Genomic DNA, 55,920 nt, shown 5'->3' with positions numbered 1-55,920 from the left:
TCATCCTGCACGTGCCCCTGTGGTGGACCTATGCCGCGGGTATGGTTGGCGCAGTCTGCATGGTCATCGTCAGCGCCTACTGCGTGGTGCGCTCCTTCATGAACGCCATCTCGCGCAACCCGGTGAAGCCGGAAGTGGGGCTGTTCTGATGAGCAATGTCGAGCTCGGCCTCTGGTCCTTTCCGGTCCTTCTCCTGCTCATCTTCCTGCGCATGCCCATCGGGCTTGCGATGCTGATCGTGGGCGTGGTCGGCAACTATCTCATCACCAAGAGCTGGAACCCCAGCCTCGCGCTGTTCAAGTCGCTCACCTTCTCGACCTTCTCGAGCTATTCGTTCGCGGTCGTGCCGCTGTTCCTCCTGATGGGGCAGTTCGCGGCGATGAGCGGAGTGTCGCGCGCGCTGTTCGATGCGGCTGCATCCTGGCTCGGGCACCGCAAGGGCGGTATCGCCATGGCCTCGATCGGTGCCTGCGCCGCGTTTGGCTCGATCTGCGGCTCCTCGCTCGCGACGGCCGCGACCATGGGACAGATCGCGCTGCCCGAACTCAAGCGCCACAACTACTCGGGGGCGCTCGCCACCGGTACGCTCGCCGCGGGCGGCACCATCGGCATCCTCGTGCCGCCCTCCTGGATCCTCGTGATCTATGCCATCCTCACCGAGCAGAACATCGCCAAGCTGTTCCTTGCCGCAATCGTTCCCGGCATCCTCGCCGCGGTCGGGTACTGCATCACCATCGCGATCGTCGCCCGGCTGAAGCCGGAAAGCGCCGGGACCCCCTATCCGCGCGTCCCGTATCGCGAGCGCTTCAAGCAGTTGGGTCGCATCTGGCCGGCGCCCTTCACTTTTGTCCTCGTGATCGGCGGCATCTATACTGGCATCTTCACGCCTACCGAGGCGGCGGCCGTTGGAGCCTTGGGAACGGCGCTCATCGCCATCTTCAACCGCACCTTCACCTGGCCCGCCTTCCGCACCGCGATGGTGCAGATGGCGACCGGCACGGGCATGATCTTCATGATCATCCTGGGGGCGGCTGCGCTGAACAATTTCCTTGCCCTGAGTCAGCTGCCGCAGGTCGCGGCTGCTTTCGTCACCGAGCAAGGGTTCAACCCGTGGGTCGTGATGACCCTCATTCTCATCATGTACCTGATCCTGGGAGGGCCGATGGACTCGCTGTCGATGATCCTGCTGACCATCCCCGTCGTCTATCCGGTGACGCTCGCGCTCGATTTCGGTCTCAGCCACGAGGAATTCTCGATCTGGTTCGGCGTGCTCACGCTCGTCGTCGTCGAGGTCGGGCTGATAAGTCCGCCAGTGGGGATGAACCTGTTCGTCATCAATTCGATGAGCAAGGGAACCAGCATGGGCCAGACCTTCGCGGGGGTAACGCCGTTCCTGATCTCGGACTTGGTCCGCACGGTGATCCTTGTGGCGTTTCCATCGATCTCGCTGTTCCTCGTGCAGTGGCTGTTCTGAACAAGCCGCGCAGCGACGGCGCGCGTCCGATGCCATTTGGAAGTGGAGGCATAACCGTTGGGTTATGCGAGACATGACAGTTCTCATTTTCGCCCTCCACCGAGCGGGCGGATAGTCAGACTACTCTGGGAGGAGGAACCCATGAAACGACGTGCATTTCTGGCCGGCAGTGCTGCCGGTACCTTTGCCTTGGCGGCGCCGGCGATCGTCCGCGGGCAGGACGTAACGACCCTGCGCGTGCACCAGATGCTGCCCGCGCAGGCGACAATCCCGAGCAAGGCCATCGCCCCGTGGGCGCAGCGGGTCGAGGAGGCGTCGGGCGGCCGGCTCAAATTCGAGCTCTATCCGGCCATGCAGCTGGGCGGCGCTCCGCCGGACCTCTTCGACCAGGCCAAGGACGGTGTGGTCGACCTGATCTGGACCGTGCTGGGCTACACGCCGGGCCGCTTCCCCAAATCGGAAGTGTTCGAGCTGCCGTTCATGGTGACGAAGGCCGAAGCCACTTCGGTCGCGTTCCAGCAATTTGTCGAAGCCAACTCGATCGACGAGTTCGCGGGGGTCAAGCTGCTCTGCGTCCACACGCACGGCCCGGGCCTGTTCCACACCAAGGACCCGGTCACCAAGCTCGAGGACCTGAAGGGCATGAAGATCCGCGGTGGTTCGCGCATCATCAACGGCCTGCTCGCGGGTCTGGGCGCAGAGCCCGTCGGCATGCCGGTGCCGCAGGTGCCCGAGGCGCTCTCCACAGGCGTTATCAACGGTACGACGATCCCGTGGGAGGTGACGCCGGCGCTCAAGGTGGCCGAACTGGTGCACAACCACACCGGCTTCTCGGGCACGCACGGGCTCTATACGCAGACCTTTGCCTTCACCATGAACCTCGACCGCTACAACGGCCTGCCCGATGATCTGAAGGCGCTGATCGATCAGAATGCGGGCGTCGAAACGGCGCGTGCCTTCGGCGCGGCGATGGATGCTGGCGATGCCGTCGGCCTCAAGATCGCGCAGGACGCGGGCAACAGCATCGTCACGCTCGACGAGGCCGAGACCCAGCGCTGGAAGGATGCAGCCCAGCCGACCATCGACAAGTGGTACGCCGATGCCACGGCCGCTGGTTTCGACGGCAAGGCGCTGCACGAGGCCGCCCAGGCGCTCGTCGCGGGCTGAGGCCACCGCCGAATGGAGCTTGAGTTTGGGGCGCGCTACGGCGCCCCGCTTCGTTGCAGCTAGGGCCGGTACCCGACGTCGATCACGGCGCGGCCACCGGTGAAGCGGGAGACGCAAGCGCACATGCGCGTGCCCTCGTGTTTCTGCCCGGCGCTGAGGAACACGTCGCGGTGGTCGATGGGCCTGTCCGCGTCGAGTACGACGATCGCGCACAGTCCGCACTCGCCGCGCCGGCAATCCGAGATCATCTCGACGCCGGCCTCGGTGAGAGCGTCCAGCAGCGTCTGGTCGGGTCGGACGTCGACGAGCACATTGCGGCGCACCACCTCGACCTGGAACGGTGCTTCGGCAAACAGGCCGCTATCGCCAAAGACCTCGTAGCGCAGCCGGCCGACGGGGCGGTGTGCCGCGCTCCAGGCGGCCTTGGCAGCCTCGAGCATGCCGATTGGGCCGCAGACATAGAGTTCTGCCTCGGCGGGCAGGGCGGCGATCTCGGCTGCGAGGTCGATCCGCCGTCCTTGGTCAGCGGCGAAGAGCTCGAGTTGCGCCCCGAGCCGGGTCTCGAGCTCGTCGGCGAAGGCCATGTCCTGCCGGCGCCTGCCGCCATAGACCATGCGAAACGGTGTACCGCGGGCGTGGAGCGCCAGCGCCATGCCGTAGATCGGCGTCACGCCGATGCCACCGGCGACGAGCAGGCACGGGCTGTTGCGCCAGGAGAGCTCGAAGCGACTCTCGGGTCCGGTGATCTCGATCGGCTCACCAACGGCCAGGCCCCACATGAAGCGTGAGCCGCCACGGCTATGCGTGTGGCGCTTCACCGCGATCCGGATCCGATCCGGCGAGGCGGGGAGGCAGGTATAAGTGCGGGTCGCCGTTCCGTCTCCGAGCCTCACCCGGACATTTGTGTGCGACCCGGGCTCGAACCTTGGCACGTCGCCCGTCACGGTGAATTCGATCAGCCGCGTGTCCTCTGCGATGAGCCGAGCGTCCGCCACCTCGGCCGACATCCATTCCTGTTTGCTGCGCATCTCGTCCCCCTCAACCGGTGACCAGTGCCAAGGCCGGCACGCGCCGCATCAGGCTGCGATCCTGCTCGATGACATATTCGAGATTCTGCCGCGCCAGACGTCCATGCTCGCGCGCCAGCGCTTCGGCCCGCCCGCCTTCCCTGAGCTCGATGGCATTGACGATGGCCCGGTGCTGCGACTGGCCGATCACTAGCGAGCGGCGGAACTCAGGCACGTCGGCCTGCTTGTCGAGAAACGCGCTGGGCGAGGCGAAGGGCAGTTGCGTCACGCGTTCGATCTCGCGCCGGATCGTCTCACTGCCGGAAAGGCCAGCCAGTGCCTCGTGAAACTGGGCGTTGAGTTCGACATAACGGTCGAAGTCCATGTCCTCGGGACGTCCGGGCATGGTCTCGTCGAGTCCGCGCAGCAGGTCGTTGATGGCGCGCAGCTTCGCCGGCTGCACGCCGCGCTCCGCTGCGAGCCGCGCCGCCGTTCCTTCGAGCACACCGCGCAGTTCGATAGAGTCGATCACCTCGTCACGGGTGAAGCTGCGCACCGCGTAGCCTCCCGACGGGATGATCTCGAGTAGCCCCTCCTGCTCGAGCCGGGCCAGTGCTGCCCGGATGGGCGTGCGCGAGATACCGAGCTTTTCGCTGATGGCGATCTCGGACAGCCGCTCGCCCGGCCGCGCCTGCCCACCGAATACGAGGTCGCGCACTCCGAGGAGTGCCTTCAGTGACTGCGGCTGCTGCCGCCGTTGCGCCTCAGCCATCACCCTACTCCGCCGCGATCCGTTGCGCCTGCTCTTCGCCAATCATCCGGTCGATGAGCTTGCGCGCCCACATCGAACCAGCGTCGATATTGAGGTTGTAGATGACGTGGTCGGGATTGTTGTCGAGCGCGACCTGCTGGGCTTCGAGGATGCGCTCGTCCTCGCGGAAAATGCCGGCCACGCCCTCGCGCAGCTCATGTGTCCGGCGCTGTTCGCTGAGCTTGTAGTTGCGTGCGAAGGCCCAGAAATAGTGGCAGGTCTTCTCGGTCTCGGGCGTGATCGTATTGAGCACGAAGCCGTTGACGCCCTGGCTGCGGTCGCCTTCCGGCGCGCCCGTTGCGGTCGGCGCGACTCCCACGTCGATCGCAATCGTCGCCGGCGCTTCGAAATTGATGATCTGCCAGCGATCGACGTTCCCGGGCTTGCCCAACTGCCCGCGCCAGAACGGCGGAGCATCGATATCCTTCATCCAGCGCGTGATGGTCGCCGTGCGGTCGGAATGCGTCGCCGTGAACGGCGCTTCGGCGACGGCGCGGTTGCCGATCGAGGAGCCGTGCACATAGGTTTCGTGCGTCAGGTCCATCAGGTTGTCGATGACCAGCCGATAGTCGCACTTGGCGTGGATCAGCTTGCCATCGGCGGCCCATGCCGGATCGTCGTTCCAGTGCAGGTCCGGCACCTTCGCGGGGTCGGCCAGCGCCGGGTCGCCCATCCACAGCCAGATGAAGCGGTGTCGCTCGACCAGCGGGTAAGACTTCACGCAGGCCGACGGGTTAATTGTCTCCTGTGACGGCATGTATACACATCGGCCGGAATCGTCGAACTCTAGACCGTGATAGCCGCAGATGACGTTGTCGCCGTAGAGCTCGCCCATCGAGAGCGGCAGCAGCCGATGCCAGCACGCGTCGGCCAGCGCAACCGGCGTTCCGTCCTGCCTTCGGTACATAACCACTGGTTTTCCGCAGATCGTACGAGGCAGCAGCTCGCGCTTGACCTCGGTATCCCACGCCGCGGCGTACCATGCATTCATCGGAAAGGTCTGTTGGGGCATGACCGCGCTCCTCCCAGAAATCGATCGGTGTCCGCATCATAAAAGACCACCTGTATACAATTGGCAAGGGCAAGCTTGCCTCGGGGGTGGAAGGCGGGTCACATGCGCCGACTCTGGGAGGAGGATCAGATGACCGTCGCCACAACGTCCACGCCGCCTTTCCGCGCCGATATCGTCGGCAGCTTCCTGAGGCCTGCTTCGGTAAAGGCGGCCCGCAAGGCGCGGCTCGAGGACAAGACGCTGTCCGCCGAGGAGCTGAAGGCAGTCGAGGACGAGGCGATCATCGACGTCATCCGCATGCAGGAGGCCGCTGGCCTGAAAGCAGTCACAGATGGCGAGTTCCGGCGGGCCTGGTGGCACTTCGATTTCATGGGCATGCTGGATGGGCTTGACATCGTCCGGCGCGACGGTGGCGCCATCCAGTTCCATGGCGTCAAGACCAAGTCCGATGTGCCCATCATCTCCGGGGCGCTTGATTTCCCGGACGATCACCCGATGCTCGAGCACTTCAAGTTCGTGAAGGCGCATACCAGCGTTACGCCGAAGATCTCGATCCCCGGGCCGAGCGCCATCCATTTCCGCGTCGCCGAGGACGACATCGACGTCAACGAATACAAGCACGACGCCGAGGCCTATTTCGAGGCCATCACCCGCACCTACAGGAAGGCCGTCAAAGCCTTCTACGCGGCCGGCTGCCGCTACCTGCAGATGGACGACATCTTCTTTGCCTACCTCTGCGACCCCAAGATTCGGGCTGAGCGCAAGGCGCGTGGCGAGGACCCTGACTGGCTGATCGGCCGTTATGCCAGGATGATGCATGATGCGATTGCCGACCGACCGGCCGACATGCTGATCGGCATGCACATGTGCCGCGGCAACTTCAAATCCACCTGGGTGGCCGAGGGCGCCTATGACCCCGCGGCCGATGCCGTCTTCAACCAGACAGGCGTCGATATCTATTTCATGGAGTATGACAGTGACCGCGCCGGCGGCTTCGAGCCGCTGCGGCTGCTGCCCAAGGGCAAGAAGCGCGTCCTCCCCGGCTTTATCACCACCAAGACAGCCGCGCTTGAGGACCTGGACGACCTGAAGCGCAAGTTCGAAGCGGCGAGCAAATATGCCGATATCGACCAGTTGGGCATCGCCCCGCAATGCGGTTTCGCCTCCACCGAGGAGGGCAACGCCATCACCGAGGACGACCAGAAGCGCAAGCTCGAGCTCGTGGTGCGGACGGCCGAAGCGATCTGGGGCGGCGTCTAGTCCTTCATGCCGAGCTTGCCGAGCCGGTAGTCGAGGCTGGCGCGGCTGATTTTCAGGTCACGGGCGGCGGCGGAGACGTTGCCGCCCGCCCGCTCCAATGCAACGCGGTAGGCGTTGCGCGCGATTTGCTCGAACGAGGCACCTTCGGCGAGCGATGTGGCCGCGTTCAGCGGCGACTGGTCCAGGCGGCCCTCACGCGACAGGCTGACCGTGAAGGGCGGCAGCAGCTCGGAGCCGGAGAACAGGTGCACGATGTCGACCTGCCCGCCGTCATCGGCATAGACCACGCCGCGCTCGATGAGGTTCTGCAGCTCGCGGATATTGCCGGGATAGTCGTATTTCAGCAGCGCGTCGGTCGCCCGCCGGGTGAAGCCGCGCAGCGAGCGGCCATGGCGAGCCGAATAGAGCGCAAGGAAATGCGCCATCAGCAGCGGGATGTCGTCGCGCCGTTCGCGTAGCGGCGGAATGGCGATGGGAAAGACGCAGAGGCGAAAATAGAGGTCCTGCCGGAAGCGGCCGGCCGCCACTTCGCTGGCGAGATCGACATTGGAGGCGGCGACGACGCGCACGTCCACCGGCACCGGTCGCGAGCCGCCGACGCGCTCGATCACCCGCTCCTGCAGGGCGCGCAGCAGCTTGCCCTGCGCCGAATAGGCGAGCGAGGAGACCTCATCGAGAAACAGCGTGCCCAAAGTGGCGCGCTCGAAATAGCCGGCACGCGAGGCGGTAGCGCCGGTATAGGCCCCCTTGTCGACGCCGAAGAGCTCGGATTCGACGAGGTTCTCGGGGATGGCAGCGCAGTTGATGGCGACGAACGGCCCCGCCGAGCGCCGGCTCATGGCGTGGAGCTGGTTGGAGAAGAGCTCCTTGCCCACCCCGCTTTCGCCGGTGAACAGTACAGTCGCATCAGTCGCGGCGACCTTTTCGAGATGCCGCCGCGTGCGCAGGAACGCACCCGACACGCCGACCGCGACGTCGCCGATCGGCGCCACGACATCGGCGAGCCGGGCGGTCGGCTCCGGCCGGGGTTTGCGGGCAGCGGGCCGGCGGGCCTTCCACTCGAGGCCGAAATACTCGCGTTCCGGCGCGTCCTTCTCCCAGGCTTCGGCGTGCTGGCCAACCACGACGCAGCGTTTGGCGCCCATCCCCATGCATTCGGTCTCGCGGAAGATCACCGGCTTGCCGAAGAGTTTGGTGGTGTAGCCGGAGGGATAGCCGGTCTGCAGCCAGCACACCGGTTCGCTGGCAATGCCGTAGCTCTGCAGGTGCTCGGCGGCCTCAGAGGAATCGTCCCACAGGAACTCGCCGAAATAGGTGCCCTTCTCACTGTCGAACTCAAAATGCTTGGTCGTCACCTTGACGAAACCTTCGAGCGTATGGACGCGCGGGCCGGCGGCCAACGCGTGGGTCAGGTCCTCGTGCGGGAAGCGTTTCTGGATCAGTTCGGCGTCGCGCACGCCCTGCATGTAGCCCACCCGCATGAACAGCGAGCGCGCCGTCTCGGTACCGAAGGCGTCGATGATCTCCTGCCGGATGCGGCCGAAGACGACCGACTGCATCAGCACCATGCGCTGGTCGTTGAGCCAAATGCGGCCGTCGCCGAGTGCGAAATGCAGCACTTCCGTCAAATCCTGGAAGGTCGGCGCAGCCCCGGTTTCAAGCTCGCTGCTAGCGCCGCGCGTGAGGATTGTGCTGGCGCGGCGCGATGCCTCGGCCAGCGAGATACGGGCTTTTGGCTCGTTCATGGTCAGCTCCTCCCCGCTCTTCGTTTCATGTTTTGGTGAAACTGGCCAGCGAGTTTCATGAAAATCGGAAACCGGCGTGCGGCTGCCGCTCACCAGCGGGGAGCGGTGGCGCACGTAAGCCAATGAGATCACGACGCTTTTGTAATGTGGCATAACAATTCGTTGAGTTTGGCACGGCCTTTGCAATTCATTTTTCAGCCCGCGAGGAGGAACTGCGGGTGAGGAGGATGGACCCAAGGGTCTCGTAACTGCTGAGGCGCAGGCGGCGGAAGGTCCGTTTGCGACCACCGCTGGAGGTTTGCCCGAAGGGCCCGCGGCAGCACCCCTCTTTCTCCTCGCGTGAACGGCAACGGCCAGCAACTGACCGCTGCAGTCAACGGATGAGGAGAAACCGGATGAACGAACACAACCCCAATTTCATCGATGTCGCGCGCTGGCAGGGCATGGCCCTCTCGGGCGGCTGGCAGCCAACCTTTGCCGGCGTCATGGACGTACGCGATCCGGCGACCGACGTGGTGCTGGCCTCGGTCGGCATTGCCGGCGCGGCCGATATCGCCCGGGCCGCGGCAGCAGCGCGAGCCGCGCAGCCAGCCTGGGCAGCCAAACTTCCCACCGAACGTGCCGCCATCCTCAACAAGGCGGCCGCCCTGCTCGAGGAGAACGGCTCCGAACTCATCGGCTGGATCATGCGTGAATCCGGTTCGATCCAGCCCAAGGCTGCCATCGAGATCGAGCACGGCGCGGCCTTTGTCCGCCATGCCGCCGCTGCGGCGGTGGAACCCAACGGCCTGCTGCTGCCCTCGATGGATGCCGGGCGCACCAATTACGCCAAGCGCGTGCCGCATGGCGTCGTCGGCGTGATCTCGCCGTTCAACTTCCCGCTCGTCCTCTCGATCCGCGCCATCGCCGCGGCGCTCGCGCTGGGCAACACGGTGGTGCACAAGCCCGATCCGCGCACTGCGATTTCGGGCGGCGTGATCATCGCCCGCATCTTCGAGGAGGCCGGGTTGCCGGAGGGCGTGCTGCACGTCGTGCCCGGCGGCATCGAGGCGGGCGAGGCGCTGTGCTCGGACCCGAACATCGCCATGGTCTCGTTCACCGGTTCGGCCGCCGCGGGCAGCAAGGTTGGCGAGATCGCCGGCCGCCACCTGAAGAAGGTGCAACTCGAACTGGGCGGCAAGAACTCGCTGATCGTGCTCGAGGATGCCGATCTCGACATCGCCGCCTCCAACGTCGCCTGGGGCTGCTACCTGCACCAGGGCCAGATCTGCATGTCGACGGGCCTTGTGCTGGTACACGAAAGCATTGCCGACGAAATCGCCACCCGGCTGGCCGCCAAGGCCAGCCACTTGCCGGCCGGTGATCCCTCGACCGGACGCGTCGCTCTCGGCCCCATCATCAACGACGGTTCGGTCGCCAAGATTCAGGCCATCGTCGACGACGCCGTGCAGAAGGGAGCAAAGCTCCTCGCCGGCGGCACCCACGAGGGGCGCTTCTACGCGGCCACGGTGCTGATGGGCGTCAAGCCAGGCATGCGCGCCTTCGAGGAAGAGATCTTCGGGCCGGTAGCCTGCATCGCGAGCTTTGCCAGCGACGACGAGGCCGTCGCCCTCGCCAACGCCTCCGACTACGGCCTCGCGGCGGGGGTGATTTCGGCTTCGGTCGGACGCGCCCAGGCGCTCGGCGACCGGCTGATAGTGGGCCACCTCCACATCAACGACCAGACGGTCAACGGCGGACCCTTCGCGCCGTTCGGCGGTCGCGGTCGTTCCGGCAATGGCAGCCGCATCTCCGGCCCGGCGCTCTGGGAGGAGTTCACCCAATGGGTCTGGGTTTCGGTCAAGGACCAGGCCACCCCGTACCCGTTCTGACTTCGATACCAAGGACCAAAGCCATGAATCTCAACGGCAAGACCATCGTCGTCACCGGCGCCTCCTCGGGCATCGGCGCTGAAGTCGCCCGGCTCGTACGCCTCTCGGGAGCCCACGTCATCGGCGTCGACCGCAACGATCCGCTCATCTCGCTCGATGCCTTCGTCAAAGCCGACTTGGGCGATCCTGCCAGCATCGAAGAGGCCATAGGCGCGCTGCCGGACAAGTTCGACGGTCTCGTCAACGCCGCCGGCGTGCCGGGCACGGCGCCGTGCGACCTCGTCGCGCGCGTCAACTATCTCGGCCTGAGGCAGCTGACCGAGGGCATCATCGAACAGCTCAACCCCGGCGCCTCGATCGTCAATTTCGCGTCTGTCCTCGGCGGCGAGTGGCTGCAGCGGCTCGAGCTGCACAAGGCACTGGCCGCCGTCAACGGCTTCGCGGAGGGCGAGGCCTGGCTCGCGGGCAACCCGGTGCCGCAGGCCACCTGCTACCAGTATTTCAAGGAAGCGCTGATCGTCTGGACATTCGGCCAGGCGCAGGAGTGGTTCCTCGAGTTCGACATCCGCATGAACTGCGTCGCCCCTGGCCCGGTGTTCACGCCGATCCTGGGCGATTTCGTCACCATGTTGGGCGAGGAGCGCGTGGCCAACGATGCGCCGCGCATGAAGCGACCAGGCTTCGGCGACGAGATCGCTCCGCCGGTGGCCTTCCTGCTTTCGGACGCGGCGCGCTGGATCAACGGTGTCAACCTGCCGATCGACGGCGGGCTGGCCTCCACGTACGTTTGAGGGGCGAGCCATGTCCAAGGAACAGCTCGCCTTCATCCTCGAAGTAAGCGCGCAGAACCCACCGCCCCCGGGCGGACCGATCGAGCTCAGGGAGTGGTTCGAGAGCATCAATGCCGACACGCCGGTTGCCGCCGGCCTGGAGATCGAGCCCGTACTGATCGGGCCGTTCGGCGCCGAACTTCTCAGCACCCCGGGAGCCGACCACAACAAGCTGGTGATCTACTACCACGGCGGCGGCTTCATGATGGGCTCGCCCCGCTCGCACCGGGTGATTGCCTCCAATCTTGCGCGCGCCACCGGTGTTGCGGTGCTCTCGGTTGCCTATCGGTTGGCGCCCGAACATCCGGCGCCGACAGCGCATGACGATGCATTCGCGGCGTATCAGTGGGCGCTGGATGAGGGGTTCGATCCGGCTTCCGTGGCCATCACCGGCGACTCCGCCGGCGGCAACATGGCGCTGGCGACGGCGGTGCGCGCTCGCGACGCCGGCCTGCCGGTGCCGGCCGCACTGGCAGTGTTCTCGCCGGCCCTCGACCTCGCCGCAGAAGGTGCCTCGCACGCGACCGAGGCACCATTGCTGGTGCGGCCGCTGATGGACCTGTTCAACGCCATCTACCTGGGCGATGGCGACCGCAAGTCATCGGCGGTCACGCCGTTCTACAGCGATCTCGGTGGCCTGCCGCCGACGCTGGTTCATGTCGGCACCTGGGAAATCCTGCGCGACGACTCGGTGACCATCGCCGAGCGGCTCAGGGCCGCGGGCGTTGAGACCGAGCTCAAGCTCTGGGACGGCATGGTCCATTCCTGGCAGCTCTTCGCGCCCATGCTGGAGGAAGGCATGGCCTCGATCGAGGAGGCTGGCCGGTTCCTGCGACGCCACCTCGCCTGACTCAAAAACTCTGCCGGTTGGGAGGCCGGCGAAGCATCACACGCTCAACACTCGGGAGGAGAATATGAGCCAATCCAACGGGCCCGGCGGCATCAGCCGCCGCGGCTTCCTCAAGACCGCCGGCGCCGCCGCGGCCTTCTTGTCGGTGCCGGCCACTGCCCGGTCCGCCTTCGCCTCAGGCGAGGACGTCATCCGCATCGGCTTCGTCAGTCCGCAATCGGGGCCGATCGGCATCTTCGGTGATGGCGATCCCTACGTGCTCGACCTCGTACGCAAGACCGTAGCCGAAGGCATCGACGTCGGCGGCAAGCGCTACGGTGTGGAGTTCATCAACAAGGATACCCAGTCCGACCCGGTTCGCGCCGCGCAGGTGGCCAAGGACCTGATCAACGGCGACGGCGTCGACTTCGTGCTGTCGACCTCGACGCCCGAGACGGTGAACCCGGTCGCCGACGCCTGCGAGGCGGCCGGCGTGCCGGCACTTTCATCCACGGCGCCGTGGGAGGCGTTCTATTTCGGCCGCGGCGCCAAGCCCGACCAGCCCTCGCCGTTCAAGTGGACCTACCACTTTTCCTTCGGCGTGGGGAACTTCGCCAAGCTCTATGCCGACCAGTGGAGCAAGGTCGAAACCAACCGCAAGGTCGGGATGCTCTTGCCCAGCGATGCTGACGGCAACGCCATCCGGGGCATGCTGATCCCGGGTCTCGAGGCAGCCGGCTTCACCGTTGTCGATGCCGGCCCCTACGAGAACGGCAACGCCGATTTCTCCACCCAGATCAACCTGTTCAAACAGGAAGGGTGCGAGATCTTCAACACCTTCCCGTTCCCGCCTGATTTCGCCGTGTTCTGGCGGCAGGCGGCGCAGAAGGGGTTCGCGCAACAGACCAAGATTTGCCAGATGGCCAAAGCCGGTCTGTTCGCCCCCGAGCTCGAGGCGTTGGGGCCGCTCGGCTACGGCCTTCAGGCCGGCGCCTACTGGCACCGGGCTTATCCGTTCACTTCGCCGGCCACGGGCCTAGGCTGCCGCGAACTTGCCGATGGCTACGAGGCGGTGAGCGGCAAGCAGTGGAACCAGCAGGTCGGTGCGACGGCATCGTTGTTCGATGCGGCATTGGCGGCGCTGAAATCGGCGTCGAACCCGAAGGACAAAGCCTCGCTCGCCGCGGCCCTGTCGACGCTCAAAGCCGATACCGCCGTGGGGACGATCGACTTCACCGCCGGACCGGTCCCGAACTGTACGCCCACCGGCCTTGTCGGTGTGCAGTGGGTCAAGGCACCCGCGGGCTCGAACCGCCAGTTCGAACTCGAGATCGTTGCCAATGCCGATCATCCCACCGTGCCGCTGACCGCCGAGATGTCGGCCTATTCGCTGCAAGGATGATGAGATGACGGCCTTGCTCGAAGGCAGAGCCATCGACAAGCACTTCGGCGCCTTCCAGGTGCTTAAGGCAGTCGATTTCAGCGTCGCCCCAGGCGAGGCCGTCGGCATCGTCGGTCCGAACGGCGCCGGCAAGACCACGCTGTTCGGCGTCCTGTCCGGCGCACTGGTGCCGAGTGAGGGGCAAGTCGGTTTCGGCGGCGCCGATATCACCACCGCCGACGCAGCCGGCCGCTGCCGGCTCGGCATCGCGCGCACCCATCAGGTGCCAAGGCCGTTCCTCAGCATGAGCGTATTCGAGAATGCGCTGGTGGCGGCCTGCAACGGGGCAGGGCTCGGCGGTCATGCTGCCGAGACATGCGCAACCGAGGCCCTGCGGCGTACCGGGCTTTTCGCACAGGCCGATCGTCCCGCGGCGATGCTGGGCCTGCTCGACCGCAAGCGGCTCGAGCTGGCCCGGGCGCTCGCCACCCGGCCAAAGGTGTTGCTGCTCGACGAGATCGGCGGCGGTCTCACCGAGGCCGAGCTCAAGCTTCTCGTCGCGCTCGTTTCCGAGCTCAAGGCGGACGGGCTTACCATCGTCTGGATCGAGCACATCCTCCACGCCTTGCTCGCCGTCATCGATCGGCTGGTCTGCCTGAGCGCCGGCGCGGTAATCGCCATGGGCGCCCCCGCCGAGGTCATGGCCGACAAAGCCGTGATGCGGGCCTATCTCGGAGGCAGCATCGAATGAGCCTGCTCGAAGTCGACGGCCACGTCGCCCGCCACGGGCTGCTCACCGCGGTGCATGGCATCTCTTTCTCCATCGCCGCTGGCGAGGTGCTCGCGATTGTCGGCGCCAACGGGGCGGGGAAGACGACCCTGTTCCGCACCATCAGCGGCGTGCATCCGCTGGCGGGCGGTACCATCCGCCTTGGCGGCAGTGACATCTCCGGCTTCGCCCCGCATAGGCGCGTCGCGGCCGGCATCGCCATGGTGCCCGAGGGCCGGCGGCTCTTTGCCGATATGAATGTGACCGAGAACCTCGCCATCGCCGGCGAGAATGGCCGCAAAGGCGAGTGGACGCTGGCGACGGTGTTCGATGCCCTCCCGCAGCTCAAGCCGATTGCGCGCGTCGCGGCAGGCGGGCTTTCCGGCGGGCAGCGGCAGGCGGTCGCGATCGGGCGGGCGCTGATGAGCAATCCGAGCTTGTTGCTGCTTGATGAGGTGTCGCTGGGGCTGTCACCGATCGCCGTCGAAGGTCTCTACGCGTCTCTCGGGGCGCTCAAGTCGAGCGGCACGACCATGATCGTCGTCGAGCAGGATCTCGACCGCGCCACCGGCTTTGCCGATCGCATCGTCTGCATGCTGGAGGGACGGGCCGTGCTCGAGGACAAGTCGGGCGCCCTGACGCGCTCGGAAATCGCGGCCGCGTATTTCGGCCTCGAGGCCGGGGAAAGGATGCACTGATGCTCGATGCGGCTCTGCAAGGCCTTCTGCTCGGCGGCTACTACGCCATTCTCGCCGCCGGCCTGTCTCTGATGTTCGGTGTGATCCGGCTGACCAACCTCGCCCATTTCGACCTCGCGGTGCTTGGCGCCTACCTGGTGCTGTTCTGCGTCGAGCGCTTCGGGCTCTCGCCCTGGCTGGCGATGCTGGCCGTGTTGCCGGCGATGGCTGGGCTCGGCTGGGTGCTGCAGGCGACACTGTTCGCCCGCACGCTGCGGGGTGGTTTCCTGCTCCCGCTGCTCACCACGTTCGGCCTCGGCGCCGTACTGCAGAACGGCATGTTCGGACTGTTCGGCTCGGACACCAAATCGCTCGGCAACGCCATTGGCAGCCTCGCATGGGACAGCTGGCAACTGCCGTTCGGCATCTCGCTGGGCAAGCTCCCCGTCCTGACCTTCGTGATCGCGGTGCTGGTGCTTGTAGCGCTGCAACTGGTGCTGAGCCGCACAAAGCTCGGTCGCGCCATCCGCGCCACCGCCGCCGACCCCGAGGCGGCCGAGCTGGTGGGCGTCGATGCGAAAACCGTCCACCGCGCCGCTGCCGCCATTGCCGTGGGGTTGGCCGGGCTCGCCGGTGCCTTCCTCGCCATGCGAGCGCTGATCAATCCATATTCTGGCCCGCAGCAGCTGATCTTCGCCTTCGAGGCGGTGGTCATCGGCGGCATCGGTTCGCTCTGGGGCACGCTGATTGGCGGCATCGTACTCGGCATGGCGCAGAGCCTGGGTTCGCTGATCTCGCCGCAATGGTTCCAGCTCGCCGGCCATCTGGTCTTTCTCGGGGTGTTGGGTGCCCGGGTCTACCTCACCCATGCCGGCAGCCGCGGCGGCCTCAACCTGTTGTTCAAGGGAGTGCGCTGATGGCACTCGACACCATGGCAAAGTCGGGGAGCGCCGGGCGGTTGACCGGCATCGCCACGCTCGGCCTGCTACTCGCGCTCGCGGTCCTCCCCGCCGTCGCCGGCGGGCTGGCGATTGACAAGCTGACGACGCTGTTCGTCTTCGTGCTGCTCGCCGCGATGTGGAACCTACTGGCCGGCTATGCCGGCCTCGCCTCGGTCGGCCAGCAGGTGTTTTTCGGGCTCGGGGGCTACTTCGCGCTGCGTCTCGTCGATGCCGGCATCCCCCCATACATGGCGCTCCTCCTCGGCGCCTGCGGGGCGGCACTCCTCGCCGTCCCGCTTTCGTATTTCGTGCTCCGGCTCAAGGGCGGCGAGTTCGCCATCGCCATGTGGGTGGTGGCCGAGGTCGTGCGCGTCTTGGTCATGTTCGATCCGCTCATCCAGGGCGAGACCGGCACCTCGCTGATTGCCCTCAACGCCGTCGATCCGGAGCTACGGCGCAACCTCACCTACTGGCTGGCGCTCGGCGCCACGACGGCGATCCTGGGCCTCGCCTACTGGCTGTTGTGCGGCCGTACCGGTGCCGCTGCCCGCGCCATCCGTGACGACGAAGAGGCTGCGGCCTCGCTCGGCATCCGGGTGTTCCGGATCAAGCGGGTGATCTTCGTCGTCGCTGCGCTTGGTTGTGCGCTTGCCGGCACGATCTGGCTTTCCAGTGCCATCACCTTCCAGCCTCGTTCTGCTTTCGGTGTGCAATGGACGGTGTTCATGCTGTTCATGGTGCTGGTGGGCGGGCTCGGTACGTTCGAGGGGCCGATCCTTGGCGCGGTGCTGTTCTTCGTCCTGCAGGAGCTGTTCGGCGATTTCGGCGTCTGGTACCTCGCCGGCCTCGGCGTCATCGCCATCGCCTTCGCGCAGCTTCTGCCAGAGGGGCTGTGGGGCGCCATCCGCGCCCGGACTGGGATCGACCTGTTTCCGACGAGCAGCCGTCGCAGGCCATGATCGCTGGACCCGTGAGCGCACGTCCGGCCGTGAGGGACTACAGCCTTGGAATTGCGGCAGGACGCATGGTGCGGCGTTGGGCGGCGATGCGGAAGGGCGCGTTGGGGGCGCCGTAGCCGCCATAGGCACCGCGGCGCTCGACGATCTCGAAGAACAGCCCCTCGCCAAAGGTGCGGCTATAGAGCTGGAAGAACTCGCCCCCATCGTCGCGATCGTAGAGCAGGTGGTTGGCGCGCAGGCGCTCGATCACGTCGTCCTCGAGCCCGAACCGGGCGGCGAGATCGTCGTAATAGTTCAGCGAGATCTGCAGTGCCTCGAAGCCGTTGGACCTCAGCGCCGCAGCGGTCTTGATAATGTCGTTCGTCGCAAAGGCCATGTGCTGGACGCTGGCGCCGAATGCCTCGTTGATGAAGTGGCCGGCGAAAGTGCGGCTGTTCTCGGCGCCGTTGAGCGTCAGGCGCAGGGTGCCGGTCTCGTTTTCGATGACCTGGCTGCGCACGATCCCCGAGGGATCGAGGACGTCGACCATCGGGCTTTTCCGCGTCGCAAAGATCGAGCCGTAGAACAGCACCCAGGTCAGCATTTCATCGTGGGCCATCGTCTGGGCGATATGGTCCATGCCGATGAGACCGATGTCGGCGTGATCGGCTCGAGCCTCCGGTACGAACTCTATATCCCACACCCGGCCCAGATCACTGTGCGCATCGATAAAGTAGATGACGCCGCCGCCGACGCCGCGAATGGCGGGGATGTTCAGGTCGCCCCGGGCGACGGGCTGTTCGTGGATCGCTGCGCCCATCGCGGCGGCGCGCTGGATCGCAGCCTGGGCGTCCTCGACCTTGAGGCCGATGGCGTAGGCGGTCGTGCCATGCGTCACGTAGGCGGAATGTGCCAGCCCCTCCCGCTCGGTATTGAGTACGATGTTGATGTCGCCCTGCCGGTACAGTGCCACGCGCTTGTGGTGATGCCGGGCGACGCGGGCAAAGCCGATGCTCGTAAGTTGCGAGGCCAGCTTTGCGCCCTCCTGCTCGCTCGTCGCGAACTCGACGAACGCGACACCCTCGACCGCGACCCGCGGCGGCATCGCGGATGCGTCGAGCCCAAGCGCCGGCTCGGCGCGGGCTGCCTGGTCGAAGAGATAAGTGAGCGCGCGCCGGCCATCGACGGCAATCGCCTTCGGCGATCCACCGCCACGGAACTGGTCGTTGAACACTTCGAGCGAGAGCGGACCCGAGTAGCCGGCCGCCAGCACCGCCCGGAGAAAGTCGGCGACAGGGAGGTCACCTTGGCCGGGCATGTTGCGATAGTGCCGGCTCCACTGCAGCACATCCATGTCGATGCGAGGGGCATCGGCCAATTGGACAAAGAAGATGCGGTCGCCGGGAATCGAGCGGATGCCGTCGGGGTCGATGCCGCGCGACAGCGTATGGAAGCTGTCGAGGATCAGCCCGACGTTCGGATGGTCGGCCCGGCGGACGATTTCCCAGGCATCCCGGTGGTCGCTGATGTGGCGGCCCCAGGCGAGGGCCTCGTAGCCCACGCGAAGTCCGCGCCGTTGCGCCCGCTCCCCAAGCTCGCGAAAATCGGCGGCACAGCGGTCGATGCCGCCGAGCGCAAGCGGTGAGACGCTGGAGCAGACCAGCATCAGCTCCGCACCCATCTCCTGCATCAGGTCGAACTTGCGTTCGGCCCGCTCGAACGCGCGGGCGCGATGCGGTTCCGGCAGGCCCTCGAAATCGCGGAACGGCTGGAACAGGGTGATCTCGAGACCGAGATCCGCGACCATGCGGCGAACCTCGCGCGGTGACCCGTTGAAGGTCAGCAGGTCATTCTCGAAAATCTCGACGCCGTCGAACCCGGCAGCCGCGATCGCCTCCAGTTTCTCGGCAAGGTCACCGCTGATCGAAACCGTGGCAATCGAGGTCTTCATCCGATCCTCCCAGAGCGCTTTCAGCTGTTTCGAAAGCGCGACAAAATCATGCCGCGACACCAGCAACAGCGGTGTCGATTTCGGCCACGAGCTTGGCCGTATCCGCCGGAGCCAGCGCCTGCAGCGGCGGCAGCACCTCGCGCCAGGCAGGATCGAGCGTTGCGCCCATATAGGCCTTGATGGCCGGGACGACCGGCCGTGCGAGGACGGCCCGCAGCAGGCCCTCGATACGAGGGTCGTCGACGCCCGAAACGAGCCGGCCCACCAGTTCGGGCGCGAAATTGGCTAGCCCACTGATCGCTCCGCTGGCCCCCAGGCGCACGGCCGCGGCAAGGTGGCCCTCGTTACCGACGAGGACGGCTATGTCGGCATTCGCTCGGGCCAGCTTCTCGGTGTAGGTCCAGTTGCCGCCGCTGTCCTTGACCCCGCCGATCACCGCCCCGAAGGTGCGGCGCAGCCTCGCCAGCGAGTCGAGCCCGACCGTCACCCCGGTCAGTTGCGGGATGTTGTAGAGGATGATGTCGCGGGCCGAAGGGCCGATGGCTTCGAGCGTCCGGCTGAACCACGCATGGACGCCCTCCTCGCTCGGGTCCTTGAAATAGAAGGGCGGGGTCAGCAGCACCGCCGCGCAACCGGCCTCGATCGCTCGCCCGGCCTGCGCCGCCGCGTCCGAAACCGAAAGGCCGTAGACGCACTCGACCAGCTGGCCGGGCTGGACGCCGCGAGCCGCCATCTGTTCGTAGAGCGAAGCCCGCATGGCAACCGGGATCGAGATACCCTCGCCGGTGGTCCCGAACGCTGTCACCGCCTGCATTCCGCGGGTGAGCAAATTCCTTGCATGGGCCGCGTACCGTCCCCAGTCAATCTCGCCGGAGGCGATGAAAGGGGTGGTCATGGCGGCGCTGAGGCCGATCTTGGTGCGCAGGGGATGGCCGGTCGTTTGGTTGGTCACGTCATTGTCCTTGGTCGCTGGCGGCAACGCCGATAAGGCGCTGCCGCAAATTCTTTTCGGGGACATCGAGACCGGTAAAGATCCGGAAGGCCTGGATGCCCTGGTGGAAGAACAGCTCGAAGCCGCTGATACAGATGAGCCCAGCCGCTGCCGCGTCGCGGAGGAAGGTCGTATCGACCGGCGTATACACGGCGTCGAAGGCCCAGCTTGCGCCATGCAGTGCGTCGGCGGGCACGGGTGTTCCATCATAGCCCACCATGCCGACGGGCGTGCAGTTGATGATGCCGTCAGTGCCGATAACGGCTTCCGCGGCGCTCGGGTGAACCGAGACCCTCAGGCGCGAGGAAGCGGCGGCCAGCGCCTGCACGAGTCCTGCGGCGCGCGCCGCGTCCTTGTCGGTGATGCGCAGTTCGGCTGCTCCGAGCCCGAGCAGGCCGAAGGCGATCGCCTTCCCGACCCCGCCCGCCCCGATCAGCGCGACACGGCCCGGCGGCGCGGCGCCGAAGGCCCCGCGATACGCCGCCATGAAGCCGGTGAGGTCGGTATTGTAGCCATGCGGCCCCGAAGGCTCGAAGATCACGGTATTTACCGCACCAACGTCTCGCACCAGCGGATCGGGGGTGTGGACCTTGCCGGCGGCGAGCTCTTTGTAGGGATAGGTGATGTTGATGCCGCGATAGCCGCTCGCCGCGCATTGCGCGAACACCGCATCGAAATCGGCACCCAGCTCGCGCGGGATCAATCTGTCATACGTCGTGCGCACCCCGGCCAGCTCACCCGCGATACGATGCAGGTCAGGCGAGCGCGAGCGGGCGATATTGTCCCCGATCAGCCCCAGGCGGACCGTTCGGCTCCCGGCCGACAGGTGGAACGGTGCGCTCATCCCTGGTAACCGAACATTCGCGGTAGCCACAGTACCGTCTCAGGGAACAGCGTCATCACGAGCAGCGCCGCGAGCAGCGCCGCCAGATACGGCATCACTTCGCGCACGATGTCCTTGATGGCGATGCCCGTGGTCGCATTGATGACGAAGAGCAGCATGCCATAGGGCGGCGTGATCAACCCGATCATGCAGTTGACCACCATCACGACGCCGAAATGGACGAGGTCGATGCCCAGCTCCCGGCAGGTCGGGATGAACAGCGGCAGGATGACCAGGATGATCGTCGTCGCGTCGAGCAGGCAGCCGAGCAGCAGAATGATGACGTTGGCCAGCAGCAGGAAGGCGAGCGGGGACAGGTCCATGCCGCCGAGCCACCCAGCCAGCACGTTCGGAATGTTCTCGGACGCCACGATGTAGTTGAAGATCAGCGCGCTGCCGATCACCAGCCCCACCGAGGCCGACGACCGCGCGCTGTCTACCAGCACCTCGTGCAGGTTGCGCCAGCTCACGGAGCGGTAGAACAAGGCCGCGAGCAGCAGCGCATAGAGCGCCGCGATCGCTGCGGCTTCGGTCGGCGTCGTTGCCCCGCCATAGATCCCGGCGAGCAGGATCACTGGCATAAAAAGCACCGGCAGCGCCCGGAACGTGACCTTGGGCAGTTCGCGCAGCGGAACTGGGTCTTCGGCGGGAATGCTGCGCCGGTGGGCAATCCAGCTGGTAATGCCCATCATCACGGCCGTCATCAGCAGCCCGGGGATGATACCGCCCAGGAACAGGTAGCCTATCGAAGTGTCGGAGATCAGCGCGTACATGACCATCGGGATCGACGGCGGAATGATCGGCCCGATCGTTGCCGAGGCGGCAACGACGGCGCCGGCGAGGCCGGGTGAATAGTGCCCACTCTTGAGCATCATGTTGATGCTGACCTTGCCCACGCCTGCCGCATCGGCCACCGCGGAGCCCGACATGCCGGAAAATACCAGGCTCACCAGGATATCGACCTGCGCCAGGCCGCCGCGGAAGCGGCCGACCAGCGCCTTGCAGAAATCGAGCAGCCGGTCGCTGATCGTGCCCTGGTTCATGATGTTGGCGGCAACGATGAACAGCGGCACGGCGAGCAGCACGAAGCTGTCATAGAGCCCCTGGATGCTCTGCTCGGCCGCGAGGCCGGGGTCATGTCCCTTGAGGAAGAGATAGAGGATCGCTGCGACGAACATCGACAGCGCGATCGGCGCGCCGATTCCGGCCAAGCCGAACAGGGCAACGAGGCAAGCTCCGAAGGGAAGGCTGATCATTCGATGGCCACCTGCTCATGCGGCTGCGACACGGCGTCAGGCGACCCTCCGCGCATGAGCTGCCAGGCCCGCAGCGCATAGCGCGTTATGATGGCGATGGCGAAGATGCCGTAGACGCTGAACACGATGTCGAGGCGGATGCGCAGCGTCGCGCTCTTTTTGATCTTGTAGAAGGTGATGTAGTCCCACGTCGCCGGCAGGGCGGCGAGGAAACCGGCGAGGATGGCAACCGCGGTGACTAGCGCCAGGATGCGGCGCACCCGCGACGAGGCCGCGAGGTAGAACATGTCGAACTTCACCTGGTCGCGGTCATCGAGGATGAAAGCCGCGCCCCAGAAGACGAGCCACAGCCAGACGGTGAGGCACACCTCCAGCGTCCAGGCCAGTGGGTAGTTGATCACATAGCGGGTGAAGATCTGCACCAGGAACGTGAGGAACATGACAGCGAGAAGCCCCGCTGCCACGTCCTCCGCGCGCCGGCGCAACCATGCGATTGCCGGCTTCATGGCAAGGCTCAGGTGAGCCCGTTGATCTTGTCGAGCAGGCCTTCCGGCCAGTCCTTGGCGAACTCGGACTCGAGGTAGGCCTTCTGCACCTGGGTGCGGAACGCTTCGACGTCGGGCGCGTAGACTTTGAGGCCCTTGTCCTTGAAGAACTGCTCAAGCTCGGTTTCGAGCGCGAGCTGACGCTGCCGGCCGGTCTCTGCGGCATCTTCGGCTGCCTTCTGAACCGTGGCCTGCTGCTCGGCGGTGAGGCTGTCCCAGACCTTCTTACTGAACGCGACATAGTTCTGGTCGACCAGGTGGCTGGTCAGCACGATCTGCTGCGTGACCTCGTAGAACTTTGAGTCCCGGTCGGTCGGCAGCGGGTTGTCCTGCCCGTCGATGGCCCCGGTCTGTAGCCCCGTATAGACCTCGGTGAAGGCCATCGGCACCGGGTTGGCGCCGAGCGCAGAGCCGAGGAACTGCCAGGCATCGGTGCCGGGCATGCGCAGCTTGACGCCGGCGAGATCGGCTGGGGTCTTGATCTCCTTGTCGCCGCGCAGGTTGAGCTGGCGGCGGCCCAGATACATCACCGCGAGGAGTTTCACGCCGAGGGTGTCCTCGACCTCCTTCTTCATCGGCTCCATGAAGTCGGCAGCGAACACCTTCTTCTGGTGCTCGGCGTCGCGCAGCAGGTAGCCGGCGGTGAAGATCGACCAGGACGGGATCAGTGTCGCCAGCTCCTGCGGCGAGGTGATCGACATCTCGAGATTGTCGCGGGCGATGGCCTCGAGCTCGGTGCCCTGCTTGAACAGGGTGGCGTTCCAGTGCGGCTCGAAGGTCGCAAAGGACGAAACCGCCGGCCCGAAGACTTCAGTCAGCGCCACAGCGCGCTGATCGGTCTCGGTGGCCGGCGACGACAGGCGCAGCAGCACGCCTTGGGCGAAGGCCCGGGTGGAGAACAGCCCGCCGGCAGTGGCCAGCGCGGCCGCAGAGACAGACGTGCGCAGGAAAGCGCGACGCGAGAAATTGGTCATTGATTTCCTCCCTCATGTGGCACGGCCTCCACCGCACCAGCTGAAGGAACAGTTGCACATGGCTCGTCGCCAATCAACATGCAATGTAGATATCATCCGATGACATGTGTTTCATCAGATGAAACCTCAGGCCGTCAGTCCGTGCTCCACGCCGCCCTGCACATGCTTGCGCAATATAGCCTGCGCTGTGTCTGCGTCGCGTCTGAGCGCCGCCTCCAGCAGCTCGCGATGCTCGTTGGCCGCGATCGCTCCCCGGAACGTTAGAGAAATCATCTGGTATCTCAGGTACTTGTCGAAGATCACCGCATGCGTATCCATCAGCACGCGTGACCCGCAGGCCGAGATCAGCGCCTGGTGGAACTCCCAGTCGTAGCGCTTCCACTGCTCGGTTACGGATCGGTCGCCGGCCAGCATCTTGGCCTCCATCTGGGCCAGCTTGTAGTGCGCGGCGACGATCTGCGCCTCCCAGTTGAGGTCGCCCGCCGCGAAGGATTGCTCGAGCGCATAGCATTCGAGCAGCTCGCGCAGCGCCGCGATCTCCTTGAGGTTCTCGGGCGAAACCGGGGCCACTTCGAAGCCGCGCTGCCCCTCGGCGACGACCAGGCCTTCGGAAGCGAGGCGGTTGAGGATCTCGCGCAGGGTCGAAATGCTCGCTTCGTAGTCCTTCTTGAGCTGCTCGAGCCGCAGCTTCTTGCCCGGCGCCAGGCGTCCGAAGATGATATCGGTGCGGATGCGGCGAAAGACGCTATCGCCCACCGCTTCGGGCTGCTTCAGTTCCAAGACGAAATCCTCTGATGAAACTCGAAATATCATATATGGGTCGCGATTTGTTCCACAACCCGTCCCTCCCTACCTCCTCGGATAGCTAGCTCGTATAAACCTCAGGTTATGCGTCGCCCCGCCATTGTCATTTCCTCCGCCGCCGCTTCGATGATTGACTGCCATCCAACGCATCGAGTTCACGCTGGCCCATGTCCGAATTCCTGACTCTCGCCGAGGCTGTCCGGCGAAACCTCCACGACGGCGACACCGTCGCCTTCGAGGGGTTCACCCACCTTATCCCGCACGCAGCCGGGCATGAGGCGATCCGCCAGGGCTTCAGGGACCTGACGCTCCTGCGCATGACGCCGGATGTCATCTACGACCAGATGATCGGCATGGGCATGGCGAGCAAAGTCATCTTCTCCTATGCCGGCAACCCGGGCGTCGGCCTGCTGCGTCGCATGCGCGACGCGATCGAGAACCAACATCCGCGCGCCATCGAGACGGTCGAGCACTCCCATTCCGCCATGGCCCAGGCCTACGAGGCTGGCGCGTCCGGGCTGCCTTGCGCCATCTTCCGCGGCTACAAGGGCGCCGACCTGCCCAAGGTGAACCCGGACATCCGGTCGGTCACCTGTCCCTTCACCGGCGAGGAACTGGCTGCCGTCCCCGCCCATCGGCCGGACGTCACCTTCATCCACGCCCAGAAGGCCAATCAGAAGGGCGACGTCCTCGTCGAGGGCATCATCGGCGTCCAGAAGGAAGCGGCGCTGGCGGCCAGGCGCGTTGTGGTCACGGTCGAGGAAGTCGTGTCCGACTTTGCCGGCCTGCACCCCAATCTCTGCATCCTGCCGCACTGGACCATCGACGCCATTGCCGTCGTGCCCGGCGGGGCGCATCCATCTTACGCACACGGCTACTACGCCCGCGACAACGCCGCCTATCTCGAATGGGACAAGATCTCGGCCGACCGCGAGCTGTTCGAAAGCTGGATCAAGGACAATGTGTTGAGCGTCGGTCCCGAAATCTTCGCCACCCGCGTGGAGCCGCTGCGATGAGGGATTTCACCCCCAACGAGATGATGACCATCGCAGCCGCCCGCGCGCTCTCCAACGATGACGTCTGCTTCGTCGGGATCGGCGCGCCGTCGGCCGCCTGCAACGTCGCGCGGCTCACTCACGCGCCGGACATCACGCTGATCTATGAGTCCGGCACCATCGGCACCGCGCCCGCGGTCCTGCCGCTCTCCATCGGCGATGGTGAACTGTGCGAAACGGCGCTGTCGACCGTCTCGGTGCCCGAGATGTTCCGCTACTGGCTGATGGGCGGACGCATCTCGATCGGCTTTCTCGGCGCCGCGCAGCTTGACCGCTTCGGCAACATCAACACCACCGTGATCGGCGATTATTCGAAGCCCAAGGTGCGCCTGCCCGGCGGCGGCGGCGCGCCCGAGATCGCCACGTCCTGCGGCGAGATCTTCATCACCTTGAAGCAGGCGCAGCGCTCGATGGTCGAAAGGATCGATTTCTTCACCTCTTTCGGCCACGGCGAGGGCGGCGACCACCGCCAGCGCCTCGGTATTACCACCAAGGGGCCGACGCTCCTGATCACCGACCTGGCCATTTGGCGGCCCGATGCGGAGACCAAGGAGTTCACCGTCACCTCGCTCCACCGCGGCGTAACGCGCGAAATGGTGCAGGAAACCTGCGGCTGGAACGCACGCTTCGCCGATGACCTCGGCGAGACGCCCGAGCCGACCGAACTCGAGCTGGGCACGCTGCGCGACCTGCAGGCGCGCACTGCCGCTGCGCATGCGGGGCAAAAGCATGGCTGAGGCCTTCATCTGCGCCTACCGGCGTACCGCCATCGGCCGCTTTGGCGGCGTCCTTGCTTCGGTGCGACCCGATGACCTGGGCGCGGTGCCGCTCAAGGCCCTCGTCGCCGAGAACGCCGGAGTCGACTGGGAAGCGGTCGACGACGTGATCTTCGGCTGCGCCAACCAGGCGGGCGAGGATAACCGCAACGTCGCGCGCATGAGCCTGCTGCTCGCCGGCCTGCCGCACACCATCTCCGGCACGACGATGAACCGCCTCTGCGGCTCCGGCCTCGATGCGGTCATCACCGCCGCCCGGGCGATCCGCGCCGGCGAGGCCGAGCTGATGATCGCTGGCGGCGTCGAGTCGATGAGCCGGGCGCCCTTCGTGCTGCCCAAGGCCGACAGCGCCTTCTCGCGCAACGCCGAGATCTACGACACCACCATCGGCTGGCGCTTCGTCAACCAGCTGATGAAGGCGCAGTACGGCGTCGATTCCATGCCCGAGACCGGCGAGAACGTCGCCGAAGACTACGAGGTCAGCCGCTCCGACCAGGATGCATTCGCCTTGCGCAGCCAGCAGCGCGCCGTCGCCGCCCAGCAGAACGGGCGTCTGGCGCGCGAGATTGTGCCGGTCACAATACCCAGGAAGAAGGGTGACCCGGTGGTCGTCGACAAGGACGAACATCCCCGCGCCGACACCACGCTGGACGTGCTCGCGAAGTTGCCGACGCCGTTTCGCCAGGGGGGCTCGGTGACGGCCGGCAACGCCTCCGGGGTCAACGACGGCGCCTCGGCGCTGATCGTCGCCTCGGAGGCAGCGATGCGCCGCCACCGGCTCACCCCGATCGCGCGTATCCTAGGTGGCGCTGCGGCGGGCGTGCCGCCCCGCATCATGGGGATGGGCCCGACTCCGGCCACGAGGAAGCTCTGCGCCCGGCTGGGACTTTCGCCCGTCGATTTCGACGTCATCGAGCTCAACGAAGCCTTCGCCAGCCAGGCAATCGCCGTGCTGCGCGAGCTCGGGCTGCCTCCCGACAATGCGCAGGTCAACCCGAACGGCGGCGCCATCGCGCTCGGACATCCCCTCGGCATGTCCGGTGCCCGTATCGCCGGCACGGCTGCGCTCGAGCTGTCGCTGACGGGCGGTAAGCGCGCGCTCGCCACTATGTGCGTCGGCGTCGGGCAGGGCATCGCACTGGCAATGGAGCGGGTATAGCGGCCAGGATAACCCCACGGTTATCGTTCCGCCTGCAATGGCGATTTTGCCGGGCGCGTGTCGAATGGTTGAGTTCGGCGCAGTGGGAGAGGAATCAGTATGCGCACGCAAGTCGCCATCATCGGCGCCGGCCCGGCCGGCCTGATGCTCGGCAAGCTGCTCGAGATGAGCGGCATCGACACCGTTATCCTCGAGCGCAAGAGTGCAAACTATGTGCTCGGCCGCATCCGGGCGGGCGTGCTTGAACAGGGGGCGATGGACCTGCTCGACGCAGCCGGCGTTGGCGCGCGCATGTATGCCGAGGGCCTGATCCATACTGGCATCGACCTGAGTTTCGACGGCGAGGTGCACCGCATCGATTTCGGTGATCGCAAGGTCATGGTCTATGGGCAGACGGAAGTCACCCGCGACCTGATGGAAGCTCGCAAGGCCGAGACGATCTACGAGGCCGAGGATGTGGCCCTTCACGATTGTGACGGCGGCCGGCCGCGCGTGAGCTACCGCCACGCCGGCGAGACGCACGAGATTGAGTGCGACTTCATCGCCGGCTGCGATGGCTTCCACGGCGTCAGCCGAGCCAGCATGCCGGCGTCCGACCTGCGCACCTACGAACGGGTCTATCCCTTCGGCTGGCTCGGCGTACTGGTCGATCGGCCGCCGGTCGCCGACGAGCTCATCTATGCCCATCATGAGCGCGGCTTTGCCCTGTGCTCGATGCGTTCGAAGAGTCGCAGCCGCTACTACGTGCAGGTGCCGATGACCGAGAAGGTGGAGGATTGGAGCGACGAGCGGTTCTGGGACGAACTGCGCGCCCGTCTCAACCCCGATACCGCCGCCGCGCTCAAGACCGGGCCTTCGATCGAGAAATCCATCGCCCCGCTCCGCAGCTTCGTTGCCGAACCGCTACGGCATGGCCGGCTGTTCCTTGCGGGCGACGCCGCGCACATCGTGCCGCCCACCGGCGCCAAGGGCCTCAACCTCGCCATGCATGACGTGAGGGCGTTGGCGGAGGCGTTCATGGCCTTCTACCGCAAGGGCTCGAGTGCCGGTATCGATGGCTATGCCGACCGCGCCCTCAAGCGCATCTGGCTTGCCGAGCGCTTCTCGTGGTGGATGACCTCGCTGCTTCACACCTTCCCGGAAACCGGCGCGTTCGGCCGCCGCATCCAGAGGGCCGAGTTCGACTATCTGCGCACGTCCGAGGTGGCGCAGCGCAGCTTTGCCGAGAACTATTGCGGCTTGCCCGACTGAAAGCCGATCTGGCCGGCGAGCGCGGTGGCGATCCTGAGGCTCGCGCCGGTTGCGACGACCATTTGCGGCAACACCATCCACTCGAGCGTCCAGGCGGCGCCGGATCGCTCGTACTCGTGCACCAGCGCCTGGTGCAGCGTCCCGACCAGCCCAGCGTTGAAGCGGGCAAGCGCTACGAGCAGCTCGGCATTCACCGGGTTGGACTTGTGCGCCATGGCCGAGGAGCCGCCGCCCCCCTCGATGACGATGGTCGCGACTTCGTTCTGCGACAGCAACGAGACATCGGCGCCGAACTTGCCCAGTGCGCCGGTGATTAGCGACAGCACCGCCCCAAACTCGGCGATCGGATCGCGCTCGGTGTGCCACGGGTCGGCGAGCCCCAGGTCCAGCCGCTCGGCAAGGCGCCGGGCCACCAGCTCGCCCTTGCCGCCGAGTTCCGCGCGCGTGCCGACCGGCCCGCCGAGCTGGATGACAAGCAGGCGCCGGCGCAGAAGGTTGAGCGTGCGGCGCGCCCGCGTCAGCGGCGCAGTCCAGGCCGCGAGCTTGGTTGAGACGGGCATGGGCAGGGCGCACTGCATGCGCGTATGCGCCATCATCGTCAGAGTGCCATCACGCTCGCCAAGCGTGGCGAAAGCTCCTTCGAGGGCCACGAGCCGCTGGTCGATCAGTGCAATGGCGGCGGCCAGCCGCAGCATCAGCCCGGTATCAATGGCATCCTGGCTGGTCGCGCCGAAATGCAGCGACTTGCCGTGCTCGCCTACCGCCGCTCGCACCTGCCGGACTAGGGCCGGCACGACCACGCCGTCCTTGGCGATGCCTTGGGCGAGGTCGGCCATATCGGGCTTGAACCCGGCAGTTGCCTTGCCGATCGCGTCCGCCGCTGTTTCCGAGATCAGGCCCGCGTCAGCCTCGGCGCCGGCCAGCGCCGCCTCGAACCTCAGGATCGCGGCGATCTCGGCTTCGTCCGCGAACAGCGCCTCGAACTCGGCGTCTCCTACCAGATGTTGCAGCAGCGACCGGGTCATCGGCTCGTCCTCCCAGCCCCCATCGCTAGCGGTGTCGGGGCGAAACGCCAACCCGCCCATTCGGTCAGATGTCGAAGAACACCGTCTCGTCCTCGCCCTGGAGGCGGATGTCGAGTGCATAGACCGAGCGTCCGTCGCGCTCGGACTTCGCCGCGATAAGCGTCTTGCGCCGGCGCGGGTCGAGAATCTTGTTGAGCACGAAGTCGGCCGCATTGGCCGCGGCCTCGTCCTCGAAATAGAGCCGCGTGTGGAGCCCGATATTGATGCCGCGTGCGACGATCCAGAGTGTCAGATGCGGCGCCATTGGCTTGCCGTCCGGCCCGGGCACCCGCCCGGGCTTCACTGTGTCGAAGCTGAAGCCTCCGGTGCCGTCGGTGGCAACACGCCCCCAGGCGGCCGCGTGGTTGCCGTCGGCGTCAGCCTGCCACAGCTCGACCACCGCATCGCTCACCGGCGCGCCGGAGCCATCGAAGATGCGGCCGGTCACGGCGATGCGTGGACCGGTGCCGGCAGTGATCGGGCCGGAGCCCAGATCCTTGACGTTCGGCCCGGTGATGCTCTCGAGGCTCGGCGTCATGCCGATATGCACATACGGTCCCGCCGTTTGCGACGGCGACTCCTTGAGCGGGGGCAACTGGTTCAGCATCAGTTCCCCTCCGGCCGGTTCTCGAACAGGGTCGAGCGGCGCCCGCGTAGTACGATATCGAAGCGATAGGCCAGGGCATCCATCGGCGTTGTGTTGAGCCGGTCGAGCCGGGCGATTAACTGCTCGACCGCAGCGCGGTCGGGGATCGCGAGCGCGATCGGGTCCTGCCAGATCATCGGGTCGCCCTCGAAATACATCTGGGTGATGAGGCGCTGCGCGAAGGCGTGGCCGAAGACCGAGAAGTGGATATGCGCTGGTCGCCAGTCATTGCCGCCATTGGGCCAGGGATAGGCGCCGGGCTTGATGGTGCGGAAATGGTAGTAGCCGTTCTCGTCGGTGATGGCTCGGCCGCAGCCGCCGAAATTGGGGTCGAGCGGGGCGGTGTAGCCCTCGCGCTTGTGCCGGTAGCGCCCGGCGGCATTGGCCTGCCAGAATTCGACCAGCGTGCCGCGCACCGGCCGCGCATTCTCGTCGAGCACCTGCCCGTAAACGATCATCCGCTGGCCGATGGCCTCGCTGCCGTCCTGGCTGTAGTTGCGGATGAGGTCGTTATCGAGCGGCTGGATGATGCCGTGGCCGAACGTCGGCCCGGTGAGTTCCGATTTGGTCGGCGCCAGCGACAGCAGGGCATGCTTGGGCGCGCGCAGTGTCGTGCTCTTGTAGCCCGGGGTGAAGGCCGGCGGATGCCAGGCCCGGTCGCGCTGGTAGAGCGCACCCTCCTCGGCAGTCATCGGTGGTACGGGCATCTCACGCCCCCCGCTTCTGGAGTTCGCGTTTGGCGATCTTGAAGGCTCGGTTGGCCGCCGGAACGCCGGCGTAGACCGCGACATGCAACAGCGCCTCCTTGACGTCCTCGGCCGAAGCCCCGGTGTTGGACGTGGCCTTTATGTGCATGGCCACTTCCTCGTCATGGCCCGCCGCCGCAAGCAGGGCAATGGTGATGAGCGAGCGTTCCCGTCGTGAAAGTCCTGGGCGAGACCAAACCGAACCCCAAGCCCCTTCAGTGATGAAGGCCTGGAAATCGGTGTCGAAGTCGGTCTTGGCGGTTTCGGCGCCGTTGACGTGACTGTCGCCGAGGACGGCGCGGCGGGTGGCCATGCCACGCTGGAACAGGTCCGTCGGCTCAGACATGGACAACCTCGCTCAGGTGTTCGCAAATAAGTTCGCACAGCCGCTCGGGCTGCTCGATGGAAGGGACGTGTCCGGCGCCGCGCACGAGCTCGAATCTGGCTCCGGGGATGGCATCGGCGAGCTGGCGCACCAGCTCAGGTGGGGTCGAGAGGTCGTTCTCGCCGACAATCACCCGAGTGGGCGCCGAGATGCGCGCAAGGTCGGCGGCAAGGTCGCTGTCGCGGACCGTCGCGCAACTTGCGACATAGCCTTCGGCCGGACAGCGCTCGAGCACATTGCGCCAGCCGGCAAAATCCGCAGCCCGGAGCTCACGATAACCGGGGGAAACCCAGCGGCCGAGCACCGCATCGGCGATGGACGCCATGCCGCCTTGCCGGACCTGCGCAATGCGGTCGTTCCACATCTGGGCAGTGCCGATCCTCGTGGCGGTGTCGCAGAGCACCAGCCCCACCACCTTGTTCGGATGCTGTGCGGCAGTGCGCATGGCGATCATGCCGCCGATCGAGATGCCGCAGATCGCAAACTTCCTGAACCCGCAGCGCGCCGCGAGGCCGAGGAGATCGGCGACATGGTCATCGAGGCTGTAGGGCCCGGCAGGCGCATCCGATACGCCGTGGCCGCGCTTGTCGTAGGCAAGAACACGGAAGCGCTGCTCGAGCGGGCGCAACAGGTCGTCCCAGATTTGGAAGTTGGTCCCCAGCGAGTTGACGAGGATGAGGGGCAATCCATCCGCCGCTCCCGATAGCCGATAGTGCAGCACCGTGCCGTTGATGGACGCAAAACCCATGGCTCTCCTCATGTCCCGGCAGTAAGGCCCCGCATCCCTGGCTTGTAAAATGATTAGTTTGCCCGCATCCATAACCGGCGGCACATATGCCGCGGAGTGTTCAGCCCATGGCGCCCCGCCTGATCGACCCGCGCGTCAAGCTCAGACACGTCGTCTGTTTCCTCGAGGTGGCGCGGCTGAAGAGCGTCGTGCAGGCCGCCGACGCACTCAACATGAGCCAGCCGGCCGCGACCAAGACCATACAGGAGCTGGAAGAAATCCTCGGCGTGCAGCTTTTCGACCGCTCGCGCCGCAACCTCTTTCTCACTCCGGCCGGCGAGCAGTTCCAGCGCTACACCGCGTCGTCGGTGAGCGCACTCAAGCAGGGCATCGATTCCGTACGCATAACCGAGAAGCAGGCGATCGTCCGCGTCGGCGCGCTCCCCACGGTCTCGGCGCGGATTTTGCCGCCTGCCGTCAAGCGGTTCGCCGAGAACCGCCAGGCGCGCGCGCGCATCGTCACCGGACCCAACGAATACCTGCTTTCGCTGCTGCGCGCCGGGGAGGTCGATCTGGTGATCGGACGCATGGCTGAACCGGGCGAAATTGCCGGCCTGTCGTTCGAGCACCTCTATTCCGAGCAGGTCGTGTTCGCGGTTCGGGCCGACCACCCCCTGCTCAAGCTCGAGCGTTTCGCGCTGACGGACATCGAGCCCTATCAGATCCTGATGCCGCCTCCCGGCGCGGTGATCCTGCCCAGCGTCGAGCGCTTGCTGACGGCGCATGGCGTCACCGACCTCAAGGACGATATCGAGACGGTCTCCAACGCCTTCGGTCGCCGCTACACCCTCAGCACCGATGCGGTGTGGATCATATCGGAAGGCGTGGTCGCCGACGACGTCACCGAGGGCCACATGGCCATCCTCCCCGTCGATACCAGCGAGACCACGGGCCCGGTGGGCCTGACCATGCGCTCGGGCGAGACAATGGGCTATGCCGCCGAACTCCTCGTGGTCGCGATCCGCCAGGTCGCACTGGACCTCAGCGGCCCCAAGGCCTCCTGAGCAGTCGGGAGAGCGAACGATCGCTCATGACGCTGGGCGGACGTTGAGGACCGGCCCTCTGGTCACCGAGCGTCAATATGAAAGGGGTTGACCTTCCCACGGTGGGAAGGAGCAGGGCTAGGTACAAAGCGACCGTTGTGCCTGACCTGGAGACTAGAATGGCCGAAATGACCCGTAGAACTTTCCTCGGCGCTGTGGCAGCAGTCGGAGCGGGAAGCTGCATCCCTTCGGTGCCTGCCCTCGCGGCTCCGCAGCACAAGCTGATCGTCGGACGACGGACCATAGAAGTATTGGGCAAGCCCGCAGAGGTGTTCGGCGTAACCGGCGGAGTCGGTCGCAGCGGCCTTCTGCTGGAGCCCGGCGAGCGCTTCTCCGTCGCGCTGGAAAACACCTTGGGTGAGGAAACGACTGTCCACTGGCACGGTCTGACCCCCACGCCTGAACTCGATGGCATCTCGGAAACCGGCTACGTCCCGCCGTTGGCGCCGGGGGAAATACGGAACTTCGACTTCGTCGCGAGGCCGGGGACCCATTGGATGCATTCGCATCACGCCTTGCAGGAACAGTCGCTGCTCACGGCGCCGCTGATCGTGCGCGAAGCCAACGCGTCGGATCTGCAGGAAGTAACGCTACTGCTCAATGACTTCAGTTTCCGTGACCCAGCGGAGATTCTTGAAGGGCTGACCGGACAGAAGGGCATGGACCATGGCGGGATGGCTGGCATGGATAATGGTGACGCAGGCGGCATGGCCGCGATGGACCATTCCACCATCGGCGGCATGGACCTCAATGACGTCGAGTACGACGCATTCCTTGCCAACGATCGGACACTAGACGATCCCGAGGTCATCCGTACCGAGCGCAACGGTCGCGTACGCCTTCGCATCATCAATGGAGCAGCTTCTACCGCGTTCTGGATCGACCTCGACGGTCGCCAGGCAACTGTGCTCGCAGCGGACGGCAACCCCGTCAAACCGCTGACCGGCAGCCGCTTCCCGCTGGCTCAGGCGCAGCGCCTTGACCTGCTGATCGAGGTCCCTGCCGGGTCTGTAGTTCCCGTATTTGCCCGCCGCGAGGGGGACGTCGCCCGCACCGGCATCGTTCTTGCGGCTCCGGGCGCCAGCATTGAGAAATACGCCGGCGCCTCTGACTTGGTTGAGATACCGGTCGACCTGTCCTTCGAGCAGCAACTGGTGGCAACCGCTCCCCTGAATTCGCGGCCGGTGGACCACAACCTGATGGTCATGCTCGGCGGCGCGATCGCTCCGTACGTCTGGACCCTGAACGACAAGACATGGCAGGAGCGACAGAAGCTCGAGGTGAAGTCGGGCCAGCGCGTGGCGCTTGGGTTCATGAACCATTCGATGATGGCACACCCCATGCACCTGCATGGCCATCAATTCCAGGTTACCCAGATCAACAAGACACGCGTCGCCGGCGCCATGCGGGACACCGTGCTTATCCCTCCAATGGGCACGGTGACCGTGGAATTCGACGCGGACAACCCCGGTCGCTGGCTCTACCACTGTCACAACCTCTACCACATGATGACCGGCATGATGTCGGAGCTGGTCTACATCTGACCAGAAGAGGGAATGCAGGGTGGCGAGAAGGAAGCCCAGTTCGTCGCCACCGGTTTGGGGCCGGGCTGAAAGGCCCGACCCCTGGTGGTTCAGTGAGCGAAACGCGGTGCGTCGGCGGCCGGCTTGCCCGGAGGTACCAGCAACGCAGCAACGATCGCCGACGCCAAGGCAACAACGGCCCAGGCAGCCAGGCCGAGCGCAAAGCCACCATCGAAAGTGGGGGTCATCAGGCTTGAGGCAGCCAAGGCCGACATAGCGGCAACGCCGAGTGCGCCGCCCAGCTCGTGGAACGTATTGATCAGCCCGGAGATAACCCCGGCCTCGTGGTGAGCCACATGGGAAAGCGCAGTCGTCGTAGAAGCGACGAACGCGGCACCCAAGCCAAAGCCGGCTATCGAAACACCCGCTATCAGCAAGGCCACGGTATCGAGCTGCAGCGCCGCGGTACCGAAGCCAGCTGCCGCCACCGCGAACGCGACGCTGGCAATGGCACGGCCTCCAACCCGCGAAACGAACGTTCCGCCGAGATGCGCACCTACGAGAGTGCCCAGCGCTACCGGAAGGAACGCGAGCCCCGTGATCAGCGGCGACCATAGCATCCGACCCTGCAGCACGAAGGACAGCAGGAAGAAGCCTCCGATCAGCAGTGCGCTCGCCAGCAACATTACGAAGATGCCGGCGCGAATAGGTTGTCTGCCAAACACGCTCAGATCGATGAGTGGATCAGCTACGCGGCGCTCAACGACGGCGAAAGCGATGACCAGACCGATGGCGACGACCAGCGGAACGAGCCAAGCCACGGGGTCTGCTGCTGGTCCAGCATTCATGATGCCATAGGTAAGGCTCGCGATGGCAACCGTCACAATGGCACCGCCCACGATATCGAGCCGGCGGCCTCCAGCATTGGCCGGCACTGCAGGGACCAGCAGCGGCACGACGATGGCGATCAGCATGCCGACAGGCACGTTGATGTAGAATATCCACCGCCACCCCGGACCATCAGTGAGTAGGCCGCCGAGCAGGACCCCGGCCGCCGCCCCGATGCCGCCAATGGCCGCCCACACTCCGAGCGCTCGATGTCGGTTCCGGCCAGTGAATCGCGTTGTCAGCGTGGCGAGGGCTGCCGGCGACAGCATTGCAGCGCCGACACCTTGCAGCACGCGAGCGCCGATCAAGGTAGAGGCGTTTGGTGCGATGCCGGCGGCGAATGAAGCGGCGGTAAACAGGGCGAGGCCGAGAAGGAACACACGCCGCGACCCGAAAAGATCGGCCGATCGGCCTCCCAGCAGCATCAGGCCGCCAAACGGTATCGCGTAGCCAGCTATCGCCCAGCCGGCCGCTTCGGCCGACAAGCCCAGATCGCGGCTGAGATCGGGTAGGGCGATGCGACGTTGATCACCGTAACGTCGAGGATCAGCATGAACTGCGCCAGGGCCAAGGCCGCGAGGGCCAGCCAGTCACTTAGGTGGACCCGCTCATCCACATTGGTTGAGTGTTGATGGGGAGACATGGACTTTCCTAACATGAACACGTATGTTTGAGTTGATAACTCATACACGTGTGTTCGAGATAGTAAAGGGATGCCGGGTATGCCCAATGTGCACGAGGGAAAAGCAAGGCGAGCGGATGCGGTCCGCAACCGCGACGGTATTCTCGACGCGGCGCTGGAGCTCTTTCTCGAGAATCCGCGGGCGAATATGGCCGAGATCGCGAGCGCGGCTGGCGTGGGCCGGGTGACCCTCTATGGTCACTTCGCGTCGCGAACCGAGTTGATGGATGTCCTGTTCGAACGCACGGTCACCCGTGCGGAAGAGCAGCTGTCGAGGCTTGATCTGGAGGGTGATCCGGCAGCCGCGTTGGAGCGTCTGGTGGTATCGTCCTGGCGGATCGTCGATGCCTTCCACCGGCTTCTGGGCGCCGCCGAGTACGAGCTCTCGCCGGATCGGATCCGCGAGCACCATCACAAACCAATGCAGCGAGTAAGCCAGTTGATCGCTCGCGGCCGGAGCGAAGGGGCGTTTCGCAACGATCAGCCCGTCGGTTGGCTGACAGCCTGCTTCTACGCCCTGCTTCATACGGCGGCGTCGGAGGTTCGCACTGGACGCCTGGCCGAGGCGGATGCCCAGTCAGCGGTGGTTGCGTCGATAGCGGCGGTGCTGGCTTCGCAAACCGCCTAAGTGGGCGCACTGCCGGAGCGCCAGTCGTAGCCCGAATGAACAACAGAATGGGGGCGCCGGAGCGCCCCCGTCCGCGGCTGCCAGCCAAGCGCCTACCAACTTCAATTTCATGATCAACAGTCCCGTTGACGACCGGCGTTGTGCCTAGGTGGTCAACGGACCCGAGGTGGTGGCGGATCGAAACCGGGCGGCTCGGCCCCTGACGAACCGCTAATGCGGGAGTTTGTTGCCTGTCGCTGGATCATGCCCCGATGGTCACGGTGGCTTGACCTTACAACGATGGCAACCTTTAGAACCTCCTTGCCAGGGGGACTCCAATGGAACACCAGCCGGCTAGGGTGCTACCGTGTCTGCCGCTGCCAATTCACGTCCAACTCATTCAGGCAGCGATGGCGAGTGCCGGCGAGCGTGTTCACGTACGCGAGGAAATCGATACGGTCCTGCGCACGAACGAAGATTGGCGCCAGGGCGGTCTGCGTCTCCGCGACACGCCGCATTTTGCACGATACCGAACCAGGCAACATCGCGTGCGCTATGACCGGGCCTTGAATGATCTGGGTAGGGGCGGGGCGACCGCAACCGAGCTCGAGCTGGTCAGGTCGCTTAGCTCCGAGATAGCCTCTTCGCCTATCGTCATCGGTTCTGGCCAGGTTCTGCTGTCAGGCGACATCGGGGAGGCTGGCTTAGTCCAAAACCGGTGCGAGCCCTTTCTATGGGCGACGATACACCCGGTGTCGGCCATAGAACGTGCCGAGTCACAGCTCCGTAAGGGCGCCGAGCAGCGGCCAACCGTTTATGTGCTACAGCTCGATCACCCTATGCCCGCGCTTCTTGGTCGAGCCGGACGTCATGGCCGTTGGGACCTCCTCCTGCCTCGCAGGCTACGGGTCACCACGAACGGGGTCCGCGACTACAGCGAGTTGATCGTCAAAGAGGCAGCTGTGGGCGTCTAGGCGGTTCCCCCATGTGCCACTAGGGTGCGCCAGCCCGAACTTCACGACGGCCGGCCCGGCAGGAGGTTGCCGGGCCGGCCATCGCTCGTTACTCTTCATGCTCCGCGCCGAGTGAGCCAGTATGTCCGCCACCTCGTCCCATCGCCCACGTCTGATCCCGGGCCACGGGCATGCCGGCATCGAGCAGGCGGTGAACGCCTTCGGCTTGCTGCGCGACTACTTCGAGGGGGCGATCATCGTCGATGCGCACTCGCGCATCACCTGGATCGACCAGCGCTACCGCGAATTGCTGAAACTGGCTGCCGACTTCGATCCCGTCGGCCTACCCGTGGAAGAGGTGATCCCGCACTCGCTGATGCGCCGGGTTGTCGAGACGGGCAAGCCGACGCTGCTCGACATCATGCGCTTCGACGACCGGCAGTTCGTCGTCTGCCGCATTCCGCTGAAGGATGAAGCGGGCAAGGTCGAAGGCGCTATCGGCTTCGTCTTCTACGACAATGTCGACTATCTCGAGCCCATTCTCGAAAAGTTCGAGAACCTGCAGAAGCAGCTGACCCGTGCGCAGGCCGCGCTGACCCGCGAGCGGCAGGCCAAATACTCGCTGTCGAGCTTCGTCGGTCTCAGCGATGCCGTAAAGGAACTGAAGTCTCAGGTCCGCCGCTTTGCCCTGCGCGAGGGTGCCGCCCTGATCCAGGGCGAAACCGGCACCGGCAAGGAGCTCCTCGCCCACGCCATCCACCGGCAATCCGACCGGGCCGATGGCCCGTTCATCGCCATCAATGTCGCGGCCGTACCCGAGCAATTGCTCGAGGCGGAGTTCTTCGGCGTGGCGCCGGGCGCCTATACTGGGGCGGACAGGAAGCCGCGTCAGGGCAAGTTCGAGCTCGCCCATGGCGGCACGCTCTTCCTCGACGAGATCGGCGACATGCCGCCGGCCATCCAGGCCAAGTTCCTGCGCGTGCTGCAGGAGGGTGAGGTCGAGGCACTGGGTTCGAATACCATCAAGAAGGTCGATGTCCGCATCATCGCCGCCACCTCGCAGGATCTGGAGGCCAAGGTCGCCGACAAGAGCTTCCGCGCCGACCTCTACTATCGGATCGCGGTGCTGACCGTCCGCATCCCGCCCCTGCGCGACCGACGCGAGGACATCGCATTGCTCTGCGAAACCCTGCTCGAGCAGACCATGCGCACGCCGGGCCAGCGCGGTTGGGTGCTCCTCCCCGAGGCTATCCGTTTGCTCGAATCCCATGACTGGCCGGGGAACGTGCGTGAGCTGCGCAACGTGCTCGAGCGCGCTGCTGCGCTGGCGCCATCCGAAGTGCTCGATGCCGCCGCCATCCGACGCGCCATGCCGCAAGCGGCGCCGAGGCCGACACCGACGGCGGCCGCCACTAGCGGCGGCGACCTTGCGACCCGCCTTGCCGAAGCCGAACGCGATGCCATCCTCGCCGCTCTCGATGCCAGCAATGGCGAAAAGCTGGCCGCCGCCCGCCGGCTGGGTGTGTCGCGCTCGCAGTTCTACGAGAAGCTTCGCCGGCACAACATCACGTCCTGAATCCGGGATTCGTGTCCGGTAGTCCGGACTCTTGCCAAGTGACGCCGGTCCCAACTCCCGCAGATCCGGGGTTTCGCCACTTGGCACGGAACTTGAAATGCTTCTCCCCAAGGACAGGTCGCAAAGACCGACTTGAGGGAGAAGGGCGTGCAGAACGGCAGGCGAGTAGCGCTGGTCACCGGTTCGACCAGCGGCATCGGGCTCTCCATCGCGCAGAAGTTCGCGCGGCTGGGCTACGCCGTGGCGCTTAACAGCTTCGAGCCCGAGGCGGAAGTGACCGATGCGCTGGTCTCGTTCGGCAATGCCGAGGTGCGCTATTTCGAGGCCGATCTCGCCGATCCCCTTGCCGCCTTCCGGCTGGTTGGGGAGGTGATCGAGGTCTTCGGCCACCTCGATATCCTCGTCAACAATGCCGGCGTCCAGAAGGTCGCAGCGATCGAGGATTTCCCGCCCGCCGATTGGGACCGCATCCGGGCGATCAGCCTCGACTCCGCCTTCCACACCATCCGCGCCGCGCTGCCCGGCATGGCCGAGCGCGGCTGGGGCCGCATCATCAACATCGCCTCGGCCCACGGCCTCCGCGCCTCGCCGTTCAAATCCGCCTATGTCGCGACCAAGCACGGCGTCGTCGGCCTCACCAAGACGGTAGCGCTCGAGGCGGCTGAGAAGGGCGTCACGGTCAACGCCATCTGTCCCGGCTACGTGTGGACCCCGCTCGTCGCCAGCCAGGTCGCCGACCAGGCGCGCGTCCACAAAATGAGCGAGGAGGACGTGATCCGTAACGTAATGCTCGCCCCCCAGCCGACCCGCCGCTTCGTCCAGCCCGAGGAGATCGCTGAGCTCGCTGCCTACCTCTGCGGTGACTTGGCGCGCTCGATCACCGGCTCCGCCATCTCGATCGATGGGGGGTGGACCGCCAAATGAGCGCGACCGCCGACATCATCCTCAGGGCCGAACGGCTGACCAAGCGCTTCGGCGGCTTCGCGGCGGTCAGCAATGTCGATCTCGCCATCGAGCGCGGCACCATCCACGCGCTGATCGGTCCCAATGGCGCCGGCAAGACCACCTGCTTCAACCTCCTGACCAAGTTCCTGCAGCCCAGCGAGGGGAAGATCCTGTTCAAGGGCCGCGACATCACGCGCACCTCCGCCGCCGACATCGCGCGCGGCGGGCTGGTGCGCTCGTTCCAGATCTCGGCCGTGTTCCCGCGTCTCAGCGCCCTCGAGAATGTTCGCATCGCGCTGCAGCGCCAGCGCGGCGACAGCTTCGACTTCTGGCGCTCCGAGAAGACGCTGAGCCGCTTCGACGAAGCTGCAATGCAGGGCCTCGAAGAGGTCGGCCTCACCGAATTCGCGGCAACGCCCGCCGGCGAGCTTTCCTATGGCCGCAAGCGCGCCCTCGAGATCGCCACCACCCTCGCGCTCGATCCCGAGATGTTGCTGCTCGATGAACCCATGGCCGGCATGGCGCAGGAGGACGTGGCGCGCATCTCGGCACTGATTGCCCGGATCGCGAGGAACCGCACCATCCTCATGGTCGAGCACAACCTTTCGGTCGTCGCCGACCTCTCGCATCGCATCACCGTTCTGGCCCGCGGCCAGGTGCTCGCCGAAGGGCCCTATGCCGAGGTGAGCAAGGATCCGCGCGTCATCGAAGCCTATATAGGGGTCGGCCATGGTTGAGACGGCAACGCTCGATCGCCCCGCGACTGAGGCCGCCACGCTCGCCGTGCGCGACCTCCACGGCTGGTACGACGAAAGCCACGTGCTGCACGGCATCAGCTTCGATGTTCGCCCCGGCGAGGTCGTGACCCTGCTCGGCCGCAACGGCGCCGGCAAGACCACGACGCTCAAGGCCGTCATGGGCATCCTGGGCAAGCGCAAGGGCTCGGTGCAGTTCGCAGGCCGCGAGCTGATCGCCCTGCCCGCCCGCGCCATCGCCCGGCTCGGCATCGCCTTCTGCCCCGAAGAGCGCGGCATCTTCTCGAGCCTCTCGGTCGATGAAAACCTGATGCTGCCGCCCACCATCAAGGAGGGTGGCCTGAGCCGCGACGAAGTGCTGGGCATGTTCCCCAACCTGCGCGAACGGCTCCACAGCCAGGGCACCAAGCTCTCGGGTGGCGAGCAGCAGATGCTCGCTATCGGCCGCATCCTCAGGACCGGCGCCAAGTTCCTGCTGCTCGACGAACCCACCGAAGGCCTCGCGCCGGTGATCGTCCAGCAGATCGGGGCGACGCTGCGCACCCTCAAGCAGCGCGGCTTCACCATCGTGCTGGTTGAACAGAACTTCCATTTCGCCGCCTCGGTCGCCGACCGCCACTACGTCGTCGAGCAGGGACGGGTGATCGACGAGATCCCCAATGCCGATCTCGCCGCCAATACGCAAAAACTGCACGCCTATCTCGGCGTGTGACCACCAACGCATGACACCGGAGGAGACCTAAGTCATGACTTTTTCCAAGGGACTGCTACTCAGCGCCGCCCTGTTATTTTCGGCGGCACCGGCACTGGCCGAGACGGCCGTCAAGATCGGCGTGCTCAATGATCGCTCGGGCATCTATGCCGACCTCTCGGGCGAGGGCTCGGTGATCGCCGCCAGGATGGCGGTCGAGGATTTCGCTGCTGCCACCAAGGGTATCACCGTCGAGATCATCTCGGCCGATCACCAGAACAAGCCGGACATCGCCTCCAACATCGCCCGCCAGTGGTACGACCAGGATGGCGTCGACCTCATCGTCGACGTGCCCACTTCGTCGGCCGCCTTTGCGGTGAGCGACATCACCAAGGAAAAGAACAAGATCTTCATGAACTCCGGCGCCGGTTCGGCCGATCTGACCGGAGCGAAGTGCTCGCCCAACACCATCCACTGGACCTATGACACCTGGGCCCTTGCCCATGGCACCGGCAATGCCGTGGTCAAGACCGGCGGCACCAAGTGGTTCTTCATCACCGCCGACTACGCCTTCGGCCAGGCGCTCGAAACCGACACCGCGGCCGTCGTCAAGGCAGCGGGCGGCGAGGTTCTCGGCACCGTCAAGCATCCGTTCCCGGGCACCGACTTCTCGTCCTACCTGCTACAGGCCCAGGCCTCCGGCGCGCAGGTGATCGGGTTGGCGAACGCCGGCGGCGACACGGTCAATACCATCAAGCAGGCCGCCGAGTTCGGCATCACCCAGGCCGGCCAGTCGCTGGCGGGGCTTCTGATCTTCATCACCGATATCCATGCGCTCGGTCTCGAGACGGCGCAGGGGCTGGTGATGACCGAGGCGTTCTACTGGGACCTCAACGACGATACCCGCGCCTGGTCGAAGCGCTTCGCTGACCTCAACGGCGGCAAGATGCCCACCATGGTGCATGCCGGCGTCTATGCCAGCGTGCTGCACTATCTGAAGGCCGTCGAGGCGACCGGCGGCAAGGACACGACTGCGCTGCTCGGCTCGATGCAGGCCACCCCGACCAGTGATCCGCTGTTCGGCAATGGCGAAGTCCGCATCGATGGTCGCGTCACCCACGACATGTACCTGTTCAAGGTCAAGAGCCCGGCCGAGTCGAAGGGCCCGTGGGACTACTACAATCTTGTCGCGACCATTCCCGCCGCCGAGGCCTTCCGCCCGCTCGCCGATGGCGGCTGCCCGACCGCAGCGCAGTAGATCAACGCCGGGACGCGGCCGCTGAGCGGTCGTGTCCCGCCTTCAACCGACTGAGGCTTCCGATGTTCGAGCTCTTGGGAATTCCGCCGCAGGCGCTGTTCGGGCAACTCTTGCTCGGGCTGATCAACGGCTCGTTCTATGCGCTCCTGAGCCTAGGGCTCGCGGTGATCTTCGGGCTCCTCAACATCATCAATTTCGCCCACGGCGCGCAGTACATGATGGGCGCCTTCCTCGCCTGGATGGGGATGACCTATCTCGGCATCGGCTACTGGTGGGCGCTGCTGCTCGTTCCCATCGCCGTGGGCGCCACCGGCGTCGTCATCGAGCGATTGATGATCTCGCGGCTCTACCACCTCGACCATCTTTACGGCCTCTTACTCACCTTCGGCCTGGCGCTGATCATCCAGGGCCTGTTCCGCAACCAGTACGGCGTCTCGGGCCTGCCCTACACCATCCCGCCCGAGCTCTCCGGCGGCACGAACCTCGGTTTCATGTTCCTTCCCAATTATCGCGGCTGGGTCGTCCTCGCGTCGCTCATCGTCTGCTTCGGCACCTGGTTCGCCATCGAGAAGACGAGGCTCGGCGCCTATCTCCGCGCCGCCACCGAGAACCCCACCCTCGTCGGCGCTTTCGGCATCAACGTGCCGCGCATGATCACCCTCACCTACGGCTTCGGCGTCGGCCTCGCGGCACTCGCCGGCGTCCTCGCCGCGCCGATCTACTCGGTAAACCCCAACATGGGTGCCGACCTCATCATCGTCGTCTTCGCCGTCGTGGTGATCGGCGGCATGGGCTCGATTCTCGGCGCCATCCTCACCGGCTTCGGCCTCGGCATCGTCGAAGGCCTGACCCGTGTCTTCTACCCCGAGGGCTCTGCGGTGGTGATCTTCGTCATCATGGCCATCGTGCTCCTCGTGAAGCCCGCCGGGCTGTTCGGGAGGACCGCATGACCATGTCCAATACCGAGAGCCCGCCGGTGACGCTTCCGACCGACCTCCGCATCACTACCCCCCGGCATCACGTGGTGATCTTCGCCGGCCTCCTCGCCCTGCTGCTGGTCGCGCCCTTCGTCCTTTACCCCGTGTTCCTGATGAAGGTGCTGTGCTTCGCGCTCTTCGCTTCGGCGTTGAACCTGCTGCTCGGTTACGGGGGGCTGCTCTCCTTCGGCCACGCCGCCTTCTTCGGTTCGGCGAGCTATGTAGCAGCGCACGCCGCCAAGGTCTGGGGGCTGACGCCTGAACTCGCCATCCTTCTGGGCACTGGCGCGGCCGCTGTGCTCGGCCTCGGCATCGGCTCCCTCGCCATCCGCCGCCAGGGCATCTACTTCGCCATGGTGACCCTCGCCTTCGCGCAGATGGTATTCTTCCTGGCGCTGCAGGTGCCGTTCACCGGCGGCGAGGACGGAATACAAGCGGTCCCCCGCGGAAAACTGTTCGGCCTGATCGACCTGAGCAACGACCTGACGCTCTATTTTGTCGTCCTGCTCATCGCCTTCGGCGGTATGCTGGTGATCTACCGCATCATCCATTCGCCGTTCGGGCAGGTGCTGAAGGCCATCCGGGACAACGAGCCGCGCTCCGTCTCGCTCGGCTACAAGGTCAACCGCTACAAGCTCGCGGTCTTCGTCATGTCGGCGAGCCTCGCCGGTCTCGCCGGCGCCACCAAGGCCATCGTCTTCCAGCTAGCCTCGCTCACCGATGTCTACTGGACCATGTCGGGTGAAGTGGTGCTGATGACGCTGCTCGGCGGCATGGGGACGATCTTCGGCCCCTTCGTCGGCGCCGCGGCCATCGTCACCACCGAGAACTATTTTGCCGGCTTTGGCGCCTGGGTGACGGTGATCCAGGGCGTCATCTTCGTCGTCAGCGTGCTGCTGTTCCGCGAAGGTATTGTCGGCGTCATCGCCCGCTGGACCAAGAAGTCACTTTGATGGCCACCAACTCCACCGTTATCGTCGCTGCCCGGCGCACCCCGATCGGCTCGCTCAACGGCGTGCTCGCGCCACTGCTCGGCCACGAACTCGGCGCCATCGCCATCGGCGCGGCAATTGCCGACGCCCGGATCGAGCCGGACCAGATCGATGAAACCATCCTCGGCCAGGTGCTGACCGGGGGGCAGGGGATGAACCCGGCCCGTCAGGCCGCCCGCCGCACCGGCATCGCCGACAGCGCGCCGGCAGCGCTGGTCAACCAGGTCTGTGGCTCCGGCCTTCGCGCCGTCGTGTTGGCGCACCAGCAGATCGAGACCGGCAGCGCTTCGATCGTCGTCGCGGGCGGACAGGAATCGATGAGCAATGCCCCGCATGTCGCAGTGCTGCGGCAGGGCAGGAAGCTCGGCGACATCACCTTCCGCGATACGGTCGCCAGCGATGGCCTCAACGACGCCTTCTACGGCTACCCGATGGGCAACACCGCCGAGAACGTCGCCCGCGCCCACCAGATCACCCGCGCGGCCCAGGACGAGTTTGCGCTTGGCTCGCAGCAGAAGGCCTCTGCCGCCAGCCGGGGCGGCCGCTTCGCCTCCGAGGTCGTCCCCCTGACCATCGAGTCCCGGAAGGGCAACATCACCGTCGATGCCGACGAGCACATCCGCCACGACGCCAGCCTCGAGGCGATGACGATGCTGAAGCCCGCCTTCCTCGTCGACGGCACCGTCACCGCCGCCAACGCCTCCGGCATCAACGATGGCGCTGCCGCACTGGTGCTGATGAGCGAAAGCGAAGCCGTCCGCCGCGGGCTGACGCCACTCGCCCGCATTGCCGCCTGGGCCCATGCCGGCGTCGATCCGCAGGTCATGGGGCTCGGGCCGATCCCCGCCAGCCGCAAGGCACTGGAGCGGGCAGGGTGGTCAGCCGGCGATATCGACCTGTGGGAGATCAACGAGGCCTTCGCCGCGCAGAGCCTCGCCGTCATCTCCGAACTTGGGCTCGACCCGACCCGCGTCAACGTCAACGGTGGGGCCATCGCGCTGGGCCACCCTATCGGTGCCTCGGGCGCCCGCGTGCTGGTCACGCTGCTGCATGAGATGGGCAAGCGCGACGCCAAGCGCGGCGTCGCCACCCTCTGCATCGGAGGCGGCATGGGTATTGCCCTGGCGGTGCAGCGTGACTGAGGTGGCCGATATCCTCTGGCAGCCCTCGGCTGAACGCATCGCCGCGACCGCGCTGGCGCGCTTAGCCGCCGAAACCGGCTTCGCTGCCACCGACTATGCCGGGCTGCACCGCTGGTCGATCACCGAGCCCGAGCGCTTTTACTCCCGTCTCTGGGATTTCGTCGGCATCGTCGGCGACAAGGGTAGTCTCGCCTACGCTGCTGGCCCCGACCAGATCTCGACCCGCTTCTTTCCCGAAGCATCGCTCAACTACGCCGAAAACCTCCTCGCCCGCCCCGGCACCGGCCCCGCCATCATCGCCCACCGCGACGACGGCACCCGTCGCGAGCTGAGCTGGTTTGACCTCGATGCCCTCGTCTCGCGCCTCGCCCAGGCGATGACCGCGACGGGCATCGTCCCGGGCGACCGCATCGCCGCCATCGTCACCAGCGACCTCGAGGCCATAGCCGCCTACCTTGCGACGGCCGCCGTCGGTGCCGTCTGGGCCTCGTGCTCACCCGATTTCGGCCCCACCGGCGCTGCCGATCGCCTCGCCCAGATCGGCCCAAAATTGCTACTGGCCGTTCCCGGCTACGGCTATTCCGGCAAGCGCTTCGACATCGCAGCCAGCATCAATGCCGTCGCCGAGGCCGCCGATATCGCGCAGATCGTCCTGCTGGGCGAACCCGCCCCCGACGCCACTTATGTCCGGCCGGCCGTCACCCTCGACAACTGGATCGCCCCCTTCGCCCCGGCCCCTATCCCCTATCACCGGCAAAGCTTCGACGCGCCGCTGGCGATCCTGTTTTCCTCCGGCACCACCGGCAAGCCCAAGTGCATCGTCCATCGCGCCGGTGGCTTGCTGCTACAGCACATGAAGGAGCAGGTTCTCCATTGCAATGTCCGCCCAGGCGATCGCCTGTTCTACTACACGACCTGCGGCTGGATGATGTGGAACTGGCTGGTCAGCGGCCTCGCTGCCGGCGCCACCCTCGTCACCTATGACGGCAACCCGGCCTATCCCGAGCATACGCGCTTGCCGGACCTCATCGACGCCGAACGGATCGCCATCTTCGGCACCTCGGCCAAATACATCGACAGCTGCCGCAAGTCGGGCCTCAGCCTCCGCCAAACGCACCAACTGAGCGCGCTACGCGTGATCCTCTCCACCGGCTCACCGCTCCTCCCCGAGAGTTTCGACCACATCTACGACAACTGGAAGCCCGACCTGCACCTCGCCTCCATCTCCGGCGGCACCGATATCTGCGCCTGTTTCCTCGGCGGCGTCCCCACTTTGCCGGTCCGTCGCGGCGAACTGCAGGGGCCAATGCTCGGCATGGACATGGCGACCCTCGACAGCGCCGGCCAGCCTGTCACCGGCACCCCGGGCGAGCTTGTCTCGCGCGCCGCCCACCCCTCGATGCCCCTCGGCTTCTGGGGCGACACCGACAACGCCCGCTACCGCGCCGCCTATTTCGAGCGCTTCCCCGGCGTCTGGGCCCACGGCGATTTCGCCGAGCAGCGTCCTGCCGGAGGCTTCGTCATCCAGGGTCGTTCCGATACCACGCTCAATCCTGGCGGCGTGCGCATCGGCACGGCCGAAATCTACCGCCAGGTCGAAACCATCCCCGAAGTGCTCGAAGCCATCGCCGTCGGCCAGGATTGGGAGGGCGACCAGCGCATCGTGCTCTTCGTCCGCCTGCGCGACGGCGCCGTGCTGTCGGATGAGCTGGTCAAGACCATCCGCCAGCGCATCCGCACCGGCGCCACCCCGCGCCATGTGCCCGCCCGCATCGTCGCCGTCGCCGAAATCCCCCGCACGCGGTCCGGAAAAATCTCCGAGATCGCTGTGCGCGATACCATCCACGGTCGCCCGATCGCGAACGACACGGCGCTCGCCAACCCCGAGTGCCTGGCGCTGTATCGAGGCTTGGCAGCGCTCGCGGAGTGACGCGGACGGGGGCACGTCACCCCTCTATCGCTAAGCCCCGACGCGCGATGACAAGGAGCGGGTAGCAAACCCGCCGACGGCAAGGCCTTGCCTGATCGAGAAGATTCCCCACAGCCACCGGCTCCCGGTCGCCTGCTTCGTGACCACTTGCACTGTTTAGTAAATCATGCATAACTAAACAAACGAACTAAACACGCACAAGCGTGTCGAGGAGCCATACGGAGCGCTGAGGGGCGCTCGTATCAGGGGTCGCGTGGCGGCCCCGCATTGGGAGGGACATCATGAATCTGACGTCGAGGACCGCTTTCGCGGGCGTAGCCTTATTGTCTCTAGGAACCGCCGCGCCGCTGGGATTTGCGAGTGCTGCGCAAGCCGAGGAACTGACTCTGTGCTGGGCCGCGTGGGACCCGGCCAATGCCCTTGTCGAGCTCAGCAAGGACTTCACCGCCGAGACCGGCATCGGCATGAAATTCGAGTTCGTGCCGTGGACCGAATACGCGGCCCGCTTCCTCAACGAGCTCAACTCCAAGGGCAAGCTCTGCGACCTGATCATCGGCGACAGCCAGTGGATCGGCGGTTCGGCCGAGAACGGCCACTACATCAAGCTGAACGATTTCTTCGCCGCCGAAGGCATCACCATGGATGACTTCGTGCCGGCGACCGTGACCGGCTACTCTGAATGGCCCAAGGGCACGCCGAACTACTGGGCGCTGCCGGCGATGGGCGACGTGGTCGGCTGGACCTACCGCAAGGACTGGTTCGAGAACCCCGAACTGCAGGCCGAGTTCAAGGCCAAGTACAATTGGGATCTCGCGGCACCGACCAGCTTCGAGCAGTTGAAGCAGATCGCCGAGTTCTTCCAGAACCGTCAGGTCGACGGCAAGACCGTCTACGGCGCCTCGATCTACACAGAGCGCGGCTCGGAAGGCGTCACCATGGGCGCCATGGACGTGCTCTACAGCTACGGTTTCAAATACGAGAATCCGGACAAGCCCTACGAGATGGAAGGCTTCGTCAACTCGGCCAAGTCGGTGGCCGGGCTCGAGTTCTACAAATCGCTCTATGATTGCTGCACCCCGCCGGGCGCCGCCAACTCCTACATGGGTGAAGGCGTCGACGCCTTCAAATCGGGGCAGGTGGCGATGCATATGAACTTCGCCTTCACCTGGCCGGGCCTGCAGAAGGACGAGGCGGTGGGCGGCGACAAGATCGGCTACTTCGCCAATCCCAAGGGCCCCGATGGCGAGCAGTTCGCCCAGCTCGGCGGCCAGGGCATCTCGGTGGTGTCCTATTCCGATAAGCAGGACGCGGCCCTCAGCTACATCAAGTGGTTCGCCAACCCCGAAGTGCAGGCAAAGTGGTGGTCGCTCGGCGGCTTCTCGTGCCTGCGCGACGTGGTCGAGGACCCGGGCTTTGCCGCCAGCCAGCCTTATGCGCAGACCTTCCTCGACTCGATGTCGATCGTGAAGGATTTCTGGGCCGAGCCCGCTTACGCCTCGCTGCTGCAGGCGAGCCAGAAGCGCTTCCACGACTACGTGGTCGCCGGACAGGGCACCGCCAAGGAAGCCCTCGATGGTCTCGTCGCCGACTGGACCGAAGTGTTCGAGGACGACGGCAAGCTCTAGCGCTCCGCCAGTCCTTCTCCCCGGCGCCGCGTGCTAGCATGCGGCGCCGTCACCTCCTCGAACCCGAGTAGCCCCGTGACCGACACCAGAACATCGATGCTCGATCGTGCGGCCGACGTTGCCGCTCGCTCGACCCCGCTGAAGATCGGCAAGCGTGTCACCGGGTTTTCCGATCGCGTCGTCGCCTGGCTGTTCATCGCCCCAACGATGGCGCTGCTGCTGGCCATCAACATCTTCCCGCTGTTCTGGGCCATCGGGCTGAGCTTCACCAACTATCGGGCCAACCGGCCCAACGAGCCGATCGACAATGTCGGCCTCCGCAACTACGAGCGCATCCTCACCGATCCCGACATCTGGGTCGCCATGCAGACCACGGCCCACTTCGTGTTCTGGACCATCGCGCTGCAGACCCTGATCGGCTTTAGCCTCGCTTACCTGATCGATCGCAAATTCCGCGGCCACGCCCTGTGGACCACCATCATCCTCGTGCCGATGATGCTGAGCCCCGCCGTGGTTGGCAATTTCTGGCGCTTCCTCTTCGAGCCGCAGATCGGGCTCTTCGCCTATGCCGTGAGCTTCGTCTCCGGCATCCCGCCCACCGAGGTCGCGATGCTCTCCAACGTGCAGCTCGCGCCGTGGGCCATCGTCATAGTCGACACCTGGATGTGGACGCCCTACGTCATGCTGATCTGCCTCGCCGGTCTGCGCTCCATCCCCGACTACATCTACGAGGCGGCCGAAGTCGATCGCGCTTCGCCCTGGCGGCAGTTCTGGTCGATCACGCTGCCCATGGCATTGCCCTTCATCATGCTCGCCGTCCTCTTCCGCGGCATCGAGAACTTCAAGATGTTCGACATGGTGAACCTCCTGACCGGCGGCGGACCCGGCTCGACCACCGAGGTGGCCTCGATCACCCTGAAGCGCGAGGCCTTCGAGAAGTGGCGCACCGGCTACAGCTCGGCTTTCGCCATCATTCTCTTCGTCGCCGTCTTCGGCCTCGCCAACATCTATGTGAAGGCGCTCAACCGGGTGAAGCAGAGATGAGTCTCACCACCGCCCATTCCGTCGTCGAGCCCAGCCGGACCAGCAAGCGCATCGCCGCTGCCATTGTCATCGTCTACGCGCTGATCTCGATCGTGCCGCTGTTCTGGATTTTCGCCACCAGCCTCAAGACGCCGCCGGATTCGATCGCCTATCCGCCAAAGATCGTGTTCCAGCCCTCGATCGAGGGCTACTGCAACCTCTTCACCACCCGCACCCGGCAGGAGCCCGGCTATATCGAGAATCTGCCGCCGGCGACCAACTTCTGCGACGAGGTCACGCGCAAGCGCAACATGGTGATCGCCGGTCCATCCAACTTCGTGCCGCGCTTCATCAACTCTCTGGTCATCGCATTCGGCTCGACCTTCTGCGCCGTCTTCCTCGGCACGCTCACCGCCTACGGCTTCTCGCGCTTCAAGGTCCCGCTCGCCGACGATCTGTTGTTCTTCATCCTCTCGACCAGGATGATGCCGCCCATCGCGGTCGCCATCCCGATCTACCTGATGTACCGCGAGCTCGGCCTCTCGGATTCGGCGCTGGGCATGATCCTGCTCTACACGGCCGTGAACGTTTCGCTCGCCGTGTGGCTGCTCAAGGGCTTCATCGACGAGATTCCGCGCGAATACGAAGAGGCGGCCATGATCGATGGCTACACGCGGCTCCATGCCTTCTGGAAGGTCGTCCTGCCGCAGGCAACCACTGGTATCGCCGCCACCGCTATCTTTTGCCTGATCTTTGCCTGGAACGAGTATGCCTTCGCGGCGCTACTCACCTCGGGCGAGGCGCAGACGGCGCCACCCTTCATTCCGCAGATCATCGGCGAGGGCGGCCAGGACTGGCCGGCTGTGGCGGCCGGCACGACGATCTTCCTCGTCCCTATCCTCGTCTTCACCATCCTGCTCAGGAAGCAATTGCTGCGCGGGATCACGTTCGGGGCGGTGCGCAAATGAGCTCCTGGCCGAAAATCCTGCGCCGCGGACCGATGGAGGCGCTCGCCATCGCACTGATCGCTATCGGCTTCGTCATGCTGTTCCAGCCGTTCCTGCTCGAGCTCTACTCGTATTCGTTCATCACCATGCTGGTCGGGACGCTGATGTTCATCGTCGTCTCGAAGTTCCCGGAGTAGCGCCATGGCCGAAATCCGGGTCGAAAATCTCCGCAAGGAATTCTCCGGCTTCACCGCGGTGGAGGACTCCACCTTTACCGTTGAGGACGGCGAGTTCTTCGTCATGCTCGGCCCATCGGGCTGCGGCAAGACCACGACGCTCAGGATGATCGCCGGCCTCGAGCTGCCGACCTCCGGCCGCATCCTGCTCGGCGGTGAGGATGTCACCATGAAGCGGGCGCGCGAGCGCGACATCGCCTTCGTGTTCCAGCTCTTCGCGCTCTATCCGCATATGAACGTGCGGCGGAACATCGGCTTCCCGCTCCTGGCCCAGGGCGTCGCCCGGTCGGAGATTCGCGCCCGCGTCGAGGAAGTCGCAAAGCTCCTCCGGATCGATCACATCCTCGACAGGCCCGTGTCGGGCCTTGCCGGCGGCGACCGCCAGCGCGTCGCGCTGGGCCGCGCCATCGTGCGCCGGCCGATGTGCTTCCTGATGGATGAGCCGCTCGGCACGCTCGACGCGGAGTTCCGCGACCTCATGGTCCACGAGCTGCGCGAGCTGCACAACCGCATCGGCGCCACCACCGTCTACGTCACGCACGACCAGATGGAAGCCATGTCGATGGCCGACAAGATCGCCGTGATGAACCACGGCATCATCGAGCAGTTTGGCAGCCCGCGCGAGATCTACGAGCGCCCGCGCACCATGTATGTCGCCGATTTTATGGGTTCGCCGCCGATGAATTTCCTGCGCCTGCACAGCGGCCTGCAGAAGGGCGACGCCAGCATCCGCATGGGTGAGGCCGACATCACTGTCCCGCAATTGCGCGAGGATGTCGCTCCGTCCGACCTCATGCTCGGCGTCCGTCCCGAACATGTGAGACTCGACAATGCTTCCAGGCTTCGTGGGGAAGTGCTGGGCGCCGAATACCTGGGCACCACCCAGATCGTCGTCGTCGAAACCGGGGAGGGGACAGTGAAAGCCCGCATCCCGGCCAGCATCACCGTCAATGCCGGCGAGACCGTCGGCCTTGCCCTCAACGCAAGTCATCTCTCGCTCTTCGACAAGGCGAGCGGGCGTGCCATCGAGACGGCGCTCTACGAGGGAGGCGCCCATGGCTGAGATCACCCTCCGTGGCGTCGGCAAGCGCTTCAAGCAGACCGAAGCGGTCCGCGACTTCGATCTCACCATCGCCGACGGCGAGTTTGTCGTGCTTCTCGGCCCGACCGGGGCCGGCAAGACCACGACGCTGCGCCTCATCGCCGGACTCGAGGCGCCGGATGCGGGACGTATCACCATTGGTGGCGAGGACGTCACGGCGCTTCCTCCCGCGGCGCGCGATGTCACCTTCGTCTTCCAGCAATACTCCCTCTACCCGCACCTGACCGTCTACGAGAACCTCGCCTTCCCGCTGCGCTCGCCGGTTCGGCGGATGGAAAAAAGCGAGATAGACCGGCGGGTCCGCGAGACGGCGCGGCTGGTGCGGATCGACCACAAGCTCGACAACCGCGCCACCCGCCTGTCCGGCGGCGAGATGCAGCGCGTCGCCATCGGCAGGGCGTTGGTCCGCCAGCCGTCGGTCTATCTCATGGACGAGCCGCTGAGCTCGCTCGACGCCAAGCTTCGCGCCGGCATGCGGCTCGAGCTGAAGCGCATCCAGCAGGAACTAGGCGCCACTCTCGTCTACGTCACACACGACCAGATCGAGGCCATGACCATGGCCGACCGCATCGGCATCCTCAAGGAAGGGCGGCTGATTCAGATCGGCACGCCGCGCGAGATCTACACCGCGCCGATCAGCGCCTACGTCGCCACCCGCCTCGGCCAGCCGGCCATCAACCTCCTGCCGCGTGGCCTGTTGCCGGACGCCGGCCTAGATGACGCGGTCAAGACCATCGGCGCGCGCACCGAGCATCTCTCGATCGAAAAGGCCGCGAACGGCCATGCCGACGGCGCCGTGGACTGGATCGAGCATCTCGGTGACCAGAACCACCTCCATGTCCGCATCGGCGAGCGCAAGTTGATCACGCTGGTTCCGCCTGATACCCCTCTTGCCGCAGGCGACAAGGTGATGATCCGCTACAACAATCCCCTTTGCTTCGATGCCAATGGCGACCGTGTGGGAGGGGCCGCGCGATGATTTCTGAAGCACAGCTGCGCGCCCTCGTTTCCGCCGTCGCGACCAGCGTCGCGGCCCATGCTGAGGAGCTGACCGCGCTCGACTCGGCGATCGGCGACGGCGACCACGGCGTCAACATGAAGCGCGGCTTCGACGCAGTGTCCGCGGATATCGACCAGATCGCTACGAAGCCGCTGCCCGATGCGCTGAAGGCCATCGGCACCAAGCTGGTGATGACCATTGGCGGCGCTTCGGGCCCGCTCTACGGCACGCTGTTCCTGACGCTCGGCAAGGAGCTTGCCGCGTCGCCGGACGACTGCGCCGGCGCCTTCCGCCGCGCGGTCGATGCCGTGGCCACGCGCGGCAAATCCGAGATTGGTCAGAAGACCATGCTCGACGTGCTTTATCCGGTCGCCGACGGGCTCAGCGCCGGCAAGCCGCTGCCCGAGCTGCTGGCCATCGCCAATGCCGAGGTGGCGGCCACCGGTCCGCGCAAGGCCACGCGCGGCCGGGCCTCGTTCCTCGGTGACCGCTCGATCGGCCATATTGATCCGGGTGCGCGCTCCAGCGCTCTCATCCTCGAAGCGGTTGCGGGAGCGCTCAAATGAAGAACGTAGGTATTGTCATCGTCTCGCATTCGCCGCTCGTCGCCGAGGGCGCCGCCGACATGGTGCGCCAGATGGTCGGCGACGAGGTCCCGCTCGCCTGGTGCGGCGGCAATCCGGAAGGCGGGCTCGGTACCTCGGTCGAAGCAATCATCGCCGCCATCGACCGGGCCTGGTCCGAGCGCGGCGTTGCCATCCTTGTCGACCTTGGCGGGGCCGAGACCAATTCCGAAATGGCCATCGAGATGCTCGACGCCGATCGCGGCCGCAAGGTCGTGGTATGCAACGCGCCGGTCGTCGAAGGCGCGGTAATGGCGGCGACCGAAGCCTCGGGCGGCGCCTCGCTCGCCGAGGTCCGCGCCACCGCAGAGGAACTGTCACCGGCATGAACAAGGCAACCGACTTGGCTGAGGCACAGGTGCTGATCACCCACGAAGTGGGCCTGCACGCACGCCCTTCGGTGAAGCTCACCAAGCTCGCCAAAGGGTTTGGGGCGCGTATAGCGCTGGCGCTCGCCGAGGATGGCCCCTGGGTCGACGCCAAGTCTATCGTCAAGGTGATGGCGACCAAGGCCCCAAAGGGCTCGACGCTGTACCTGCGGGCCGAAGGCGAAGACGCCGAGGATGCCATCGAGGCGCTGGTCGGGCTGGTGAAGCGGGATTTCGACGAGGGTTCCCATGCCCACGCATAGGGCGAGCGGTACAGTCGCTTCGATCGGCTACGCCTCCGGCCCGCTCTACTTCCTCGAGCGCGGCTCCGGTCCCTATGTTGCGAGCGGCAACCCCGCGACGGAAGCCGAGCGTCTCACCGCCGCCATCACCCGCGCCTCGGCTGCAGTAGCGGAACTGATGGCCGTGGCGGAACCAGAGTCCGCTGCGATCCTCGAGTTCCAGATCGCCATGCTCGAGGACGATAGCCTCGCCGAGCCTGCCTTTGCCGCCGTCGTTCGTGGCATCGATGCTGCCACGGCCTGGTCCGCGGCGCTGGCGGAACACATCGCCGAATACGAATCCGCCGACGACAGCTATTTCCGCGCCCGCAGCGCCGATCTCACCGATATCCGCGACAGCGTGCTGCGCGCCCTTTCCGGCATCAAGTCGGGCAGGGCCCCTGCCGGCGCTGTGCTCTACGGCAATGACATTACCCCCACCCAGTTCCTCGCCATGGATTGGCAGCGCGGCGGCGGCATCGTGCTCAAGCAGGGGAGTTCGGCGAGCCACGTGGCGATGCTCGCACGCTCGCGTGGCGTCCCCATGCTGGTCGGCGTCGGCCCAATCGAAGCCGCCAACGATGATCTGGTGCTGCTCGATGCCGAGCACGGCCGCATCATCGTGCTGCCCGATACCGAGGCGCAGCGCGAGTTCCTCAAGGCTTCGACCGCCCATCACCAGTTGCTCAATCTCGCCCGCAGCCAGGTGAGGAGAAGCGCGACCACTTCGGACGGGGAGCATGTCGACGTGTTCGTCAACATCGCCGA

General features: G+C 65.7%; 55 protein-coding genes (2 of these 55 only partly in view). 38 read left to right on the top strand and 17 right to left on the bottom strand.

Annotated elements, in window-relative coordinates; all coding sequences use genetic code 11:
* From ACOYW5_RS12205 to ACOYW5_RS12195, 3 genes are all read left to right on the top strand, one after another.
* Positions 1-149, top strand: the final stretch of a protein-coding gene (locus tag ACOYW5_RS12205) for a TRAP transporter small permease (protein ID WP_423065162.1). It extends 385 nt beyond the left edge of the window; only the last 149 of its 534 coding nucleotides appear in the window; its start codon lies beyond the left edge, outside the window; the stop codon is at positions 147-149.
* Positions 149-1,474, top strand: a complete 1,326-nt coding sequence (locus ACOYW5_RS12200) for a TRAP transporter large permease (RefSeq protein WP_423065161.1) — start codon at positions 149-151, stop codon at positions 1,472-1,474. Before ACOYW5_RS12205 ends, ACOYW5_RS12200 begins: the two co-directional genes overlap by 1 nt.
* Positions 1,475-1,615: 141 nt before the next feature.
* Positions 1,616-2,641, top strand: coding sequence for a TRAP transporter substrate-binding protein (locus ACOYW5_RS12195; protein WP_423065160.1), 1,026 nt, complete (start codon positions 1,616-1,618; stop codon positions 2,639-2,641).
* A gap of 59 nt (positions 2,642-2,700) precedes the next feature.
* Here ACOYW5_RS12195 and ACOYW5_RS12190 read toward each other — a convergent pair whose 3' ends face one another.
* From ACOYW5_RS12190 to ACOYW5_RS12180, 3 genes are read right to left on the bottom strand one after another with little or no spacing between them, the layout of a single operon-like run.
* Positions 2,701-3,669: a PDR/VanB family oxidoreductase gene (locus ACOYW5_RS12190; RefSeq protein WP_423065159.1), complete on the bottom strand. Its 969-nt coding sequence runs from the start codon at positions 3,667-3,669 to the stop codon at positions 2,701-2,703.
* Positions 3,670-3,679: 10 nt separating this feature from the next.
* Positions 3,680-4,420 carry a GntR family transcriptional regulator gene (locus tag ACOYW5_RS12185; RefSeq protein ID WP_423065158.1) on the bottom strand — a complete coding sequence of 247 codons (741 nt, stop codon included), beginning with the start codon at positions 4,418-4,420 and terminating at the stop codon, positions 3,680-3,682.
* Positions 4,421-4,424: 4 nt separating this feature from the next.
* On the bottom strand, positions 4,425-5,471 hold the full coding sequence (locus ACOYW5_RS12180) for a Rieske 2Fe-2S domain-containing protein (RefSeq protein WP_423065157.1): 1,047 nt from the start codon (positions 5,469-5,471) through the stop codon (positions 4,425-4,427).
* 129 nt (positions 5,472-5,600) lie between these two features.
* Here ACOYW5_RS12180 and ACOYW5_RS12175 point away from each other — a divergent pair, with 129 nt between their 5' ends.
* Entirely contained in the window at positions 5,601-6,731 is a 1,131-nt protein-coding gene (locus tag ACOYW5_RS12175; RefSeq protein WP_423065156.1) for a 5-methyltetrahydropteroyltriglutamate--homocysteine S-methyltransferase, read from the top strand.
* On the opposite strand, the gene ACOYW5_RS12170 is transcribed toward ACOYW5_RS12175, so the two are convergent.
* Complete coding sequence (locus ACOYW5_RS12170; protein ID WP_423065155.1) at positions 6,728-8,476, bottom strand: sigma 54-interacting transcriptional regulator; 1,749 nt, start codon at positions 8,474-8,476, stop codon at positions 6,728-6,730. The genes ACOYW5_RS12175 and ACOYW5_RS12170 overlap by 4 nt on opposite strands.
* A 395-nt stretch (positions 8,477-8,871) precedes the next feature.
* Between ACOYW5_RS12170 and ACOYW5_RS12165 the strand changes: the two genes are divergently transcribed.
* The 8 genes from ACOYW5_RS12165 (at position 8,872) to ACOYW5_RS12130 (ending at position 16,733) form a co-directional block, all read left to right on the top strand.
* Complete coding sequence (locus ACOYW5_RS12165) at positions 8,872-10,347, top strand: benzaldehyde dehydrogenase (protein ID WP_423065154.1); 1,476 nt, start codon at positions 8,872-8,874, stop codon at positions 10,345-10,347.
* A 23-nt stretch (positions 10,348-10,370) separates the two neighbouring features.
* Positions 10,371-11,138, top strand: a complete 768-nt coding sequence (locus ACOYW5_RS12160) for a coniferyl-alcohol dehydrogenase (RefSeq protein ID WP_423065153.1) — start codon at positions 10,371-10,373, stop codon at positions 11,136-11,138.
* 10 nt (positions 11,139-11,148) lie between these two features.
* Complete coding sequence (locus ACOYW5_RS12155; RefSeq protein ID WP_423065152.1) at positions 11,149-12,027, top strand: alpha/beta hydrolase; 879 nt, start codon at positions 11,149-11,151, stop codon at positions 12,025-12,027.
* Between the two features lie 64 nt (positions 12,028-12,091).
* Entirely contained in the window at positions 12,092-13,408 is a 1,317-nt protein-coding gene (locus ACOYW5_RS12150; protein ID WP_423065151.1) for an ABC transporter substrate-binding protein, read from the top strand.
* 4 nt (positions 13,409-13,412) lie between these two features.
* On the top strand, positions 13,413-14,138 hold the full coding sequence (locus ACOYW5_RS12145) for an ABC transporter ATP-binding protein (RefSeq protein WP_423065150.1): 726 nt from the start codon (positions 13,413-13,415) through the stop codon (positions 14,136-14,138).
* Positions 14,135-14,854, top strand: coding sequence for an ABC transporter ATP-binding protein (locus tag ACOYW5_RS12140; protein WP_423065149.1), 720 nt, complete (start codon positions 14,135-14,137; stop codon positions 14,852-14,854). Before ACOYW5_RS12145 ends, ACOYW5_RS12140 begins: the two co-directional genes overlap by 4 nt.
* Complete coding sequence (locus tag ACOYW5_RS12135) at positions 14,854-15,750, top strand: branched-chain amino acid ABC transporter permease (protein ID WP_423065148.1); 897 nt, start codon at positions 14,854-14,856, stop codon at positions 15,748-15,750. The genes ACOYW5_RS12140 and ACOYW5_RS12135 overlap by 1 nt, the downstream gene beginning before the upstream one ends.
* Positions 15,750-16,733, top strand: coding sequence for a branched-chain amino acid ABC transporter permease (locus ACOYW5_RS12130; protein ID WP_423065147.1), 984 nt, complete (start codon positions 15,750-15,752; stop codon positions 16,731-16,733). Before ACOYW5_RS12135 ends, ACOYW5_RS12130 begins: the two co-directional genes overlap by 1 nt.
* Before the next feature lie 37 nt (positions 16,734-16,770).
* Here ACOYW5_RS12130 and ACOYW5_RS12125 read toward each other — a convergent pair whose 3' ends face one another.
* From ACOYW5_RS12125 to ACOYW5_RS12095, 7 genes are all read right to left on the bottom strand, one after another.
* Positions 16,771-18,663: a bifunctional sugar phosphate isomerase/epimerase/4-hydroxyphenylpyruvate dioxygenase family protein gene (locus ACOYW5_RS12125; protein ID WP_423065146.1), complete on the bottom strand. Its 1,893-nt coding sequence runs from the start codon at positions 18,661-18,663 to the stop codon at positions 16,771-16,773.
* A 46-nt stretch (positions 18,664-18,709) separates the two neighbouring features.
* Positions 18,710-19,615: a dihydrodipicolinate synthase family protein gene (locus ACOYW5_RS12120; RefSeq protein WP_423065145.1), complete on the bottom strand. Its 906-nt coding sequence runs from the start codon at positions 19,613-19,615 to the stop codon at positions 18,710-18,712.
* Position 19,616: 1 nt separating this feature from the next.
* Positions 19,617-20,498, bottom strand: coding sequence for a shikimate dehydrogenase family protein (locus ACOYW5_RS12115; protein ID WP_423065144.1), 882 nt, complete (start codon positions 20,496-20,498; stop codon positions 19,617-19,619).
* Positions 20,495-21,790, bottom strand: coding sequence for a TRAP transporter large permease (locus tag ACOYW5_RS12110; RefSeq protein ID WP_423069459.1), 1,296 nt, complete (start codon positions 21,788-21,790; stop codon positions 20,495-20,497). The genes ACOYW5_RS12115 and ACOYW5_RS12110 overlap by 4 nt, the downstream gene beginning before the upstream one ends.
* Positions 21,790-22,299: a TRAP transporter small permease gene (locus tag ACOYW5_RS12105; RefSeq protein ID WP_423065143.1), complete on the bottom strand. Its 510-nt coding sequence runs from the start codon at positions 22,297-22,299 to the stop codon at positions 21,790-21,792. The genes ACOYW5_RS12110 and ACOYW5_RS12105 overlap by 1 nt, the downstream gene beginning before the upstream one ends.
* An 8-nt stretch (positions 22,300-22,307) precedes the next feature.
* The gene (dctP, locus tag ACOYW5_RS12100; RefSeq protein ID WP_423065142.1) at positions 22,308-23,312 is read right to left on the bottom strand and encodes a TRAP transporter substrate-binding protein DctP; all 1,005 of its coding nucleotides are present in this window, start codon (positions 23,310-23,312) and stop codon (positions 22,308-22,310) included.
* A 126-nt stretch (positions 23,313-23,438) separates the two neighbouring features.
* Entirely contained in the window at positions 23,439-24,092 is a 654-nt protein-coding gene (locus tag ACOYW5_RS12095; RefSeq protein ID WP_423065141.1) for a GntR family transcriptional regulator, read from the bottom strand.
* Positions 24,093-24,283: 191 nt separating this feature from the next.
* Between ACOYW5_RS12095 and ACOYW5_RS12090 the strand changes: the two genes are divergently transcribed.
* The 4 genes from ACOYW5_RS12090 (at position 24,284) to pobA (ending at position 28,357) form a co-directional block, all read left to right on the top strand.
* Entirely contained in the window at positions 24,284-25,132 is an 849-nt protein-coding gene (locus ACOYW5_RS12090) for a CoA transferase subunit A (protein WP_423065140.1), read from the top strand.
* Positions 25,129-25,908, top strand: coding sequence for a CoA-transferase subunit beta (locus ACOYW5_RS12085; protein WP_423065139.1), 780 nt, complete (start codon positions 25,129-25,131; stop codon positions 25,906-25,908). Before ACOYW5_RS12090 ends, ACOYW5_RS12085 begins: the two co-directional genes overlap by 4 nt.
* The gene (pcaF, locus tag ACOYW5_RS12080; RefSeq protein ID WP_423065138.1) at positions 25,901-27,106 is read left to right on the top strand and encodes a 3-oxoadipyl-CoA thiolase; all 1,206 of its coding nucleotides are present in this window, start codon (positions 25,901-25,903) and stop codon (positions 27,104-27,106) included. The genes ACOYW5_RS12085 and pcaF overlap by 8 nt, the downstream gene beginning before the upstream one ends.
* A gap of 99 nt (positions 27,107-27,205) precedes the next feature.
* Positions 27,206-28,357, top strand: a complete 1,152-nt coding sequence (gene pobA, locus ACOYW5_RS12075; RefSeq protein ID WP_423065137.1) for a 4-hydroxybenzoate 3-monooxygenase — start codon at positions 27,206-27,208, stop codon at positions 28,355-28,357.
* On the opposite strand, the gene ACOYW5_RS12070 is transcribed toward pobA, so the two are convergent.
* From ACOYW5_RS12070 to pcaD, 5 genes are all read right to left on the bottom strand, one after another.
* Entirely contained in the window at positions 28,336-29,382 is a 1,047-nt protein-coding gene (locus tag ACOYW5_RS12070) for a 3-carboxy-cis,cis-muconate cycloisomerase (RefSeq protein ID WP_423065136.1), read from the bottom strand. The two genes, pobA and ACOYW5_RS12070, sit on opposite strands and share 22 nt — an antisense overlap.
* Positions 29,383-29,446: 64 nt before the next feature.
* Entirely contained in the window at positions 29,447-30,028 is a 582-nt protein-coding gene (pcaG, locus tag ACOYW5_RS12065; protein ID WP_423065135.1) for a protocatechuate 3,4-dioxygenase subunit alpha, read from the bottom strand.
* Positions 30,028-30,774 carry a protocatechuate 3,4-dioxygenase subunit beta gene (gene pcaH, locus ACOYW5_RS12060; RefSeq protein ID WP_423065134.1) on the bottom strand — a complete coding sequence of 249 codons (747 nt, stop codon included), beginning with the start codon at positions 30,772-30,774 and terminating at the stop codon, positions 30,028-30,030. Before pcaH ends, pcaG begins: the two co-directional genes overlap by 1 nt.
* A gap of 1 nt (position 30,775) precedes the next feature.
* Entirely contained in the window at positions 30,776-31,159 is a 384-nt protein-coding gene (pcaC, locus tag ACOYW5_RS12055; RefSeq protein ID WP_423065133.1) for a 4-carboxymuconolactone decarboxylase, read from the bottom strand.
* Entirely contained in the window at positions 31,152-31,946 is a 795-nt protein-coding gene (pcaD, locus tag ACOYW5_RS12050) for a 3-oxoadipate enol-lactonase (protein WP_423065132.1), read from the bottom strand. The genes pcaC and pcaD overlap by 8 nt, the downstream gene beginning before the upstream one ends.
* Positions 31,947-32,053: 107 nt before the next feature.
* Here pcaD and pcaQ point away from each other — a divergent pair, with 107 nt between their 5' ends.
* Together pcaQ and ACOYW5_RS12040 are read left to right on the top strand one after the other, a co-directional pair.
* Positions 32,054-32,989, top strand: a complete 936-nt coding sequence (gene pcaQ / locus ACOYW5_RS12045; RefSeq protein ID WP_423065131.1) for a pca operon transcription factor PcaQ — start codon at positions 32,054-32,056, stop codon at positions 32,987-32,989.
* A gap of 158 nt (positions 32,990-33,147) precedes the next feature.
* A complete protein-coding gene (locus ACOYW5_RS12040; RefSeq protein WP_423065130.1) occupies positions 33,148-34,572 on the top strand; it encodes a multicopper oxidase family protein in 1,425 nt (474 codons plus the stop codon).
* Between the two features lie 89 nt (positions 34,573-34,661).
* On the opposite strand, the gene ACOYW5_RS12035 is transcribed toward ACOYW5_RS12040, so the two are convergent.
* Positions 34,662-35,957 (bottom strand): MFS transporter, encoded by a 1,296-nt coding sequence (locus tag ACOYW5_RS12035; protein ID WP_423069458.1) that lies wholly within the window; start codon positions 35,955-35,957, stop codon positions 34,662-34,664.
* Positions 35,958-36,161: 204 nt separating this feature from the next.
* Between ACOYW5_RS12035 and ACOYW5_RS12030 the strand changes: the two genes are divergently transcribed.
* The 20 genes from ACOYW5_RS12030 to ptsP all read left to right on the top strand — a co-directional run.
* Positions 36,162-36,749, top strand: a complete 588-nt coding sequence (locus ACOYW5_RS12030; protein ID WP_423065129.1) for a TetR/AcrR family transcriptional regulator — start codon at positions 36,162-36,164, stop codon at positions 36,747-36,749.
* A gap of 1,074 nt (positions 36,750-37,823) precedes the next feature.
* Positions 37,824-39,257, top strand: a complete 1,434-nt coding sequence (locus ACOYW5_RS12025; RefSeq protein ID WP_423065128.1) for a sigma-54 interaction domain-containing protein — start codon at positions 37,824-37,826, stop codon at positions 39,255-39,257.
* A gap of 132 nt (positions 39,258-39,389) precedes the next feature.
* A complete protein-coding gene (locus tag ACOYW5_RS12020) occupies positions 39,390-40,181 on the top strand; it encodes a 3-hydroxybutyrate dehydrogenase (RefSeq protein WP_423065127.1) in 792 nt (263 codons plus the stop codon).
* A complete protein-coding gene (locus ACOYW5_RS12015) occupies positions 40,178-40,939 on the top strand; it encodes an ABC transporter ATP-binding protein (RefSeq protein ID WP_423065126.1) in 762 nt (253 codons plus the stop codon). Before ACOYW5_RS12020 ends, ACOYW5_RS12015 begins: the two co-directional genes overlap by 4 nt.
* Positions 40,932-41,669: an ABC transporter ATP-binding protein gene (locus ACOYW5_RS12010; RefSeq protein WP_423065125.1), complete on the top strand. Its 738-nt coding sequence runs from the start codon at positions 40,932-40,934 to the stop codon at positions 41,667-41,669. Before ACOYW5_RS12015 ends, ACOYW5_RS12010 begins: the two co-directional genes overlap by 8 nt.
* Before the next feature lie 34 nt (positions 41,670-41,703).
* Positions 41,704-42,906, top strand: coding sequence for an ABC transporter substrate-binding protein (locus tag ACOYW5_RS12005; protein ID WP_423065124.1), 1,203 nt, complete (start codon positions 41,704-41,706; stop codon positions 42,904-42,906).
* Between the two features lie 62 nt (positions 42,907-42,968).
* Positions 42,969-43,856: a branched-chain amino acid ABC transporter permease gene (locus ACOYW5_RS12000; RefSeq protein ID WP_423065123.1), complete on the top strand. Its 888-nt coding sequence runs from the start codon at positions 42,969-42,971 to the stop codon at positions 43,854-43,856.
* A complete protein-coding gene (locus tag ACOYW5_RS11995) occupies positions 43,853-44,836 on the top strand; it encodes a branched-chain amino acid ABC transporter permease (RefSeq protein ID WP_423065122.1) in 984 nt (327 codons plus the stop codon). The genes ACOYW5_RS12000 and ACOYW5_RS11995 overlap by 4 nt, the downstream gene beginning before the upstream one ends.
* The gene (locus ACOYW5_RS11990) at positions 44,836-46,017 is read left to right on the top strand and encodes an acetyl-CoA C-acetyltransferase (RefSeq protein WP_423065121.1); all 1,182 of its coding nucleotides are present in this window, start codon (positions 44,836-44,838) and stop codon (positions 46,015-46,017) included. The genes ACOYW5_RS11995 and ACOYW5_RS11990 overlap by 1 nt, the downstream gene beginning before the upstream one ends.
* Entirely contained in the window at positions 46,010-47,947 is a 1,938-nt protein-coding gene (locus ACOYW5_RS11985) for an acetoacetate--CoA ligase (protein ID WP_423065120.1), read from the top strand. The genes ACOYW5_RS11990 and ACOYW5_RS11985 overlap by 8 nt, the downstream gene beginning before the upstream one ends.
* A 281-nt stretch (positions 47,948-48,228) precedes the next feature.
* Positions 48,229-49,572 (top strand): ABC transporter substrate-binding protein, encoded by a 1,344-nt coding sequence (locus tag ACOYW5_RS11980; protein ID WP_423065119.1) that lies wholly within the window; start codon positions 48,229-48,231, stop codon positions 49,570-49,572.
* Positions 49,573-49,668: 96 nt separating this feature from the next.
* A complete protein-coding gene (locus tag ACOYW5_RS11975; protein WP_423069457.1) occupies positions 49,669-50,616 on the top strand; it encodes a carbohydrate ABC transporter permease in 948 nt (315 codons plus the stop codon).
* On the top strand, positions 50,613-51,563 hold the full coding sequence (locus ACOYW5_RS11970; RefSeq protein ID WP_423065118.1) for a carbohydrate ABC transporter permease: 951 nt from the start codon (positions 50,613-50,615) through the stop codon (positions 51,561-51,563). Before ACOYW5_RS11975 ends, ACOYW5_RS11970 begins: the two co-directional genes overlap by 4 nt.
* Positions 51,560-51,739 (top strand): hypothetical protein, encoded by a 180-nt coding sequence (locus ACOYW5_RS11965; protein WP_423065117.1) that lies wholly within the window; start codon positions 51,560-51,562, stop codon positions 51,737-51,739. The genes ACOYW5_RS11970 and ACOYW5_RS11965 overlap by 4 nt, the downstream gene beginning before the upstream one ends.
* A 4-nt stretch (positions 51,740-51,743) precedes the next feature.
* Positions 51,744-52,841 (top strand): ABC transporter ATP-binding protein, encoded by a 1,098-nt coding sequence (locus tag ACOYW5_RS11960; protein ID WP_423065116.1) that lies wholly within the window; start codon positions 51,744-51,746, stop codon positions 52,839-52,841.
* Positions 52,834-53,859 carry an ABC transporter ATP-binding protein gene (locus ACOYW5_RS11955; RefSeq protein ID WP_423065115.1) on the top strand — a complete coding sequence of 342 codons (1,026 nt, stop codon included), beginning with the start codon at positions 52,834-52,836 and terminating at the stop codon, positions 53,857-53,859. Before ACOYW5_RS11960 ends, ACOYW5_RS11955 begins: the two co-directional genes overlap by 8 nt.
* Entirely contained in the window at positions 53,859-54,446 is a 588-nt protein-coding gene (gene dhaL, locus ACOYW5_RS11950; protein ID WP_423069456.1) for a dihydroxyacetone kinase subunit DhaL, read from the top strand. Before ACOYW5_RS11955 ends, dhaL begins: the two co-directional genes overlap by 1 nt.
* On the top strand, positions 54,443-54,832 hold the full coding sequence (dhaM, locus tag ACOYW5_RS11945; RefSeq protein ID WP_423065114.1) for a dihydroxyacetone kinase phosphoryl donor subunit DhaM: 390 nt from the start codon (positions 54,443-54,445) through the stop codon (positions 54,830-54,832). The genes dhaL and dhaM overlap by 4 nt, the downstream gene beginning before the upstream one ends.
* Positions 54,829-55,134: an HPr family phosphocarrier protein gene (locus ACOYW5_RS11940; protein WP_423065113.1), complete on the top strand. Its 306-nt coding sequence runs from the start codon at positions 54,829-54,831 to the stop codon at positions 55,132-55,134. Before dhaM ends, ACOYW5_RS11940 begins: the two co-directional genes overlap by 4 nt.
* Positions 55,121-55,920 carry the beginning of a phosphoenolpyruvate--protein phosphotransferase gene (gene ptsP / locus ACOYW5_RS11935; protein WP_423065112.1) on the top strand. 808 nt of this gene lie beyond the right edge of the window, so the window shows 800 of its 1,608 coding nt (coding positions 1-800); the start codon lies at positions 55,121-55,123; its stop codon lies off the right edge, out of view. The genes ACOYW5_RS11940 and ptsP overlap by 14 nt, the downstream gene beginning before the upstream one ends.

It is taken from the genome of Devosia sp. CN2-171, from assembly GCF_049354815.1.
Taxonomy (GTDB): Bacteria; Pseudomonadota; Alphaproteobacteria; order Rhizobiales; family Devosiaceae; genus Devosia_A.
Note: the sequence above shows the minus strand (reverse complement) of the source record. Positions and strands in the feature narration are given on the sequence as shown.

Coding starts and splice junctions, on each gene's coding strand:
- ACOYW5_RS12200 (WP_423065161.1), top strand. CDS start 149: ATGAGCAATGTCGAGCTCGGCCTCTGGTCCTTTCCGGTCCTTCTCCTG.
- ACOYW5_RS12195 (WP_423065160.1), top strand. CDS start 1,616: ATGAAACGACGTGCATTTCTGGCCGGCAGTGCTGCCGGTACCTTTGCC.
- ACOYW5_RS12190 (WP_423065159.1), bottom strand. CDS start 3,669: ATGCGCAGCAAACAGGAATGGATGTCGGCCGAGGTGGCGGACGCTCGG.
- ACOYW5_RS12185 (WP_423065158.1), bottom strand. CDS start 4,420: ATGGCTGAGGCGCAACGGCGGCAGCAGCCGCAGTCACTGAAGGCACTC.
- ACOYW5_RS12180 (WP_423065157.1), bottom strand. CDS start 5,471: ATGCCCCAACAGACCTTTCCGATGAATGCATGGTACGCCGCGGCGTGG.
- ACOYW5_RS12175 (WP_423065156.1), top strand. CDS start 5,601: ATGACCGTCGCCACAACGTCCACGCCGCCTTTCCGCGCCGATATCGTC.
- ACOYW5_RS12170 (WP_423065155.1), bottom strand. CDS start 8,476: ATGAACGAGCCAAAAGCCCGTATCTCGCTGGCCGAGGCATCGCGCCGC.
- ACOYW5_RS12165 (WP_423065154.1), top strand. CDS start 8,872: ATGAACGAACACAACCCCAATTTCATCGATGTCGCGCGCTGGCAGGGC.
- ACOYW5_RS12160 (WP_423065153.1), top strand. CDS start 10,371: ATGAATCTCAACGGCAAGACCATCGTCGTCACCGGCGCCTCCTCGGGC.
- ACOYW5_RS12155 (WP_423065152.1), top strand. CDS start 11,149: ATGTCCAAGGAACAGCTCGCCTTCATCCTCGAAGTAAGCGCGCAGAAC.
- ACOYW5_RS12150 (WP_423065151.1), top strand. CDS start 12,092: ATGAGCCAATCCAACGGGCCCGGCGGCATCAGCCGCCGCGGCTTCCTC.
- ACOYW5_RS12145 (WP_423065150.1), top strand. CDS start 13,413: ATGACGGCCTTGCTCGAAGGCAGAGCCATCGACAAGCACTTCGGCGCC.
- ACOYW5_RS12140 (WP_423065149.1), top strand. CDS start 14,135: ATGAGCCTGCTCGAAGTCGACGGCCACGTCGCCCGCCACGGGCTGCTC.
- ACOYW5_RS12135 (WP_423065148.1), top strand. CDS start 14,854: ATGCTCGATGCGGCTCTGCAAGGCCTTCTGCTCGGCGGCTACTACGCC.
- ACOYW5_RS12130 (WP_423065147.1), top strand. CDS start 15,750: ATGGCACTCGACACCATGGCAAAGTCGGGGAGCGCCGGGCGGTTGACC.
- ACOYW5_RS12125 (WP_423065146.1), bottom strand. CDS start 18,663: ATGAAGACCTCGATTGCCACGGTTTCGATCAGCGGTGACCTTGCCGAG.
- ACOYW5_RS12115 (WP_423065144.1), bottom strand. CDS start 20,498: ATGAGCGCACCGTTCCACCTGTCGGCCGGGAGCCGAACGGTCCGCCTG.
- ACOYW5_RS12105 (WP_423065143.1), bottom strand. CDS start 22,299: ATGAAGCCGGCAATCGCATGGTTGCGCCGGCGCGCGGAGGACGTGGCA.
- dctP (WP_423065142.1), bottom strand. CDS start 23,312: ATGACCAATTTCTCGCGTCGCGCTTTCCTGCGCACGTCTGTCTCTGCG.
- ACOYW5_RS12090 (WP_423065140.1), top strand. CDS start 24,284: ATGTCCGAATTCCTGACTCTCGCCGAGGCTGTCCGGCGAAACCTCCAC.
- ACOYW5_RS12085 (WP_423065139.1), top strand. CDS start 25,129: ATGAGGGATTTCACCCCCAACGAGATGATGACCATCGCAGCCGCCCGC.
- pcaF (WP_423065138.1), top strand. CDS start 25,901: ATGGCTGAGGCCTTCATCTGCGCCTACCGGCGTACCGCCATCGGCCGC.
- pobA (WP_423065137.1), top strand. CDS start 27,206: ATGCGCACGCAAGTCGCCATCATCGGCGCCGGCCCGGCCGGCCTGATG.
- ACOYW5_RS12070 (WP_423065136.1), bottom strand. CDS start 29,382: ATGACCCGGTCGCTGCTGCAACATCTGGTAGGAGACGCCGAGTTCGAG.
- pcaG (WP_423065135.1), bottom strand. CDS start 30,028: ATGCTGAACCAGTTGCCCCCGCTCAAGGAGTCGCCGTCGCAAACGGCG.
- pcaH (WP_423065134.1), bottom strand. CDS start 30,774: ATGCCCGTACCACCGATGACTGCCGAGGAGGGTGCGCTCTACCAGCGC.
- pcaC (WP_423065133.1), bottom strand. CDS start 31,159: ATGTCTGAGCCGACGGACCTGTTCCAGCGTGGCATGGCCACCCGCCGC.
- pcaD (WP_423065132.1), bottom strand. CDS start 31,946: ATGGGTTTTGCGTCCATCAACGGCACGGTGCTGCACTATCGGCTATCG.
- pcaQ (WP_423065131.1), top strand. CDS start 32,054: ATGGCGCCCCGCCTGATCGACCCGCGCGTCAAGCTCAGACACGTCGTC.
- ACOYW5_RS12040 (WP_423065130.1), top strand. CDS start 33,148: ATGGCCGAAATGACCCGTAGAACTTTCCTCGGCGCTGTGGCAGCAGTC.
- ACOYW5_RS12030 (WP_423065129.1), top strand. CDS start 36,162: ATGCCCAATGTGCACGAGGGAAAAGCAAGGCGAGCGGATGCGGTCCGC.
- ACOYW5_RS12025 (WP_423065128.1), top strand. CDS start 37,824: ATGTCCGCCACCTCGTCCCATCGCCCACGTCTGATCCCGGGCCACGGG.
- ACOYW5_RS12015 (WP_423065126.1), top strand. CDS start 40,178: ATGAGCGCGACCGCCGACATCATCCTCAGGGCCGAACGGCTGACCAAG.
- ACOYW5_RS12010 (WP_423065125.1), top strand. CDS start 40,932: ATGGTTGAGACGGCAACGCTCGATCGCCCCGCGACTGAGGCCGCCACG.
- ACOYW5_RS12005 (WP_423065124.1), top strand. CDS start 41,704: ATGACTTTTTCCAAGGGACTGCTACTCAGCGCCGCCCTGTTATTTTCG.
- ACOYW5_RS12000 (WP_423065123.1), top strand. CDS start 42,969: ATGTTCGAGCTCTTGGGAATTCCGCCGCAGGCGCTGTTCGGGCAACTC.
- ACOYW5_RS11995 (WP_423065122.1), top strand. CDS start 43,853: ATGACCATGTCCAATACCGAGAGCCCGCCGGTGACGCTTCCGACCGAC.
- ACOYW5_RS11990 (WP_423065121.1), top strand. CDS start 44,836: ATGGCCACCAACTCCACCGTTATCGTCGCTGCCCGGCGCACCCCGATC.
- ACOYW5_RS11980 (WP_423065119.1), top strand. CDS start 48,229: ATGAATCTGACGTCGAGGACCGCTTTCGCGGGCGTAGCCTTATTGTCT.
- ACOYW5_RS11975 (WP_423069457.1), top strand. CDS start 49,669: ATGCTCGATCGTGCGGCCGACGTTGCCGCTCGCTCGACCCCGCTGAAG.
- ACOYW5_RS11970 (WP_423065118.1), top strand. CDS start 50,613: ATGAGTCTCACCACCGCCCATTCCGTCGTCGAGCCCAGCCGGACCAGC.
- ACOYW5_RS11965 (WP_423065117.1), top strand. CDS start 51,560: ATGAGCTCCTGGCCGAAAATCCTGCGCCGCGGACCGATGGAGGCGCTC.
- ACOYW5_RS11960 (WP_423065116.1), top strand. CDS start 51,744: ATGGCCGAAATCCGGGTCGAAAATCTCCGCAAGGAATTCTCCGGCTTC.
- ACOYW5_RS11955 (WP_423065115.1), top strand. CDS start 52,834: ATGGCTGAGATCACCCTCCGTGGCGTCGGCAAGCGCTTCAAGCAGACC.
- dhaM (WP_423065114.1), top strand. CDS start 54,443: ATGAAGAACGTAGGTATTGTCATCGTCTCGCATTCGCCGCTCGTCGCC.
- ACOYW5_RS11940 (WP_423065113.1), top strand. CDS start 54,829: ATGAACAAGGCAACCGACTTGGCTGAGGCACAGGTGCTGATCACCCAC.